Annotated in this window: 56 protein-coding genes and 1 tRNA gene (2 of these 57 cut by a window edge); 26 read left to right on the forward strand and 31 right to left on the reverse strand. The window is 66.8% G+C overall.

Translation table 11 applies throughout. The features are described 5' to 3' along the window. The 6 genes from HBF32_RS10120 to HBF32_RS10145 form a co-directional block, all read right to left on the reverse strand. Positions 1–35 carry the start of a rhodanese-like domain-containing protein gene (locus HBF32_RS10120; protein WP_166699508.1) on the reverse strand. 364 nt of this gene lie to the left of the window's left edge, so 35 of the gene's 399 nt are visible here — the first part of the coding sequence; its start codon is at positions 33–35; its stop codon lies off the left edge, out of view. A gap of 55 nt (positions 36–90) precedes the next feature. Next, positions 91–1,449: a hypothetical protein gene (locus HBF32_RS10125; RefSeq protein WP_166699509.1), complete on the reverse strand. Its 1,359-nt coding sequence runs from the start codon at positions 1,447–1,449 to the stop codon at positions 91–93. A gap of 283 nt (positions 1,450–1,732) precedes the next feature. After that, positions 1,733–1,808 (reverse strand) — tRNA-Thr (locus HBF32_RS10130). 16 nt (positions 1,809–1,824) lie between these two features. Further along, positions 1,825–2,634: an SPOR domain-containing protein gene (locus HBF32_RS10135; protein WP_166699510.1), complete on the reverse strand. Its 810-nt coding sequence runs from the start codon at positions 2,632–2,634 to the stop codon at positions 1,825–1,827. 66 nt (positions 2,635–2,700) lie between these two features. Further along, on the reverse strand, positions 2,701–3,459 hold the full coding sequence (locus HBF32_RS10140; RefSeq protein ID WP_166699511.1) for a type III pantothenate kinase: 759 nt from the start codon (positions 3,457–3,459) through the stop codon (positions 2,701–2,703). Then, positions 3,456–4,436, reverse strand: coding sequence for a biotin--[acetyl-CoA-carboxylase] ligase (locus tag HBF32_RS10145; protein ID WP_166699512.1), 981 nt, complete (start codon positions 4,434–4,436; stop codon positions 3,456–3,458). The genes HBF32_RS10140 and HBF32_RS10145 overlap by 4 nt, the downstream gene beginning before the upstream one ends. Positions 4,437–4,635: 199 nt before the next feature. On the opposite strand from HBF32_RS10145, the gene HBF32_RS10150 reads away from it, so the two are divergent. After that, positions 4,636–4,980: a hypothetical protein gene (locus HBF32_RS10150; protein WP_166699513.1), complete on the forward strand. Its 345-nt coding sequence runs from the start codon at positions 4,636–4,638 to the stop codon at positions 4,978–4,980. Positions 4,981–4,999: 19 nt separating this feature from the next. Next, positions 5,000–5,770, forward strand: coding sequence for a M90 family metallopeptidase (locus HBF32_RS10155; protein ID WP_338039762.1), 771 nt, complete (start codon positions 5,000–5,002; stop codon positions 5,768–5,770). 92 nt (positions 5,771–5,862) lie between these two features. Here the strand turns inward: HBF32_RS10155 and HBF32_RS10160 are convergent, their stop codons facing one another. Genes HBF32_RS10160 through HBF32_RS10170 form a run of 3 tightly spaced genes read right to left on the reverse strand, consistent with a single transcriptional unit; the run spans position 5,863 to position 8,280 of the window. Next, on the reverse strand, positions 5,863–7,248 hold the full coding sequence (locus HBF32_RS10160; RefSeq protein ID WP_166699515.1) for an ATP-binding protein: 1,386 nt from the start codon (positions 7,246–7,248) through the stop codon (positions 5,863–5,865). Between the two features lie 52 nt (positions 7,249–7,300). Continuing rightward, entirely contained in the window at positions 7,301–7,993 is a 693-nt protein-coding gene (locus HBF32_RS10165; RefSeq protein WP_072321955.1) for a response regulator transcription factor, read from the reverse strand. Beyond that, on the reverse strand, positions 7,993–8,280 hold the full coding sequence (locus HBF32_RS10170; RefSeq protein ID WP_166699516.1) for a PepSY domain-containing protein: 288 nt from the start codon (positions 8,278–8,280) through the stop codon (positions 7,993–7,995). The genes HBF32_RS10165 and HBF32_RS10170 overlap by 1 nt, the downstream gene beginning before the upstream one ends. Positions 8,281–8,434: 154 nt before the next feature. Here HBF32_RS10170 and HBF32_RS10175 point away from each other — a divergent pair, with 154 nt between their 5' ends. Then, a complete protein-coding gene (locus HBF32_RS10175) occupies positions 8,435–8,902 on the forward strand; it encodes a MarR family winged helix-turn-helix transcriptional regulator (protein WP_166699517.1) in 468 nt (155 codons plus the stop codon). On the opposite strand, the gene HBF32_RS10180 is transcribed toward HBF32_RS10175, so the two are convergent. The 7 genes from HBF32_RS10180 to HBF32_RS10205 all read right to left on the reverse strand — a co-directional run bounded on the left by HBF32_RS10180 (position 8,882) and on the right by HBF32_RS10205 (position 13,271). Continuing rightward, positions 8,882–9,388, reverse strand: coding sequence for a GNAT family N-acetyltransferase (locus tag HBF32_RS10180; RefSeq protein ID WP_166699518.1), 507 nt, complete (start codon positions 9,386–9,388; stop codon positions 8,882–8,884). The genes HBF32_RS10175 and HBF32_RS10180 overlap by 21 nt on opposite strands. Before the next feature lie 10 nt (positions 9,389–9,398). Continuing rightward, positions 9,399–10,421 (reverse strand): tRNA dihydrouridine(20/20a) synthase DusA, encoded by a 1,023-nt coding sequence (gene dusA / locus HBF32_RS10185; RefSeq protein WP_166699519.1) that lies wholly within the window; start codon positions 10,419–10,421, stop codon positions 9,399–9,401. A 136-nt stretch (positions 10,422–10,557) separates the two neighbouring features. Then, positions 10,558–10,767: a Fic family protein gene (locus HBF32_RS10190; protein WP_425482196.1), complete on the reverse strand. Its 210-nt coding sequence runs from the start codon at positions 10,765–10,767 to the stop codon at positions 10,558–10,560. A gap of 160 nt (positions 10,768–10,927) precedes the next feature. Continuing rightward, positions 10,928–11,848: a DUF5655 domain-containing protein gene (locus HBF32_RS10195; protein ID WP_166699520.1), complete on the reverse strand. Its 921-nt coding sequence runs from the start codon at positions 11,846–11,848 to the stop codon at positions 10,928–10,930. A gap of 88 nt (positions 11,849–11,936) precedes the next feature. Next, positions 11,937–12,374, reverse strand: coding sequence for a type II toxin-antitoxin system HicB family antitoxin (locus HBF32_RS10200; protein ID WP_166699521.1), 438 nt, complete (start codon positions 12,372–12,374; stop codon positions 11,937–11,939). Positions 12,375–12,399: 25 nt separating this feature from the next. Further along, positions 12,400–12,507 (reverse strand): type II toxin-antitoxin system HicA family toxin, encoded by a 108-nt coding sequence (locus HBF32_RS19715; RefSeq protein WP_425482197.1) that lies wholly within the window; start codon positions 12,505–12,507, stop codon positions 12,400–12,402. Between the two features lie 260 nt (positions 12,508–12,767). Then, on the reverse strand, positions 12,768–13,271 hold the full coding sequence (locus HBF32_RS10205; RefSeq protein WP_205287731.1) for a hypothetical protein: 504 nt from the start codon (positions 13,269–13,271) through the stop codon (positions 12,768–12,770). Positions 13,272–13,491: 220 nt separating this feature from the next. Here HBF32_RS10205 and HBF32_RS10210 point away from each other — a divergent pair, with 220 nt between their 5' ends. Further along, positions 13,492–14,490, forward strand: coding sequence for a YVTN family beta-propeller repeat protein (locus HBF32_RS10210; protein ID WP_166699523.1), 999 nt, complete (start codon positions 13,492–13,494; stop codon positions 14,488–14,490). A 56-nt stretch (positions 14,491–14,546) separates the two neighbouring features. Here the strand turns inward: HBF32_RS10210 and HBF32_RS10215 are convergent, their stop codons facing one another. Next, entirely contained in the window at positions 14,547–15,275 is a 729-nt protein-coding gene (locus HBF32_RS10215; RefSeq protein WP_240147816.1) for a hypothetical protein, read from the reverse strand. 3 nt (positions 15,276–15,278) lie between these two features. Further along, the gene (locus HBF32_RS10220) at positions 15,279–15,626 is read right to left on the reverse strand and encodes a YciI family protein (protein ID WP_166699524.1); all 348 of its coding nucleotides are present in this window, start codon (positions 15,624–15,626) and stop codon (positions 15,279–15,281) included. A 166-nt stretch (positions 15,627–15,792) separates the two neighbouring features. On the opposite strand from HBF32_RS10220, the gene HBF32_RS10225 reads away from it, so the two are divergent. Then, positions 15,793–17,055, forward strand: a complete 1,263-nt coding sequence (locus HBF32_RS10225; protein WP_166699525.1) for a glycoside hydrolase — start codon at positions 15,793–15,795, stop codon at positions 17,053–17,055. 44 nt (positions 17,056–17,099) lie between these two features. Here the strand turns inward: HBF32_RS10225 and HBF32_RS10230 are convergent, their stop codons facing one another. Next, positions 17,100–17,489: a DUF1801 domain-containing protein gene (locus HBF32_RS10230; protein ID WP_166699526.1), complete on the reverse strand. Its 390-nt coding sequence runs from the start codon at positions 17,487–17,489 to the stop codon at positions 17,100–17,102. 193 nt (positions 17,490–17,682) lie between these two features. On the opposite strand from HBF32_RS10230, the gene HBF32_RS10235 reads away from it, so the two are divergent. Both HBF32_RS10235 and HBF32_RS10240 read left to right on the forward strand, forming a co-directional pair. Continuing rightward, positions 17,683–18,138, forward strand: a complete 456-nt coding sequence (locus tag HBF32_RS10235) for a BP74-related protein (protein ID WP_166699527.1) — start codon at positions 17,683–17,685, stop codon at positions 18,136–18,138. Further along, positions 18,135–19,568, forward strand: coding sequence for a trypsin-like peptidase domain-containing protein (locus HBF32_RS10240; RefSeq protein ID WP_166699528.1), 1,434 nt, complete (start codon positions 18,135–18,137; stop codon positions 19,566–19,568). Before HBF32_RS10235 ends, HBF32_RS10240 begins: the two co-directional genes overlap by 4 nt. A gap of 18 nt (positions 19,569–19,586) precedes the next feature. Here the strand turns inward: HBF32_RS10240 and HBF32_RS10245 are convergent, their stop codons facing one another. Both HBF32_RS10245 and HBF32_RS10250 read right to left on the reverse strand, forming a co-directional pair. Further along, positions 19,587–20,474 (reverse strand): TolB family protein, encoded by an 888-nt coding sequence (locus HBF32_RS10245; RefSeq protein ID WP_166699529.1) that lies wholly within the window; start codon positions 20,472–20,474, stop codon positions 19,587–19,589. Between the two features lie 10 nt (positions 20,475–20,484). Further along, complete coding sequence (locus HBF32_RS10250; RefSeq protein ID WP_166699530.1) at positions 20,485–21,651, reverse strand: threonine aldolase family protein; 1,167 nt, start codon at positions 21,649–21,651, stop codon at positions 20,485–20,487. Between the two features lie 147 nt (positions 21,652–21,798). On the opposite strand from HBF32_RS10250, the gene HBF32_RS10255 reads away from it, so the two are divergent. Both HBF32_RS10255 and HBF32_RS10260 read left to right on the forward strand, forming a co-directional pair. Beyond that, positions 21,799–22,626 carry a plasmid replication/partition related protein gene (locus HBF32_RS10255; RefSeq protein WP_166699531.1) on the forward strand — a complete coding sequence of 276 codons (828 nt, stop codon included), beginning with the start codon at positions 21,799–21,801 and terminating at the stop codon, positions 22,624–22,626. Positions 22,627–22,726: 100 nt separating this feature from the next. Next, positions 22,727–23,197 (forward strand): hypothetical protein, encoded by a 471-nt coding sequence (locus HBF32_RS10260; protein ID WP_166699532.1) that lies wholly within the window; start codon positions 22,727–22,729, stop codon positions 23,195–23,197. A gap of 42 nt (positions 23,198–23,239) precedes the next feature. On the opposite strand, the gene HBF32_RS10265 is transcribed toward HBF32_RS10260, so the two are convergent. Further along, complete coding sequence (locus HBF32_RS10265; protein ID WP_166699533.1) at positions 23,240–24,082, reverse strand: TRM11 family methyltransferase; 843 nt, start codon at positions 24,080–24,082, stop codon at positions 23,240–23,242. Between the two features lie 47 nt (positions 24,083–24,129). On the opposite strand from HBF32_RS10265, the gene HBF32_RS10270 reads away from it, so the two are divergent. Beyond that, positions 24,130–25,911 (forward strand): glycoside hydrolase family 97 protein, encoded by a 1,782-nt coding sequence (locus tag HBF32_RS10270; protein WP_205287732.1) that lies wholly within the window; start codon positions 24,130–24,132, stop codon positions 25,909–25,911. On the opposite strand, the gene HBF32_RS10275 is transcribed toward HBF32_RS10270, so the two are convergent. From HBF32_RS10275 to xth, 4 genes are all read right to left on the reverse strand, one after another. Then, positions 25,902–28,961 carry a two-component regulator propeller domain-containing protein gene (locus HBF32_RS10275; RefSeq protein WP_166699535.1) on the reverse strand — a complete coding sequence of 1,020 codons (3,060 nt, stop codon included), beginning with the start codon at positions 28,959–28,961 and terminating at the stop codon, positions 25,902–25,904. The two genes, HBF32_RS10270 and HBF32_RS10275, sit on opposite strands and share 10 nt — an antisense overlap. A gap of 155 nt (positions 28,962–29,116) precedes the next feature. Further along, on the reverse strand, positions 29,117–29,977 hold the full coding sequence (locus tag HBF32_RS10280) for an alpha/beta hydrolase (RefSeq protein WP_166699536.1): 861 nt from the start codon (positions 29,975–29,977) through the stop codon (positions 29,117–29,119). Further along, on the reverse strand, positions 29,974–32,133 hold the full coding sequence (locus HBF32_RS10285; protein ID WP_166699537.1) for an ATP-binding protein: 2,160 nt from the start codon (positions 32,131–32,133) through the stop codon (positions 29,974–29,976). Before HBF32_RS10285 ends, HBF32_RS10280 begins: the two co-directional genes overlap by 4 nt. A 72-nt stretch (positions 32,134–32,205) precedes the next feature. Continuing rightward, positions 32,206–33,084, reverse strand: coding sequence for an exodeoxyribonuclease III (gene xth / locus HBF32_RS10290; protein WP_166699538.1), 879 nt, complete (start codon positions 33,082–33,084; stop codon positions 32,206–32,208). Positions 33,085–33,547: 463 nt separating this feature from the next. Here xth and HBF32_RS10295 point away from each other — a divergent pair, with 463 nt between their 5' ends. After that, complete coding sequence (locus tag HBF32_RS10295; protein ID WP_166699539.1) at positions 33,548–36,574, forward strand: TonB-dependent receptor; 3,027 nt, start codon at positions 33,548–33,550, stop codon at positions 36,572–36,574. 99 nt (positions 36,575–36,673) lie between these two features. On the opposite strand, the gene HBF32_RS10300 is transcribed toward HBF32_RS10295, so the two are convergent. Further along, the gene (locus tag HBF32_RS10300; protein WP_166699540.1) at positions 36,674–37,066 is read right to left on the reverse strand and encodes a hypothetical protein; all 393 of its coding nucleotides are present in this window, start codon (positions 37,064–37,066) and stop codon (positions 36,674–36,676) included. A 224-nt stretch (positions 37,067–37,290) separates the two neighbouring features. Here HBF32_RS10300 and HBF32_RS10305 point away from each other — a divergent pair, with 224 nt between their 5' ends. Further along, complete coding sequence (locus HBF32_RS10305) at positions 37,291–38,067, forward strand: ferredoxin--NADP reductase (RefSeq protein ID WP_166699541.1); 777 nt, start codon at positions 37,291–37,293, stop codon at positions 38,065–38,067. An 88-nt stretch (positions 38,068–38,155) separates the two neighbouring features. Here the strand turns inward: HBF32_RS10305 and HBF32_RS10310 are convergent, their stop codons facing one another. Continuing rightward, entirely contained in the window at positions 38,156–38,818 is a 663-nt protein-coding gene (locus HBF32_RS10310; RefSeq protein ID WP_166699542.1) for an RIO1 family regulatory kinase/ATPase domain-containing protein, read from the reverse strand. Between the two features lie 82 nt (positions 38,819–38,900). On the opposite strand from HBF32_RS10310, the gene HBF32_RS10315 reads away from it, so the two are divergent. From HBF32_RS10315 to HBF32_RS10335, 5 genes are all read left to right on the forward strand, one after another. After that, positions 38,901–39,668, forward strand: a complete 768-nt coding sequence (locus HBF32_RS10315) for a DUF3298 and DUF4163 domain-containing protein (RefSeq protein WP_166699543.1) — start codon at positions 38,901–38,903, stop codon at positions 39,666–39,668. Then, positions 39,668–40,150 carry a DUF456 domain-containing protein gene (locus HBF32_RS10320; protein WP_166699544.1) on the forward strand — a complete coding sequence of 161 codons (483 nt, stop codon included), beginning with the start codon at positions 39,668–39,670 and terminating at the stop codon, positions 40,148–40,150. Before HBF32_RS10315 ends, HBF32_RS10320 begins: the two co-directional genes overlap by 1 nt. 76 nt (positions 40,151–40,226) lie before the next feature. Beyond that, positions 40,227–41,993, forward strand: coding sequence for a DUF885 domain-containing protein (locus tag HBF32_RS10325; RefSeq protein ID WP_166699545.1), 1,767 nt, complete (start codon positions 40,227–40,229; stop codon positions 41,991–41,993). Positions 41,994–42,149: 156 nt separating this feature from the next. Beyond that, positions 42,150–42,977: a universal stress protein gene (locus HBF32_RS10330; protein ID WP_166699546.1), complete on the forward strand. Its 828-nt coding sequence runs from the start codon at positions 42,150–42,152 to the stop codon at positions 42,975–42,977. A 143-nt stretch (positions 42,978–43,120) separates the two neighbouring features. Continuing rightward, positions 43,121–43,783, forward strand: a complete 663-nt coding sequence (locus tag HBF32_RS10335) for an energy transducer TonB (RefSeq protein WP_166699547.1) — start codon at positions 43,121–43,123, stop codon at positions 43,781–43,783. Between the two features lie 114 nt (positions 43,784–43,897). Here HBF32_RS10335 and HBF32_RS10340 read toward each other — a convergent pair whose 3' ends face one another. Continuing rightward, the gene (locus HBF32_RS10340; RefSeq protein ID WP_166699548.1) at positions 43,898–44,182 is read right to left on the reverse strand and encodes a hypothetical protein; all 285 of its coding nucleotides are present in this window, start codon (positions 44,180–44,182) and stop codon (positions 43,898–43,900) included. 166 nt (positions 44,183–44,348) lie between these two features. Between HBF32_RS10340 and HBF32_RS10345 the strand changes: the two genes are divergently transcribed. From HBF32_RS10345 to HBF32_RS10360, 4 genes are read left to right on the forward strand one after another with little or no spacing between them, the layout of a single operon-like run. Beyond that, positions 44,349–44,927, forward strand: coding sequence for a cysteine dioxygenase (locus HBF32_RS10345; protein WP_166699549.1), 579 nt, complete (start codon positions 44,349–44,351; stop codon positions 44,925–44,927). Positions 44,928–44,973: 46 nt separating this feature from the next. Further along, entirely contained in the window at positions 44,974–46,368 is a 1,395-nt protein-coding gene (locus tag HBF32_RS10350) for an FAD/NAD(P)-binding protein (RefSeq protein ID WP_166699550.1), read from the forward strand. 22 nt (positions 46,369–46,390) lie between these two features. Next, positions 46,391–47,812, forward strand: a complete 1,422-nt coding sequence (gene cls, locus HBF32_RS10355) for a cardiolipin synthase (protein ID WP_166699551.1) — start codon at positions 46,391–46,393, stop codon at positions 47,810–47,812. A 13-nt stretch (positions 47,813–47,825) separates the two neighbouring features. Then, positions 47,826–48,587: a carboxylesterase family protein gene (locus HBF32_RS10360; protein WP_166699552.1), complete on the forward strand. Its 762-nt coding sequence runs from the start codon at positions 47,826–47,828 to the stop codon at positions 48,585–48,587. Positions 48,588–48,604: 17 nt separating this feature from the next. Here the strand turns inward: HBF32_RS10360 and HBF32_RS10365 are convergent, their stop codons facing one another. Next, complete coding sequence (locus HBF32_RS10365; protein WP_166699553.1) at positions 48,605–48,997, reverse strand: hypothetical protein; 393 nt, start codon at positions 48,995–48,997, stop codon at positions 48,605–48,607. 411 nt (positions 48,998–49,408) lie between these two features. Between HBF32_RS10365 and HBF32_RS10370 the strand changes: the two genes are divergently transcribed. From HBF32_RS10370 to msrB, 5 genes are all read left to right on the forward strand, one after another. Further along, a complete protein-coding gene (locus HBF32_RS10370; RefSeq protein ID WP_166699554.1) occupies positions 49,409–50,722 on the forward strand; it encodes a carbohydrate porin in 1,314 nt (437 codons plus the stop codon). Positions 50,723–50,864: 142 nt separating this feature from the next. Further along, positions 50,865–51,569, forward strand: a complete 705-nt coding sequence (locus tag HBF32_RS10375; RefSeq protein ID WP_166699555.1) for an HAD family hydrolase — start codon at positions 50,865–50,867, stop codon at positions 51,567–51,569. A gap of 63 nt (positions 51,570–51,632) precedes the next feature. Continuing rightward, a complete protein-coding gene (locus HBF32_RS10380; RefSeq protein ID WP_338039763.1) occupies positions 51,633–52,580 on the forward strand; it encodes a YihY/virulence factor BrkB family protein in 948 nt (315 codons plus the stop codon). After that, the gene (locus tag HBF32_RS10385) at positions 52,577–52,924 is read left to right on the forward strand and encodes a glycine zipper 2TM domain-containing protein (protein ID WP_166699556.1); all 348 of its coding nucleotides are present in this window, start codon (positions 52,577–52,579) and stop codon (positions 52,922–52,924) included. The genes HBF32_RS10380 and HBF32_RS10385 overlap by 4 nt, the downstream gene beginning before the upstream one ends. Before the next feature lie 156 nt (positions 52,925–53,080). After that, positions 53,081–53,668, forward strand: coding sequence for a peptide-methionine (R)-S-oxide reductase MsrB (msrB, locus tag HBF32_RS10390; RefSeq protein WP_166699557.1), 588 nt, complete (start codon positions 53,081–53,083; stop codon positions 53,666–53,668). Positions 53,669–53,707: 39 nt separating this feature from the next. Here msrB and HBF32_RS10395 read toward each other — a convergent pair whose 3' ends face one another. Further along, on the reverse strand, positions 53,708–55,683 hold the 3' portion of the coding sequence (locus HBF32_RS10395) for a S9 family peptidase (RefSeq protein WP_166699558.1). 364 nt of this gene lie beyond the right edge of the window; only the last 1,976 of its 2,340 coding nucleotides appear in the window; its start codon lies off the right edge, out of view; the stop codon is at positions 53,708–53,710.

Consider the following 55,683-nt stretch of genomic DNA (forward strand, 5'->3'; position numbering starts at 1 on the left):
ACGGCGAACAACAGCGATGCGCGAAAACCGTTCATGCCGCAAGTTTACACCGCGGCATGAAACCACCGGGTTGCAGCGCAACAGGCGGCGTTACGGGGCGGACGCGAGGAAACGGAAGACGCCGAGCGACTGGCGCGCCGCGTCGAAGACGAGCCCCGATGCGAGGTACTTCCCGTCCGGCTGGATCTGCAGGTGCTTCAGGAGATGCTGCGCGCCCGGGATCGGATCGGTGACGACACTGCCTCCCTGTCCGAAGCCGATGTCGAGGCTGCCGTCGGCGCGGAGGCGCAGGAGCCGCGCGGAAACCGTGGGAAGCGCGGACACGGTACCGAGGGAAACGATCTTCCCGTCAGCCTGGAGGGCGACGTCCTCTTCCTCGGTCGCCCCTGTAACGGAAGGGACGAGAAGCGGCACACCGCCGTTGAAGGTCGGGTCGAGTCCGGAGCCGTCGGGCTCGACGCGCGCGATCACCGAGGTGCGGTTGCCGGCACCCGCCGACCCGACGACCACGATCCGTCCATCGTCCTGCAACGCCACGTCGTTGAAGTGGTTGTAATCCAGGATGCCCGGGGCCAGCAGGCGGAAATGGCCGTCGTTTCCGAACGTGCCGTCCAGCCGGCCGTCGGCGTGGTGCCGCGAGAGAAGCGCGTACTCGAGATAGCTTCCCGAAAGCAGCAGCTTGCCGTCCGGCAGCACGCTGACACGTTTGATGATCGAGCCGCGGATGGGGTGAGCGGCGATCCCGCCGGATCCGAAGCCGGGATCGAGCCGGCCATCGGCGGTCAGGCGGAGGAGCACGCTGTCCCAGTCGCGCGTATCGCGCACGGATCGTGCGACCGCGACGATCTTCCCGTCCGGTTGCAAGGCCATATGCTGCGCCTGGTCGAAGGTGGTGGCGGGGAGGTCGATCTCGGCGAGACCACCCGTGCCGAAGGCGGGATCGAGGTGGCCTTCCGGCGTGAAGCGCGCATACAGGAGCGTGCTGACGCCATCCTGCCGTGCGGCGTGGCCCGCGAGCAGCAGTCCGCCGTCGGGCATGACGAGGCGGTCCCTCAGTACGTACTGCCCTTCGATACCCAGGACGGTCCTGGTCGAACCGCCCTCCCCGAAGGTGGTGTCCGGCCATCCTGCGGGAACCTTCCGCACGAGAAAGACCGTATTCCTCCCGATGATGCCCACCGAGAGGATCTTCCCGTCGGGAAGCAGCGCCGCCTGGGGCGCGGCGAGGCCGGCTTCCTCGCCAACGTCGAGGATGACCCGTCCTCCCGCGCCGAAGCCAGGATCAAGGCTTCCGGCCTGTGCGATCGCACTGGCCCGGTTAGAAGACGGGGACGCCGCCAGGGTAACGGATGCTCCCGTGGCGATGGCACACGCGAGGGCAAGGCGACAGGCAGGCGTGCGCAACACCTTTGCCGCACCGTGTGCGGTCAGGCGAAAGATAGGTTTCATGAGGAACGCTCCAGAAGAAGTCTTATCGAAGTGCGCGCATGCGCCGACACGCGATGATCCGTATGCCGTTGCTGCGCGCAGCCAATGGACCACACGGCAACTACCCAATCCATCCGATAAATCTGAAAAATTGTTCCCGAAATGTCAGCGTCCGCCTGGCACATCGCCGTTCCCGCGCGCTCTTCATGGTCCGCGTTGTCGCGAGGCACGCACTTCCACGTCCACGCCGCGAGGCGTGGTGCGGAATCGGCATGTTTGGGGATGTGCCGCGGAGGCTGGGAGATGGTGCCGGCACCCGGATTCGAACTGGGGACCTACCGCTTACAAGGCGGTTGCTCTACCAACTGAGCTATGCCGGCGAAGGCGGCGAGTTTATCAGAAGCAGCCGGTGGTTCGGGCCGTGATGCCAGGGGTACGGATACCCTGGCGAATGTCGGCACCGGCCTCGTCGGGGACGACCACGTCCAGCCACCAGACGGGCGTGGTTTCGGTGCGCTCGCTCATGCGCGCGGGGAACCCCGCGGCGACGACCTGGTCGCGGCGCTTGCGGGCGTTGGCCGGATCGTGGAAGAGCCCGAGTGCCACCGAGTTCTGCAGTTCACCCTGGGCCGTGACGACGAAGTAATCCTTGATGCCCTTTGCCTCCAGGCGTCGCGCCTGGGCCAGCGCCTGCTCGCGCGTCGCCTGGGCCGGAAGGAAGACGCGCCAGCCATGGGATTCGCTGGTCTGCTCCTGGCGCTGCCGGCTGCGCACGGTCCGCGAGGCGATGGCGGTGCGGGCGGCGCGAAGGTCCACCTGGTTGGGGAAGGGCCCGAGGGCCAGGCAGCGGTAGCTGCGACGGGGACTGGTCGGCGCGCTGGCGGCCGCCGCGAGCGGATCGTCCGCGGCGGCCGCCTTCGTGACGGGCTTCGTCTGGGCGGCGGCGACGGACGTGGCGGCGACGGGTTTCGGCGCGCTCGCCGGGGACACGGGTGCCGCCGGCGTTGCGGCCGCGGGCGACGGACTGCTCGAAGGACGGGCGGACGTGGTCGCCGACGGTTCGGGCAGTTCGGTCAGCAGCTTCAGTTTCGGCACGCCGCCGTCGTTGGGATCGATCGCATGCGTGCCGGAATCGCCCAGCAGCAGCCACGCGGCCACCGCGATGTTCAGCGCTATCAGAAGAACGAACAGCAAACGCAACAGCATGGCGGCCTTGAGTCTTCCGGAGGAGCCTGCTCGCGTTCCCCTGTAAGAACCGGCAGCCTCCGGATTCTAGGCGATATCGGCTGCCGGAGCATGCGCCCTGGCCCACGCCGCCAGACCGCGAAGCACGGCATCCGGCACGAGGATCGCGTCGCGTTCGAGCAAGGGCGCCAGCGTAGCCGCATCCCCGCCGCCCAGGGTGAGCGTCGGGCTCCCGCCAAGTTGCCGGGCGGCCCGGTCCGCGAAACGATCGACCAGCGCGGCACAGGCCTGCCAGCAACCCGAGGCCAGACCGTCGGCGGTGTTGTCGGCCAGATCGCGGACCGATCCCGTCTGTTCCGGGCGCACCTGCGCCGTCGCGCCGAGCACCGATTGCTGCATGAGCAGCGGCCCCGGCGCGATCCACCCGCCGAGGTGACGACCGTCGCCGTCGAGTGCATCGAGCGTGAGCGCGGTGCCCGCACTGGCCAGCACGCAGGGCGCGCGGCCAGCGGCGAATGCGTCGACCATCGCCAGGAACCGGTCGACGCCGAGACGTTGCGGCTCGGCGTACGCGTTGGTGACGCCGCACGCCTGCGCCGGCGTGCGCACCCAGACCGGCTCGCGTCCGAACGCCTTGGCCGTGGCGACGGCCACGGCCGTCTCGCGCGCAGCGTCCACGACGGATGCGCCCACGATGCGGAAAGGCATGGGCCAACCTTTCCACAGCGTCGAGAGTTCGTGCGCGATATCCGCGTCCCAGCCGAACGCGCCGCGGCGGGCGAACTCGTCGCCCTCCAGCAGCGCGAACTTGAGCCGCGTGTTGCCGAGATCGAGGAGCAGGATCATGACGTCGTCCTTCGCACGGATACCTCGGCGCTGTCGACGGTGACGCGATCGCCGTTCGCACGGCGCACGCGCAACGCGCCGCGTTCGTCCACACCCTCGCCCATGGCGTCGTACTCGCCGCGCGGATCGATGATGCGCAGGGATTCCCCGCGCAGCAGGTCGTTCGCGGCGTACTCCTCGGCGAACGCCGCGAAGCCATGGCGTTCGAAGGCGAGCAGGCCGTCGGCAAGCGCCGCGATCACCGCCGAGGCAATGCGATTGCGGGACGGCGGATCGCCACCCAGGATCGAGGCGAGGTCGGTGATCGGCTGCCCCGCCCGTTCGTGGAGGCTATCGGGCAGGCGGATGTTGAGACCGACGCCGATCACGGCCGCGCAAGGGCCCGAATATTCGCCGGAGAGTTCCACCAGCACGCCGGCGAGCTTGGCGTTGCCCGCCAGCACGTCGTTCGGCCACTTCAGGCCGGGCGTACGGATGCCCAGATCGGCCAGCGCGCGCAGGAGCATCACGCCGACGGCCAGCGAAAGGCCCGACAGGGAAGCGAAGCCGCCATCGAAGCGCTTCAGCACCGAGAGATAGAGGTTCATCCCCGGCGGCGACAGCCAGGTGCGCCCGCGTCGCCCGCGCCCTGCCGACTGCGCCTCGGCCATGACGAAGGCCAGGTCGTCCAGGACGGGAATGCGCCGCGCCAGTTCGCTGGACGTGGAATCGATGTCCCAGTGCACCTCGAGCATGCCGATCCGGGCCGACGTCTCGGGTGCGAGCCCGGCGCGGATGCGCTGCGTGTCCAGCAACTCCGTGGTCCATGGCAGGCGATAACCGCCGCCGACCCTGGCCTCCACGGGCACGCCCTTCAGGCGCAAGGCTTCGATCTGCTTCCAGACGGCAGCCCGCGTGACCCCGGCCTTTCGGGCCAGGGCGGCGCCGGACACGGCATCGCCGCCGGCAAGGGCTTCGAGGAGGTCGCGTGCGAGCATGGCTACCGTCGGGCCGTCAGGCGGCCGGTCGAGGTGGGGATAAGCCGGTACATGCCGCGATTCTAGGGCAGTGGCGTGCATTTCGCCCGTCCCCGGCACAGGGCGGCCACCGGCGACCTCCAGCACTGGCATGCAGGTGAAAATTCTGCGAGGATCGGTCGTCCCCCCTTACGTCCCGAAGGGGCCCCAGGGTTTACCGATGAACGCCAGACCGTACATCTTCGGATGTCTGTGCCTCGTCGGTGCCACCGGCACCGCCGCCGCTTACGACATCGACCCGACTGCCTCCGGCCTGCTCGCTTCGAGCGGATCGGGCTCGTCGGTGTCGTTCGAAGGAAGCGCCCGGTCGACGTCCCAGGGCGCTCGCGACAACACCGGCGGCGGCGATGCCGTGCCGTCCCGCCCCGTCCGTTCGCACCGGGGCAACATGCCCCCGCCGGTCACCACGCCGGTCGATGTGGACGATGGCACGCACGACGACGCCATGCCCCTGCGCTCGAGCGCACCGAGCTGGCAATCGCTGCTGCCCGGGTCGATGCTCTGACCCTTTCCGGCCGTTGCTCGTGGGTTTCGTCCAGTCGCTGATCGCGCGTTTCCGCGCCCCTGTTCCTCCCATCGACGACGCGACGTGGCGACAGGCCCTGGCCCGCGTGCCCCTCGCCCGCGCCCTCGATGCGCCGCGCGCGCATTACCTGCGCCAGCTGGTAGCCATCTTCCTGCATACGAAGCGGTTCCACGCGTTGGGCGGTGCCGTGCTGGACGATTTCTGGCGCCTGGCGATCGCCATGCAGGCCAGCCTGCCCGCGCTGCCCCGCGGTCCGGCTGCGTTCAAGGGCTGGACGAACGTGCTCGTGTATCCGGGGGAATTCAACGTGCGGCGCAGCCACCACGACGCGCCGACGGGTGTCGTCACCGACAGCGACGACACCCTCATCGGCGAGGCCTGGGAACGCGGTCCCATGGTCCTCTCGCTGGCCGACGTGGCGCTCGACCTCGAGGCGCCGTGGGACGGGTTCAACGTGATCGTCCACGAGATGGCGCACAAGCTCGACATGCTCGCGGGACCGGCCAACGGCGTGCCGCCGATGCCGTCGTCGATCGACCGCAGGCGCTGGATCGGGACCATGCAGCAAGGCTTCGACACGCTGTCGAAGGCCGTGGACCGCGGTCGGCGGACGGCCATCGATCCGTACGCGGCGGAGGCACCGGAAGAGTATTTCGCGGTGACCAGCGAACTGCATTTTTCGCAGCCCGCGTTGTTGCGCGATGCGGAGCCGGAGGTGGCGAAGCTGCTGGAAGCGTTCTACGGCCCGTCTCCCGCAGCTTCCTTGTAGGAGCCGCTATAGCGGCGAGGGAAACGTCATTCGCGGCTTCATCGCTCCGTGGGCTTCTCGCCGCTATAGCGGCTCCTACAGGTGTCGCTGACTCAAGGTGGCGGCAGCTTGACGCTGAAACGCGCGCCGCCCAGCTCCTCGGAGCGGTCGACGTGCAGTTCGCCCTGGTAGGCCTTGATGATGTCCTGCACGATCGATAGCCCGATGCCGTGGCCCTGTACGCGTTCGTCGCCGCGCACGCCGCGCTGGAGGATCTTCTCGATCTTCTCGTCGGCGATGCCGGGGCCGTCGTCTTCCACCACGAGTTCCAGGCCGCTGCGGCCGCGCATCTTTCCCACCGAGCGCGCCGTGAGGAGCACGCGGTGCGATGCCCACTTGAAGGCGTTCTCGACAAGGTTGCCCATCAATTCGAGCAGGTCGCCCTGCTCGCCGGGGAAGGTCACGCCGTCCTCGATCTCGAATTCGCAGAGCACGTTCTTCGCGGCGTAAACCTTCTCCAGGCTCTGCACGAGGTCTTCCGCGTGTCCGGCGATGGGTTCGACCGACGCAATGGTACGGCGTCCCGATGTCGCCGCGCGCGAGAGCTGGTACGCCACGATCTCGTCCATCCGCCGCACCTGGTCGAGGATATCGCCGCGCAGGTTGGCGGCATCCCCGCCCGTTTCCAGTTGCGAACGAATCACCGCCAGCGGCGTCTTCAGGCTGTGCGCCAGGTCGGCCAGCGTGTCGCGATAGCGCGTGCGCTGTTCGCGCTCGCTGTCGATGAACGCGTTGAGGCGGCGGGTAAGCACCGTCAGCTCCACGGGGTATGGACCGTCGAGGTGATCGCGCGTGCCGCGCTCGATGTGCGCGAGGTCGCTGGATACGCGGCGCAGCGGCAGCAGGCTCCAGCGCAGGAGGAACAGCTGCAGCAGCATGAGCATCATGCCCAGCATCGCCAGCCACAGGAACTGCGTGCGGCGATACGTGGCTACCTGGCGCTCGAACTGGTCCTCGGTCTGCGCGACCGCGAACGTCAGCGGTACGCTGCGCTTTTCCGTGCTGTCGAGCGAGACGCCGTAACTGAAGACGTAGAGCTTCCCGCTACGGGTCTCCACCGGCTCGAAGGCGGTCTCGCCCGGCGAGAGCATCCGGACGAAATCGAAATCGCGGCCCAGCGCCGACGACGACTCCCAGCGGAAGCCGTCGTTGCCGACGATGATCGCGTAAAGGCCCGAGCCCGGACGCGAGAAGTCGGGGTTGGGCTGGCTGTCGGGCGTGGTGACCTTGCCGGCGCGGGTGATGTCGGTGCCGGTGATGTACGCGATGGCGTAGTTGTGCAGCCGGTCGTGCATGGCCGACAGCTCGGACGCGTAATTGGCCTTGTTCTGCGCGAGGCCGGTGAGGCCCAGGAACGCGGCGAGCGCGAAGCCGGTCGCCAGTGCCGCGCGCGCGGCCAGCGAGAGGGGCCGGCGTCGGGTCGATGAAGCGTTGTCCATGCTTCGAGCTTACCTTGGGGCGGCGCGCCCTTTGGCCACGCCGCCCGAGGGCTCAGTCCTCGTCCGCTTCGTTGCGCGGGATGGCGAAGCGGTAACCGCGGCCACGCACGGTCTCGATCGGCTTGAGCGCGCTTTCCGGGTCCAGCTTACGGCGCAGACGGCCGATGAAGACTTCCAGGACGTTCGAGTCGCGGTCGAAATCCTGCTGGTAGATGTGCTCGGTGAGGTCGGCCTTCGAGACCAGCTCGCCGGCATGAAGCATCAGGTATTCCAGCACCTTGTATTCGTAGCTGGTGAGGTCGACCTGGCGTCCTTCGACGGTGACCGTCTGCGCCGTCGTGTCGAGCTTGATGGGGCCGCAGGCCAGCACGGGCTTCGACCAGCCGCTGGCGCGGCGCACCAGTGCGTTGATGCGCGCCAGCAGTTCCTCGACGTGGAACGGCTTCACCAGGTAGTCGTCGGCGCCGTACTTCAGACCCTCCACCTTGTCCTGCCAGCTCCCGCGGGCGGTGAGGATCAGGATGGGATAGCGCTGGCCGTGTTCGCGCAGCGCCTTCACCAGGTCCATGCCCGAGAGCTTGGGCAGGCCCAGGTCGATGATCGCGAGGTCGAATGGCACCTCGCGCCCCAGATAAAGGCCTTCTTCGCCGTCCTGGGCCGCATCGACGGCGAAACCGTCGCGCTTCAGGCGCGCGGCGAGGGTCTCGCGCAGCGGGGCCTCGTCCTCTACGAGCAGGATTCGCATCAATGTTTCTCCTTGTTGTCCCCGGCGTTGGCATCCAGGGGCTTGGCGGTTTCGGTACGGATCGGCACCACCTTGACGTGGCCGTCGAGGGTGAGGACCTTGACCCGGTATTCGGTGATCCGGCCGCGCTCGACGAGCCGCGTGTCCGCAGACAGCACTTTCCCCCCGGTGTCTTTCTGCACCTTGCTTACCGCCTGCTCCAGCGACATCGACTGGTAAGCGGATGCGATGGAGGGCAGCGCAAGGCAGAACGCGGCGAAAAATAGCGGACGAAACGTGATTTTCATGTGGGGCGCAGGGGGAAGCCGGGACGAGCTGTTCGACCGATCATGCCGAGCCACGCCCCGCCCGAAGCTGAACGAAACCCGGATCGGCGCCCTATTTGCCGCCGTCTATTTAATAAAGTAAATTGACCATCAATCAAATTGACCGAAAACGGACATGACCGGCGAGCTACCCTGGTACGAAAACATCGTGGTCCCGGCCCTCCTCCGGCACGCTCGCGGGACCTATGGCACCGCCATGCGCCGTGCGCTCGGCGACGCGGGTTACGACGACATTCCGGAAAACGGACTCTACGTGATCGGTGGCCTGGCGATGGGCGCGGGGGATGCGCCGGTCGGGCGACTGGCGCAGGAGCTCCGGATCTCGAAGCAGGCGGCGGGGCAGCTCGTCGACGCCCTCGTCGTGCGAGGCTACGTCTCGCGCGAAAGCGACCCGACCGACCGGCGCAAGCTGATCGTCACGCTGACCGGGCGCGGTCGGGATGCCGCCGCCGTGCAAGGCGCCGCGCGCGACCGCATCGATGCCGAACTGCTCGCGCGTCTGGGCGATACCGGCCTTCGGGCGCTGAAGCGCGGACTCGGCGCACTCGTGGAGATCGGGCGGTCACGGCATCCGCTCGAATAAGGTCAGTGTCTTGCCGCGGTAGTCGGCCTCGTCGAACGGGCGATACCCGAGACGCTCGCCGAGCCGGACCGAGGGGGCATTCTGCGGGTCGATGAGGCAGACGGTGCGGCCTTTCCCGCGCCGCTCGAAGAACCACTCATGCACGGCCGTCAGGGCCTCGGTGCCGTAGCCCTTGCCGTGCGCGGCGCTGGCGAGCGCCCAGGCGCCCTCCGGGAAGGGATCGAAACGATCGCCCATGCCGCGGTGGAAATGCGCCAGACCCGCTTCGCCGACGAACCTGCCGCCATCCTTTTCGCGCAGGGTGAACAGGCCATACCCGAACGACGTCCAGTGGCCCACGTTCCGCAGCAGCTTGATCCACGTATCCTCCGGCGGCGAGCTGCCGCCGATGTAGTGCATCACCTTCGGATCCGTCCGCATGGCATTGCAGTCGTCGAAATCGGAGATGGCGCTGGGCGCGAGGATCAGGCGTTCGGTCACGATCATGCGGACTACCTCACGCGGCCTGGCGGAAAGCGGCGAGCGCGGACTCGATCAGTCCCCAATCCGCCCCCGGCAGGTGGGCCCCTTCGGAGAGCTGGCGGCGGAAACCGCGTGCGCCCGGCTCGCCCTGGTAGAGGCCGAGGATGTGCCGGGTGATGTGCTTGAGCTGGGTGCCGCGCGCCAGTTCGGCATCGATATAGATACGCATCCGCTCCAGCACGTCGGCGCGCCCCGGTAGCGGCGTGCCGTACAGGTCGGCCTCGATCCGGGCCAGCACGAACGGATCGTGATACGCCGCGCGGCCGAGCATCACGCCGTCCACGTGTTCGAGATGCTCGCGGACGGCCTCTACCGTGGTGATGCCGCCATTGATCACGACCGTGAGTTCCGGGAATTCCCGCTTCAGTCGGTAGACGCGTTCGTAGTCGAGTGGCGGGATCTCGCGGTTTTCCTTCGGGCTGAGCCCCTCGAGCCACGCCTTGCGTGCATGCACGACGAGGATACGGACGCCCGCCTCCACCATCGTGGTCGTGAAGCGCTGGAGGTCGGCGTATTCGTCCTGGTCGTCGACGCCGATGCGGCATTTCACCGTCACCGGAACATCCACGGCCTCGGCCATCGCCCGCACGCAGGCGCCGACCAGGTCGGGCTCGCGCATCAGGCAGGCGCCGAACTTGCCCGACTGGACCCGGTCCGACGGGCAGCCGACGTTGAGATTGATCTCGTCGTACCCCGCCTCGGCGCCGAGCATGGCGGCCTTGGCGAGCTCCGCCGGATCGCTGCCGCCAAGCTGCAAGGCCACGGGATGCTCCTCATGGCTGTGCTCCAGCAGGCGCAGCTGGTTCCCGCGCACCAGGGCGGCGCTGGTCACCATCTCGGTATAGAGCCGGGCATGGGGCGACAGCAGACGGTGGAAGTACCGGCAGTGCCGGTCCGTCCAGTCCATCATGGGGGCGACGGTCAGGCGCAGGGAGTCGGCGTCGCACTGATTCCCCGTGCTATTCGCCTGATCTGCGATGCTTTTCTGGGTTTCCATTGCCGGCAATTTTAGCGCGCTTTGGGCGTTCTTTGCGGGCAGGTTCATGCACTGGCCGCCCCATTGGCCGGGATATCGTCGATAAACAGCCGCACGTACGGTTCATAGCGAAAGCGGCGATTGCGGGCATAGCCGGTCATCTCCAGCAATGCCCAGCTCCACCAGTTTGGCAACCAGCGTGTTCGCATCGGTGCTGGCGGAAATAGTGGGACAGGTAAAGCACGGGCTTATGCAGTACGCCGCCCTCGGTCAACAGGAAGGTAATCAGCAGTCGACCCACACGGCCGTTGCCGTCCAGGAAAGGATGGATGGTTTCAAATTGCACATGCGCCAAGGCGATCTTCACCAAGGGTGGCAGAGACTAAAGAGCCAAATCTGGCCTGTATTCAACACAACCTACAACATGAACACCCTCCACCGCCGGCGAATCGGCAAGCCCTTCGGGAAGTGCCGGGACTTCCATCCAATACGGGAAGGCCCTCCGGCGGTCGCCTGATCCACGGAGCTCAGCCTTCGCCGTAACTCCGCTCGATCAGCGGCTTGGCTTTTTCCAGGTCGGCCGCGGTGCGCACCGTCAACTCCAGGTCGCCCGTTCCCCAATGCCCGATCTGGCGCACGTCACGGCTGAAGCCCTCTTCCAGGGCAACGCTGTCGGGATCCAGTTTGAGCATCACGAGCATCTTGTTGGGGTACATCACCACGCTGGCGAAGTTCTTCAGTCTCCGGAACGCGGTGTAGAGCTTCAACCGTCGCTCGGTGACGTCATCGCCCAGTGCCAGCACATGGGTTGCCAAGCTGTCATAGATCGCGCGTGTTTCCGGCAGTGCCCCCGCGTACTGCTCGTCAAAGGTTTTGTCCTTGCCGGCCGTCTTCGGCGCGATACCAGGCTCGGCCACCGAGTTGGTCGCGGTGACATCCCCCACGCTTACCGCGTTTACCAGCTCCAGAAGCAGCAGGTCATCGGCAAACAGCTTGTACCGCAGCAGCTCGATGTTACGCGGGATCTGCTGCACGGCGTGCTGGTCGTAGCGGGTAAAGTCGGCCGCGATGCACAGCAGCCGCGTCCCGGACCAGTCGATCGTATCGGCCGCGTTCTTGCCCAACTGCTCCATCACCAGCCAGCGGAACTCGGCTTGGTGGTCCAGCAGCCAGTCCAGGTAGAACAAGCCCTGGTTGATCACGTTTTCGTTGCTGTGACGCTTGTACTCCACGATCACCGGGCAGCCGTTCTCGTCCAGGCCCAGCGAATCTATCCGTCCCTTGTGGGTCTTGCCGGTGGCGTACTCACTGGCGAGGAAGCGCACGCCGAGGAAGGTCGGCATTTGCGATTCGATCAGCAACTGCAGCTGCCTTTCGACGACTGCCGCCCGCCCGGGCAGCTCCGAGGCGTTGCCGGCCGAGAGGCGGAATAACTGAATATCACTCAACGGCTCGCTCCCAGGTACCGCATTGCAACGTTTTTGTCCACGGAGAACAACCGCTCCCGGTTGAACGAGCATGGACCGGACTACTTGTTCATGCCGCTTGGCGGCTCTCCAGCGGTTCCACGAACACGTTGATGCGATAGCCAACCGCGGCCAGCGCTGCCTCGACCTGTTCCAGCTTGGACTTATGGGTCAGATCCAGCAGGCGCTCGACCTGCGGCGCATGCAAACCCAGTTTCCGGGCGAGATCCGACTTGCGCAGGCCCTTTGCCCGCATGGCCTCGTACAGCCCCACCTTCGCTACGTCGAGCGCCGGGAGCGAAACCCAGTATTCGCCGCGCTTTTTGTCGCTGGCCTCCGGGATGGGCTCGCGCCGGTCAATGAAGTCCTGGAGGATCAGGGCCACGGCATCAACCGACTCGCCCAGGGCATGCTCGACGCTATCGCCTACGCTGTTGAACCCTTGCAGGTCGCGGCACGACGCCACGTACTGGTCGCCGTCCTTCGTAAGTTTGATTGCGTAACGCATAGTCACTCCACTGCATGCCTCGGTCTTATTTCAGGCCGAGGTCTTTCAGGATGCTTTTCCGCAGGGGTTCCGGCATCTCTTTCGAACCATGGTTCGGGACGATGGAGGTCCTGCCGTTTAACCTAACTGCCACGCTGCCGCTCAAAGATCACGCCTTGCTGCCGAAGCCACCGTATAAACTCGCTGCACTTCACCACGCTCCCTGCTGCTCGTTGGCGCGAAGGCACTTTACTAACATTTCTGTTATTTGTAAACATTTTTGTTAGTCCATACCTACCTCGTCAATGCGGAAAGCCATCGCGGTTACGCCTAAGTCTTAGTGGAGCGATGCGCCTAACTCACTTCGCCGGCCCCATCCATCACGGGGCTACCGTGAGGCGAAAGGCAGAGGGGTCACCGACACGCATCGAAACCCCACTCGCCGTGCAGCCGCGCGCTTTTCAGAGATTCCCTGACCTGCTCCATGAGAAAGCGGCGATGATCGGGATTCGCTTGTTCCCCGGCTGCCCTCGCGCAGGTCCGGGAAGCTTCCTCGATGACGTTCCTTGCCACGGCGAAGTGTTCGGCAGCCGCCGGTAGCGGTACGAGGAGGCGGCTCAAGTCCTCATGACTCGGCCACTTCGCGGCATCTTCCAGTTCGATCGCGATTCTTGCATAGCGATCCGGATGTCCCTCGTGGCGCTCGAGCCGGTCCGCTTCTTCGATCCATCTTTCCAGCGCCGGCCCCAGGCGGTCGCGGTACTGCATGGCGAAAACATTTCCCCATAGATTGCCTTGCGCTTTCCGATCGCGGCGCAGTCGCCATGAGTCCCTGAGCGCGAGACACAGCGCCACGACGGTCGCGCCCACGGTACCGATGGCCGACCACATCTCCCAGTTCACCGCTTCGTTCGTCATGAAACCCTTTCCGCCTGCCACGGGTGTGCAACATACGACGTAACCCCTGGGGAAACTACCGGTAACGCCTCCTCTCTATGGTGACCCTGCGCAAATTCGGTAGGCAGGGGAGCACGCCAACCGAGCGCTTGATTACGTTGTCCTCCCATGCCGGGGGCCGTCCCGCGGCATCGCTTCATGCCGGGTGTTTTCCGCCCACTACAACTTTGAGGTCACAACCATGACGAACAGGCACACGACGTCTACCTCCCGCCGCTGGATCACCCCGACCGCGCGCTGCGCCCTGCCCCTTCTCCTGGCCGGTGTGGCACTGCCTGCCGCCGCCGGGTTCAATCCGAACGCCTACGTGGTGAACCAGTCCGACAACACCGTGTCGGTCATCAACACCCTCACCAACACGGTCACCGCGACCATCGTCGTCGGCAACGCGCCGCAGGGCGTTGCCGTCAGCCGCGACGGTAGCAAGGTCTATGTCACCAATACCGTCGACAACACCGTCTCGGTCATCAAGGCCTCGACGAACTCGGTCATCGCTTCGGTTCCGGTTGGCGGCTTCCCCACTGCCGTGACCGTGAGCCCGGACGGCCGCTCGGCTTATGTCGCCAACGCGAACGATTCGACCGTGTCGGTCATCGATACGGCCAGCAACACCGTCACGGCTTCGTATAACTCCGGCTTCCTGCCCTTCGCCGTGACGACGAGCCCTAACGGCAAGTTCGTCTACACCGCCAACTTCGGCGAGAATTCGGTCTCGGTCCTCAAGGCCGACGACGGCTCCACGGTCGCCACGGTGCCGGTCGGCGTGCAGCCGATCAGCGTGGACGCCGGTCCCTTCGGCGCCCGCGTCTACGCGGCGAACCAGGGCTCGGGCAACGTGTCGGTCATCGACGCTTTGTCCAACCAGATGATGGATACGATCGCCGCCGGTAACGGTGCCGATGCCGTGGCCGCCGCCCTGCTCGGCACGCGCGCCTATGTGACCAACCTCTCCGACGGCACGGTGTCGATCATCGACGCGATCCACAAGAACGTGCTCAAGACCGTGGCGGTGGGTGTCGCGCCGGATGCGGTGAACGTGAGTCTCACGCTCGGTCGTGTCTACGTCGCCAACTCCGGTTCGGGCACGGTCTCCGTGATCGACCCGCTGAAGAACGACAAGGTGATCGCCACGGTCGACGTCGGCAACTTCCCGGTCGCCGTGGCTACGCAGCCGCAGTAAGTTCTCGCTTGCTCAAGACCCAAGGGCCGCTCCTCGGGGAGCGACCCTTTTTTCCTTCAATGGCGATGCATGTCCGCCGGGGTTCCATCCGACCAGGTCGATGATCCGACCAGGAACACCAGGATGGGCGGCAGCCCCTTGGATTCGGATGGGTCGGCGAACATGAACCAGTACGGGCTAGCCATCACCGGCGAGCCTTCCATGTTGGCACCCCAGTCCTTGGCGTCTTTGACCAGGGTGTCGAACATGACGTGAGGCATGTTGTGCTCCCCTTCGTCGGTCAGATACGACGACTTGGACATCATGTAATCCATGGCACCGCTTTCGAGGGCCGGCAATTCCTTCCGGGCATAGGCTGCCCTGACGGCCGACAGCATGTCCGACTTGGACTTTCCCGCCATCGCCATTCCGGCACGCAGCTTGTAGATAGGCACGATGGAACGCGCGGCCTGCGGATTCAGGCAATCGGCCGCCCTGATCTTCGGATTCCAGAATTCCGGCCAGTCGAAGGGCCCCGTCCAGCTTCTGGCCACCACACAGACGAATCCGTTCGTGCCTTCGGCCGCCGTCTCGTAGCCTTTCCGCCCGAGGACGAGAACCGTCGCGTCGCGGGAGATGGATGCCGGCGCCGCGCTTCGCGCCAGGGCAATTTCGGCGTCCCGGTCCGCCATGAGGTACTGGTCTATCGGCGCCATCTTCGGATAAGGCGAGTCTTTCGACATCGCTTGCTGGGACATACCAAAGATGGCGAGCAGGATCAGGTTCGCGAGGCGCCTCCGGATCATGGGTCAGTCTCCCGCCGGCATGAAGAAGATTTCACGGATCTCAACCTGCCCCCGGGTGGCGCTGGCACCCTTGCGCGCCCAGGCCACGGCCTCGTCCATGTTGGCGCATTCGAGTATCCAGAAGCCGCCGATGTGCTCCTTGGCCTCGAGGTACGGCCCGTCGGTGACGAACACTTCGCCGTCGGCTTGCGTGCGCAGGGATTTCGCCGCCCCAAGGCCGCAGGCGAACTTCCTGACGCCCGCGTCGATCATCTCCTTGTTGAGCGCATGGATGTCGCGGCCCACCGATTCGTCCATCGTGGAGGGATCGAAATCGTCGGGGAGGTAACCTGCAACGAGATACTGAGGCATCATCTTCTCCTGGGGTGGATTCCGGCGGGCAACTGCCTGCCTTACTACCACGTCGAACGGCGGGGCCGGATTTCGACAGGTCATCCAGATATTTTTGGCAGGGGGACATCCGATGCGGCGTGCGAGGCTACTGGCATTTCTTGGCCTGGTGACGGCTTCGATAACCATGAGCGGTCCGGCCCCGGCCAATCCCGCCGATACCGGGCACCTTACCCTGGCTCGCTCGACCGCGCCGTTGAACGGCCCATGGCGGTTTCACCTCGGCGACGACCCCCGATGGTCCTCACCGGCTTACGACGATAGCGCCTGGGAGACGGTGGACCTCACGCCCGCCCCGGGTGCGCATGACGGCGACGTGGGACTGCCGGGCTACGTACCCGGCTGGAGCCGTCGGGGCCATGCCGGTTACACCGGTTACGCGTGGTACCGGACGATCGTCAGCGTCGACAGCACCGCGGAGGCGTCGCTCGCCCTGACGGGACCAACCCTGGTCGACTCGACTTATCAGCTCTACGTCGATGGGAAACTCCTCGGAGGATCGGGCGATTTCACCGGCGCGATACCCACGGTGTTCGGTGTGCGGCCAGCCGTCTTTCCTCTCCCGGCGGCATCGTCGGCGACCACGAGAACCTACGTCATCGCATTCCGGGTCTGGATGGACCCCATCGATGCCGGCGTGGACAACGGCGGCATCCATGTCGCGCCGACGATCGGCGATGCCGCAAGCATCGACGTGCTGCACCAGGCACAATGGCTGAAGACGTTCAACGGTTACGTGGCGGATGCGGTCGAACCGCTCGCCTTCGTCCTTCTTGCGTGCATGGCCCTTGCCGTGTCCTACCGCTGGCTGGCCGCCGCGCTGGTTCTGCTCGCGCTTCTTCGCATCAACCAGGTGTTGTTCGCGTGGACGGATTTCTTTCCCCTGCGTTGGTACGACATCGCGACGGCGGTAGTGCTCAAGCCGCTCAACCTCGCGGCATGGGCGCTGGCGTGGCGAGAGTGGTTCCAGGTGAAGCGTTACCCGTGGCTCGGCCGTACCGTCTGGGCACTTGCCGCGGTCTATCTCGTCTTCGCATGGCTCGGCCGCCCGTGGTTTCCTCCGGCATCGGGCGACGGCTTCAAAGGCTTCGCGAACATGATCGTCGAAGGCGTGCGGTGGGCTTATGTCGCCATCTATCTCTGGATCGTCGGAACAGGCGCGCTCCGGTCGGGGAAACCATCCGCCTGGCTGACGACGCTGGCCGCGATCCTGGTGGGCATAGGCCTCTTCGCGACGGAACTCAATGTGCTGGGCATCCCAGGCATCTGGTTCCCTTATGGCGTCGGCGTGGCCCGCGGCCAGTATGCGTACGCGGGCTTCATCGTCGTCCTGTTCCTGCTGATCCTGCTGCGCTTCCGATATCTCCTGGTCCGCGATAACTCGCGATAGCATGACCCGGCGCACATTCAGTACATGGCGACACGTCCGGCGGTCTACCTGGCGCGCTTCGCGGCGACCTTCCTGGGTGCCGTGTTGAGTTCGATCGCCGCACGGATCAGCGCCTTGAAGGCCCTGGCGTCGATCTTGCCGTCCTCCTCGATATCGATGGCGCGGCGCAGGTTGCCGTCGAGGCTCGCATTGAACAGGTTGGCCGGGTCCTTCAGGAAGGCGCCCTTGGCGAAGGTCAGCTTCACCTTCGCCTTATAGGTCTCGCCGGTGCAGATGATGCCGCCGTGCGACCACACGGGCGTGCCTCGCCACTTCAGTTCCTCGACGACCTCGGGATCGGCTTCGTGGATGAGTTCGCGCACTCTCGCCAGGGTATCCCCACGCCAGTCGCCAAGATCGGCGATGCGCTGGTCGATCTCTTTCAATCTGCTCATGGTCCCCTCCCTTTCGAACCCGCCGACGATAGCATCCGACTATTCTCATATCCACGACGCCATCGTGTCGGAGCCTTGCAACTGGAACGCCGGCCATGACGGGCATTCGCTTGACCGGCGTGGGCACGGATGCAACGGTCCGCCGCCCCGGGGGACTGCCGGGATGTCATGCCTGTCGACACATTGGAGAACCATGAGATCGCTCATCGCCGGATCGACCATCGCCGCCTTCGCCCTGCTTTCGGCACAAGCCCACGCGGAAACGGCTTATTTCTCTTTCGTCTCGCCCACCGTAAGCCAACCCGGCATCCACGAATTCGTCTTCGGCGCGACCGATCCGCAGACCATCGCCCGGCTTCGCGACGTCGTGACCAACGCCGGCACGCTACCCGCCCGTCTCGATCGCGTGCGCGGCGTCATCACAACCGAACGCAGGGCCTATAACCAGGACTGGCCCTTTCACTTTGTCCCATCGACCGTCCGCTTCACCGAGGGCCTGGATGCCGAAGCCTGCGACGCCACGCCTTTCGAAATCGAGAGCAACCTGCATCTCGTAGGTGGGTCCTACCTGCCGCGGAACGAGTGGTGCCCCTATTCCATGCGGCTGGTGCGCGAAGTTTCCGTCGCGAACCCCGAGACCCAGGAGTGACCCCGGGTTTCGTCCTTGCTTCCCTGCTCTTCTCCACCGATCCCGGTGCCGGCAGGTTCGCTCCCGTCGGCCAGTTGCGCACGGGCGACGGAAGCTACCACTGCACCGCGAGCGTCATCGCGGGACACGGGACGCCGGTACCGACGCGCCCCGCACTGATCCTTACCGCGGGACACTGCGTCGAGGAGTCCGACGACAACGCCGTCATCGTCGACCGTCCCGCCGATCCTTCATGGACGTTCACCCCGGCATATTTCATCGATACCCAGCCGGAGCATGTCGCACACAGGGTCGGCCGCGTGGTGTACGCCACGATGAAAGAGGTGGACCTTGCCGTCATGGAGCTGACCGCGACGTACGGCGAACTCGCCGCGCTCGGCATACACCCGTTGCGCCTGGGCTCCGGCGACATCGCCACCGGAACACCTGTCGAACTTGTGCATGTGCCGGTCATCGACGTTCCGGAAGACCAGCAATTCCTCCGACATTCCTCCTGCCACGCCGGCCTCCGTCGATCGATCGTCGAGGGTGGCCATCCATGGCGCTGGACATCCGCCCTGCAAAACGACTGTCGGGGCGTGGCAGGCGGCACCTCCGGTGCTCCGGTGTTCCTGCAAGGAGCGACCGAAATCGTCGGCATCCTCAACACCACGGTCGCGCCGGGATACCTGGGTTGCGGGCTTGGCCGCCCCTGCGAACTGCATGATGACAACCTGCTCACCCCGCGCGAAGAAACGAGTTACGCCATCCCCATCGAGCGGATTGCTCGGGCGTTGCGCGACGATGGCAGTCTGGACATCAGCCGTCTCGACGACGGACGAGGGGTTGGGCTGACGCGCACGCTCCCTTACTGGACATCCCAGCGACTCGAACACGTCGACGGAGAAGACATACCGGCCCGGTGGAACCTCCGCATAGAAGACGGATTCAGTCTCGTGCGCTACAAGACGGGGCCGGCGAACGCAGTCGACTGCGCGGATATCGCCGGATACTCCGACCCACAAACCGTCGAAAGCCAGCCATTGCGCGGCCGCCTGCTGCCTCCGCAGGATGGCATCTATGCCGCGTGCGTTATCGGTGGAAGCACCAGCGGCGTGTGGCAATCACCGGCACATGCCACCGTTCGCCTTCGGCAGATCGATAACACGCCGCCGACCGCCAGGCCACCTATCCAGACCCGTGTCATCGGCGAGCAAACCGAGGTAAGACCCGGCTTCGCCCTCTGGGAACTGGTCGATCTGTTTGTGAAATATGGGCCGGCCGCGCAGATCGATTGCGGGCAGCCGGAAGGTTACGTGCAGGACATCCGGACCCGGTGGTATCCGGCGGACGAAACCCAGCCGTGGCGGCTCTGCGCCTATGGCGTCGACGAGGCAGGCAATCGCGGGCCGCCGGCGGCTTACGAGTCCCACCGCACAAGAGTCCGATAACGCGCGCGACGCGCTGCGCTACGGTGCGCCCTTCCCGCAACGCGGCGGCCAGTCCTCCTCGCCGTCGCGATGCCAGACGAAGAATTCGCCCGATCGCGGCTCGCCCGTATCCCGCGAGAACAGCAGCGACTTTCCGCTGGGTGAAAACACGGCGCCGATCTCCGAGCCGTTGACGTTGATGTCCGGCCCAAGCTTCGAACGCGGCGACCAGCCGTCCCCCGCCCGGTGGGATTCCACATAGCCGTCGCTGGTCTCGACGATCAGGGACGATCCATCGGGCGAAGGCAGCGCCTCGTACTCGTCACCCGCCGTATTGAGGTTGGGACCGGCGTTCTCGACCGTCCACTTGCCGGAAGCGTCCTCGCGTGCACGCCAGATATCGGTTTTCCCGACGCCACCCGGGCGGTTCGAACCGAAGTACAGCCAGCCGTCGGATGCCAGTCGCGGAAACCATTCGGCTTCATCGGAGTTGACCGGTGCCGGCAATCTCACGGGCTTCCCCCAGTGGCCGTTCGCGGTGCGGTCCACCCGCCAGATATCGAGGTCCTTGCTCTTCATGCCGCCCGTGGCGCGGGAGGAGATGTAATACAGGTGCGCTCCGTCCGGGGTGAACCATGGATCGGCCTCGAGCCCCTTGCCGGCGAACGACGGCGGTTCGGGCTTCGACCAGTGCTTGCCCTCGCAATGCGAGGTCAGGAGGCGCCAACCGGCGAACGACTTGTCGCTGCGCACGAAATACATGTCGCCACCGCGGGGATCGAACGCGGCGTGCGACTCGAAGAGTTCGCTGGACACGCCTTCCGGCCGCCAGGGAGCGACGGCAGCGCTCGCCGTGCTCCGGGCCACCGCCACCGCGGTAAGCGAAAAACCGAGGGCGAGAAGTGCGAGCGTGCCCTGTCGAAGCATGATCCTTTCCTCAGGCCGATGTCGGTGGGGCGAACGCCGCCGCGATGGTCGCGACCGGTTTGCGCAGGAGCGTTTCGTTGAAGGTCAGCGGCAGACGGCCGTCGATGACGTCGCCGGTCACGACGTCGATCTTCGACAGACGCTCCTTCAGTCCCGTGGCGACGCGCTCGTCGAGCCTGAGGAAAGCGATGTTGGTGCCGTTCGGCACACGGTGCACCTCGATGCCCGGCACGGCTGCGAGCATGTCCAGCAGTTTTTCGCCTTCCTCGCGGACACGCGCGAACCGCCGATCGAAACCGTCGAGGGTATTCGACGCGATGGCGGCGGCCATCCAGCCGTGGAAGATCGCACCGCCGAAGACATGGCGCGCCTGCCGCGCTTTCGCCACGAAGTCCTTGCCGCCCGCCAGCATGGCCCCGAACGGCGCACCCAGGTATTTATAGAGGGAGACGTACACCGAATCGAACGGCGCACAGTAGCGCTTCACGTCGAAATCCTTGCTGCCGTACATCAGCAGCAGCCGCGCACCGTCCAGGTGCATGCCGGCCCCCTTGCTCCGGGCCAGTTCGCCGATCCTCGACACGGTTTCCTGCGACACCGCCGCGCCGTCGAGGCGACGTACCGGGCTTTCGATGGACACCGCGCCCACCTCGATCGGATAGGGTTTCTCCTCGCTCTGCGAAAAGGCCGCGGCGATGCCGTCGTACAAGGCATCCGAGGCGCCGCCTTCGACGGGTACCGGGTTGATCGAATTCATCACGGCCACGGCGTCGGCTTCGTCGCGGTAGACGTGGCTCTCCTTCTGCAGCAGCACCCGCGAATGGCCCTTGCTCAACAGGCGGATGGCGATCTGGTTCGCCATGGTACCGGTCGGCATGAAGGCGGCATCCTCCTTGCCGAGCAAGGCGGCGAATGTCGCTTCGAGCGATGCCACCGCGCCGTCCGCAAGGTAGACGTCGCCGATGCCGTGGCCGTCGCCCACGATCCGCGCCAGCTGCGCCGGATAGGCGCCGGGCTTCGTGAACAGGCTGTCGCCCCTGAGCGCGACGACCCGGTCCGGGGGCGGCTGGCCTGGCGAACGGGCTGCCGCGGCGGCCGGGGCCCATGGCATGCCCGCGGCAGCCAGCGAAAGTGCGCCCACCGGGACGGCCTGCACGAACTGGCGACGACTGACCATCCCATCCTCCCCCTTCGCGGCCCCGCGGCCGCCATCGCCCAAGCCTCGCACGGGATCCGGCCCGACGCCTATGCCGGAAGCCCTGCAAGCTCCGGCCGCAGGCACTAGAATGCCCGCCCCGCCGCCGCCACGCCCTGCCGCCACCGCATGCACATCGTCATCAACGAAGAACTCAAGGCTTACATCGATCCGCTCACCCCGGACGAGTACGAATCGCTCGAGCGCAGCCTGCTCGCCGAGGGTTGCCGCGATGCGCTGGTGCTCTGGGGCGACACGCTCGTGGACGGACACAACCGCTACGGGATCTGCCGCAAGCACGACATCCCCTTCAGGACGGTCCAGAACGAGCGCTTCCAGTCCCTGGACGACGTGCACCTGTGGATGATCGAGCAGCACCTCGGCCGGCGCAGCGTCTCCGATTTCCAGCGCGGCGTGCTGGCCCTGCGCAAGCGCGAGATCCTGGCGGAGCGGCGCGCCCGCGCCGTCGAGGCCGAAGGCGGCGAGGCGGCGCCGGACGTGCCTTTCGACACCGAAGGCGCGCAACCGGTGCCAGCCAAGGCGCCCCGCCCCGCCGCGACGGAAAGCCGCAAGGAAATCGCCCGCGAGGCGCGGATAAGCAGCAACCAGGTCGGCATGATCGAGAAGATCCGCAAGGAGGCTGCCCCGGAAGTGGTCGCCGCCGTGAAATCCGGCACCTTGTCGATCAGCGCGGCGGCCGCCGTCGCCACCCTGCCGGAAGAAGAACAGCGGGCCGCGGCAACCGCCGGCGACGCGCAGCTCAAGGAGGCGGCCAAGCGCGTCCGCGAATCGAAGCGCAAGCCGCGGGAGAAGCCCACCGACGAAGTGAAGGCCCTGCGCGAGCAGATCGCCGACCTGGAGGCCGAGAACCGCAACCTTCGCCGTGAAATCGAGTCCCTCCGCGTCCGGCTGGGCGAAGGCGCGCCCGAGGACGCCGACGAGGCCCTGGCGGAGTAAGGTGGGAAGCGGCCGGGAACTCACACGGGTGTCCGGCGATCCAAGTCCGGTACACCGGACGCGCCCTCGAGCGTTCGAAGGCCAGAACCCGGAGCGCTCCATGAAGACCATCCTCGCCCTCGCCGCCTTCCTCCTCGCCACGGCCGCCGTGGCCCAGGACAAGCCGCTGAACCTCAAGCTGCCGCCGGACTACGTGCCGGCGCCGGCCACCACCGCAGCGGCGCCCGCCCCGACGGCCCCGATGGCGACCAAGAGCGGCGAGAGCGTGGCCGTCGTGCCGTCGCGGCCAAAGGACCCGCCGGGTACGTATTACGGCGACACCAGCGGTCGCATGGACGGCGTGGAGGTCGCGGACGACGTTCCCCGCTGCGACGACGCCACCTACAACAAACCGCAGGTCCACGGCAGTGTCACTACCGGCGTCGTGAGCGCCAGCCACGGCCGTGGTGGCAGCTACCAGGCGGGCACGGTCAGCCTCAGCCAGGCGTTCGGCAGTTGCGACCATCCGACCGGCGGCGTGAGCATCTCGGTGGGCGGCGGCCAGGGGCATTTCGGCCGCGGTCGCTGGTGAACCGAAAAGCGCGCGCGACAGGGGCACGTTCCCGGTAAGGGCTTACGCCAGGGCGTGAAGCGACCGGAAAACCACGATCCGGTCGGTGGCCGACGGGTCGGCATCGTCGCTGCCTAACCAGCCCATGCGGGCGAAGGTCCGCGTACAAGGTCCCAGGGAAACGACGCGCACCGGTCGCCGCCGCGCCTCCCGTTCGATCTTCGCCACGACGTCGCGCAGGACCGTGCCGACGAATGGCGTGAAGAGGTAGAACACGCTGGCATCGGACAGATCGGCGTCGCGCGCATCGCCCACGGCGATGTTCACGTCGCGAAGGCCCAGGCCGCGCGCCGCTTCCATCGCTCGCGCCACGTATCCAGGTTCACGCTCCACGCCGGATGTGCGCGCTCCGGTCAACACGTTCACCAGGATCGGCACATGGCCAAGCCCCGCGCCGAGGTCCATGACGACGTCGTCGGCGGCGATCCGCGCGCGGTTCACGCCGTCGATGATGTGCCGCGCCGGCGTCGGCTGGTAGAAGACCATGTCGGGCGGCGGCGCCGGCCGGGCGACGTCCGGCTCTTCGATGGCCAGCACCCCCGCGAGCACATGATCGAGCACGTCGTAGTGCTGGCCCGTGGGTATGCCGACATCGAGCCATGCGTCCAGTGCCATGCGCCCCTCTCCGGCCCGGATCGCGGCGCGGATCGCCGCGAAGCCCTCGCCGTCGATCGCCTCCATCGCGTCGAGCAGACCGATCGCCCTTGCATGCAAGGCCTCGTCGTGCGCGCCCAGCAGAAGCAGGTCGAGGCGATCCGCGGCCTCGGCACGCCAAAGGAAAGCCGAAGGACGGCGCCAGCCTTCCTCCGCTTCGAGAAACGTGACCGTCGACGCGAGCGATTCCATGGTCGCGGATGGTAACGTGTCCGTTCGCACCCGACAGGACCCTCCGAATGAAGCCAGCACGTCTCGCCGCCGCGCTCACGGCCCTCGTCAGCGTTCCGGCCTTCGCCGCGCCGCCGCTCGCCACCCTCGTCTTCCGCGACGGCGGACGACCCGTCCTCAGCATCACCGACCCACATGGCCTCGCGCTCGTCGACGAAACGCTGGGCCTGCGCACCGCCGATGCCGACCTCACCCACGACCTGAAGCTGGTCGCGACGAGCCATCGACAACTCACCGAGCGTTACCGGATGACGGTCGGCAAGCGCCTCCAGCGCAACGCCAACCTCTCCGAGACGCGTTACGCCCTGCAGAACGGCAAGGGCCAGAAGCTCGACGTCGTCGTGCGCATCGCCAACGACGGCGTCGCGTTCCGCTATGAGCTGCCGGGCACGTCGAGCGCAACGGTCACCGGTGAGGCGACTGCCTTCACCGTGCCGGCGACCGCCAAGGCCTGGTTGCTCCCGTACAACCCGCAGTACGAGAAAGAACGCATCGAGACCACGGCCGGCGCGGCGGCTTCGGGTGAATTCGGTTATCCATCGCTGTTCAAGGTAGGGGACAACTACCTGCTGATCACCGAAGCCAATGCCGATGGCCGCTACGACGGCAGCCGGCTCACGCATGGCGCGAACAGCGGAACCTACGCACTGACCCTTGCCGACGCGCGGGTCGACAGCACCGGCATCACGCCCTGGCGCACCGTGATCGCGGGCGACCTCGCCACCGTGACCGAATCCACGCTGGTCGACGACCTGGCCGACCCGGCGAAATTCGCCGACACCTCGTGGATCCACCCGGGGAAGGTGGCGTGGTCCTGGCTCAGCGAACACCAGAGTCCTTCGAACTTCGAGCGGCAGAAGGCCTACGTCGATTTCGCCTCGCGAAACCGGATCCCGTACGTACTGGTGGACGAGGGCTGGAGCGACGCCTGGGTACCGGAGCTCGTCCGGTATGCGAACGCGAAGCACGTGGATGTGCTGCTCTGGTTCCACTGGTCGAAGATGGATACGTCCGCCAAGCGCATCGCCGAGCTCACGAAGGTGAAGGGCTGGGGCGTGAAGGGCGTGAAGATCGACTTCATGGAGTCCGACTCCCAGGCACGCTACCGCTGGTACGACGCCACGCTCGCCGACACGGCGCGCCTGCACCTCATGGTCAACTTCCACGGCGCCACGATTCCTCACGGACTCGCGCGCACGTGGCCGCACCTGATGAGCATGGAAGGCGTGCGCGGGGCGGAGAACGATCCGCCCGCCGTCGGCAACACGATCCAGCCGTACACGCGCAATGTCGTCGGTTCCATGGATTACACGCCGGTGGCCTTCGATGCCGGACGCAAGGAGGCGTCGATCGCGCACGAAGTGGCTTTGCCTATCGTGTTCGAATCCGGGTGGACGCACCTCGCCGACCGTCCGGAAGCGTACGAGAAGCGTCCGCAGGCGCTCGCCTTCATCGACCAGGTGCCCACGGTGTGGGACGAGACGAAACTGATCGCGGGCACACCCGGGCAGGACGCCGTTTTCGCTCGCCGCAGCGGCGACCGCTGGTTCGTCGGTGCCATCGCCGCGGGACCGGCGCGGCGTCTCACCGTGCCGCTGGCCTCGCTGGGCGTGGGACCTTGGCATGCGGACATCGTCCGCGACGGCGTGGGCCGGGGCGACGTGGTCCGCTCGGCGCAGAATGTCACGGCCGATGGTTCCCTTTCCTTCGAGGTACCGGCGAACGGCGGTTTCGCCGCCATTCTGTGCCCGGTCGCCAAGGGCCGGTTCGCGAACGGCTGCTACCGCTGACGGAACCCGTGGCGTAACCGCCCCCACCATCGCCCGAACGGCGTGTGGCGCGCCGGGAACGCGCGCTCGAGGGGAACATGCACCGTGACCTCGGTGCCGCGTCCTCCCGGCGAAGTGAAAGTGGCCGCGCCGCCCACGGTGGCGGCGCGTTCGCGGATGCCGCGCAGTCCCCAGTGACCGTCGCGGCCGTCGCGCAGCACGGCATCGTCGATGCCGCGGCCATCGTCGCGCACGCTCAACAGCAGCGCGCAACCTTCCAGGCGCACGCCCACGTCGATGCGGCTGGCGCCGGCATGGGCAATGGCGTTGTGCACCGCCTCTCGCGCGATGCGAAACAATTCGTCGCGCACCAGTGCGTCGAGATCGCGCAGCTCCGCCTGCACCGTCACGCGCACGGGAACGGTGTGCTCCGCCGCGCAGGCCTCGGCGAGCGCGCGCAGCGCGACGTCGAGGCGAGCCGACTCGCCGGCGTGGGTGCGCAGGTCGCGCACGCGGTCCCGCGCTTCCACCAGCGCCTGGTCGGCGCGATCGAGGGCGCTTTCCATGGCGACGCGCAACGGCTCTCCCGGCGGCACGCGGTTGGCTATCGCCTGGAAGCGCATGGTGAGGCCCTGGGTGCTCTGCAACAGGGTGTCGTGGAGTTCGCGGGCGATGCGTTCGCGCTCCGCATGCCGCTCCTGCAGGCGGGCGCGCAACTGGAAGGCGATGCGACGCAGGCGGATGAGAAAGGCTATCCAGATCAGCAGCGCCACGAGCACGATGCAGAGCAGGAAGAACCACGGCATCTGGTAGAACGCGCGGGCCACCGTGACGTCGATCGACGCGCCGCGCTCGTTCTCGACGCCGTCCTCGTTCGTCGCCGTCACGCGGAAAACATAATGGCCTGGCGGCGGATCGGTATAGACGGCCTCGCGGTCGCCACCCGCGTCGCGCCAGCGCGTGTCCAGACCCTCCATGCGGTAACGGAAGCGCACCCGCTCGGGCATGGTCAGGCTGGTGGCCGTGAACGCGATGCGCAAGCGCTCGGTACCCGCCGGCAAATTCACGGAAGCGCCGGCGGGCCACGTTCCCGCGTCGGTGGAGATGGTCCGGATCGCCACCGGCGGCGCCAGCCGGTTGCGCGGGACGTCCGCCGGATCGATGGACACGATGCCGCTGGTGGTGGCGAACCACAGGCGGCCGTCGTCGGCGACGACGGCCGTCGGCAACGGGCGAAACTGCGCAGGCGTGCCGGGCAGGCCGTCCAGCGAATCGAACAGCACCACCGGTGCCGCATACGACGGATCCGCCAGGGCGCGAATCATGTCCATCCCGCGGATGCGGGCGACGCCCTGCGCCGCATTCGCCCAGAAATCGCCGCGATGATCGCGGACCAGGCCGGACACGCCGCGCAAAGGCTCTCCGACCGTCGCGATCGGATGGACGCGACCCTCGGCCACGGCGGCGATGCCCAGTTCGCCCCCCACCCACATCGTTTCGCCGTTCTCGAGCAGTGCGGTGACATTGCCCACGGCCAGCCCTTCGGCGGCGCCGAAGCGTACGTCGTCCTCGCCATACCCCTTGCGCAGCAGGATCGTGTTCCGCGCGAATCCCATCCACAGCCAGCCGTGGCGATCGTTCAGCAGCACAAGCGGCGAAGGATCGTTGGGGAAAGCCGGCAAGGGATCGTGCTCCCAGCCGCCTTCGGTGAAGTGGAAGATGCCGGGCCGGTTGATCGAGACCCAGGCGCCGCCCTTGCCATCGCCGGTCACGGCCTGCACGCCGGAATAGTCGGGATAAGGCAACGCGGTATACGGCTCGGGCCGGCCGTCGCGGAGACGCCAGATGCCGTCGGGCCCACCCAACCAGATGCCCTCGGCGTCCCGGCTGACGGCCGTGATGGGTTGCACGAGGGCGCTCGGCGTGACACCCGTGACTTCGACGCGGCTGAGCGGTCGGTTCTTGGTACCGACCCAGACGCCATGTCCCGGCGCGGCAACCATCGCGAAGTCGGTGGCGCCCGGCGACATCAAGGCAGGCAACAGCCGGCTCACGCGGAAGCGGTCGAGCCCCCGGCTTCCTCCCACCCAGATGTTCCCCTCGCGATCCTGGATCACGGCGCTCGCGTAGTCCGAGCTGAGCCCGTCGCGTTCCACGAAGCGCTGCGCGTATTTGCCCTCGGCACCGATCGCCATCCCCGCCAGGTCGCCCACGCGCGCTACGCGCCGGATGCCGTCGCCCAGCGTCGGCATCCACAGGGCGCCGTCACGATCGAACAGCAGGCCCGCGGAGGAGAGCCGCAGCACCGGCCCAGCCGCTTCGGGATCGCCCTTGCCCGTCCAGGCCGGGCGCACGCCGCCGTCCGCCTCCGCGACCCAGATCGAGCCGTCCGGCGCTTCCGCGATCCGGTTCACCCGGCCCACCGCACGGGTTGCGACCTCGAAGCGCTTCCCGCCGGGCGGCAGCCAGGCGAGCGCATCCTCGGTCGCCACCCACAGACGCCCTTCGCGGTCCACCGTCAGGTTCCGCGCCCGCTTTCCAGGGAGGCCCATGGCCTTCTGCACCGGGTACCAGTGGCCCTTGTCGAATCGCACTAGGCCGTTGAACGTGGCGCCCCAGATCCGCCCATCGGCCGTCCCCCCGATGGCGTACATCGTGCCCGACGGAAGGCCGGACGCGGCCGAGTAATGAGTGGCGCGGCCACCGTCGACGAAGCTGGCCACGCCATAACGGAAACCGACCCACAGACCGCCCGAGAAGGGTGCGTAGAGGGACGCGACGCTCGACGCGGGGAAGTCCCCGCCCTCCCGCGGCCGGTAACGCTCGAAGCGCACACCGTCGAAGCGGTACAGCCCGGTCTGCGTGCCCAGCCACAGATAGCCGTCCGCCGTCTGTGCAAGCGCGGTCACCTGTCCGGGCGCACCTTCGCGCACGGTCCAGGCCGTGTGATAGAACTGCGCGATGTCGCGATCGCGGCTGTCCGAGGCCATCGCCGCGCAGGCGATCGCCAGCCAGCCCGACAGGACCAGGCACAGGGACAGCCACGCAACCACCGCTTTATTCGGGCGCACCCAGGGTAAATCCTCACTTGCCAGGCCGCTACGATAGCGGAACACGCAGGGAGAACCGATGCAGTGTGGTCGACCCACAGCCTTTGCCTGGACGGCCGGAAGTCGCTGGGCCCCTGCCTGCGCAGGGGCGATGAGAAAGGGCCGCGAATGAGGGATTAGCGGGAGGCGATGCCCATCTCGCGCAGGAACGCCAGCGAATCGGCCAGCACACGTGTCGCCGCCGGCGAGCGCTCGGGCGAGGCAAGCACGTGCGCCGCGTGGTCGTAGGCCACCAGCCGGCGCTGCGACGGTGCTGTGCCCAGCCAGCCGAACGCCTCGCGCATCGCCGTCACCGAGGTCAGCGTGTCGCGATCGCCTTCGCCGCCGTCCCACATGCCGAAGAACACCGGGCAGACGATCTCGCTCAACCGTTCCGGCCGCATCCACTCGAGGAACAGCCGCGCGATGGCACGATAACCGTCGGAATGCACGACCGACGACCAGTAGCGGCGCTGGAATGCCGAGCGCTCGCCGGGTGGCACCACCGGACCTTGCAGCAGCACCGCCGCGCGCAGTTGTTCGGGGTCGTGCACGCGGATGCCGGGCGACCATGCGACGACCGCCTCGACGGCATCGGGCCGGCGCACGGCGAGGTCGAGCGCGAGCGACGCGCCCATCGATGTCGACACGAGGACGACGCGCTCGCCAAGGCTCAATCCGATGTCGAGCGCCTCGTCGGCATCGGCGCGCCAGCGTTCCGGCGTGGCCCCGGCCATCGCTTCCGGCAGCTCGCTGCCATGGCCGGTCAGGCGATTGAGGAACAGGTGCGCCGAGCAGGCCTCCGCGATCGCGCGGTGTGCCGGGTCGCCTTCCGCCTGGCTGGCGGTAAAGCCGTGCAGGTAGACGACGGACAAGGGTTGCCGCACATGCGCGAGGCCCGGGCGGAAAACCACGCGCGCCTCGTTGTCGGGCTTGATGCCCGCGATGCCGCGTTCCTGCCGGTCGATCCGCGCGGCGAGTTCGTCGAGTGCCGTCACGCGTCCGCCGCCGTCAGGTGCTCGCGCTGGGCCGTCACGAAGCGGTGGACCGATCGCATCAGGCCGTCGATTTCCGCAGCGGCGGAGCGCATGTCGCCGCCCGCCTCGACGATCACGGCGATGTCGTCGCAGACCCGGCCGCTGCCGGGAACGCCAAGATTGCCCAGCACGTTGCGCAGGGCGTGCACGGCTTCCGTCGCCGCGGCCACGTCGTGCGACAGGATCGCGCCGCGCAGGCTTTCCATATGGTTCGCCGCCGTCCGTGCGCACAGTTCGACGAACTCGCCGAACTCTTCGCGGCTGCTGAGCGCACGCATGTCGTCCAGCGGCGTCGGGCCGCCCCATTCCGTCGCCGGTTCGATGGCGGGCTGCAACAGCCGCGCCGCATGCTCGAGCCGTCGCTCCTCGGCGACCGCCTCGATCACATCGAGCATGCGTTGCGCGGCGATCGGCTTGGTGAGGTAGGCCCTGGCCCCCGCCTTGAACGCGATGCGCACGGCATCGTGGCTCGAATCGGCGCTGAGCATCACGATCGGCGGCACGCTTCCGGTGCGGCGCGCGGCCTCGATCCGGCCGAGCACGTCCCAGCCGGAACTGCCGGGCATGTGCAGGTCCATGAAGATCAGGTCGAAGTGCTCGTCTGCCAGGCGCGCCAGCGCCTCGTCCCCGCTCTCGCTGAACACCGTGGCATGGCCCGCCCGGTCGAGGATGCGTCCGACGATCTCGCGATTGGCGGCATTGTCGTCGACGACGAGGCAGCGCTGCGAGGGAACGCGGGCGTGGTGTTCGTCGAGCAGCTCCGTGAGCGGCATCTCGGATGCGCTGCGCACGCCGGCGGCGGCCCGGGGCAGCGGGAAGCGCCAGGCGAAGATCGAGCCACCCTTCGGATTGTCGGCGACCTCGAGGATGCCGCGCATCTGCTCGGACACGTTGCGCACGACGTAGAGGCCCAGTCCCACGCCTTCCTGGCGCCGGCTCTCGCCGGCGCTGAGCTGGTGGAAGGGGTCGAAGATTCGCTGCTTGTCCGCATCGGCAATGCCGATGCCGGTGTCGATCACGGTGCAGACGATGATCGGGTCGCGGCCGCCGATACCCTCGGTCAGTTCGACACGCACGTCCACCGAACCGCCCGGGGGCGTGAACTTCAGCGCGTTCGAGGCGAGGTTCGACAGGACCTGCTCGATGCGCCCGGGGTCGCCGTTGAACACGCCCTCCACCGAGGCGTCGCGGGCGAGGCTGAAGACGATCCGCTTCTCGGCGGCGAGGGGCCGGCAGACGGCGCCGACCATCCCGAGCACTTCGTCGAAGGCGAACGCCTGATGGCGCAGCGTGAAGCTGCCACCCGCGAACGACGCCACGTCCAGGACGGCGTTCACGCGATGCAGGAGCGCGTTGGCGTTGGTGGAAAGCAGGGCGACCAACCCACGCTGGTCCTCGTTCATCACCGACGTATCGATCAGCGACGCCGAATGGATCACCGTGCTCAAGGGCGTCCGCATCTCGTGGCTCATCATCGAGATGAAGCGGTGCTGCGCCTCGCGCGAGGCGATCGCCTCCGCGGATACCTCGCGCAACGCTTCCATCATGCGGTACAGGGTCATCGGCAGCACGATCACCAGGCCCAGCGCATACAGTGCGTAGGCGGGTCGCGATACCCAGTAACCCTCCGGCGCCACCACCGCGAGGATGAGCACGGACGCGACCACGCCCGCGACGAAGGCACGTCGGCTGTAACGAACGCCGAGAGCCACGGAAAGGAAGGGAAGTACCGCCGTGAGCGTGATCACCAGCATGAAGGCGGCCTTCAGCAGGATCGCGACGATGACGAAGTTGGCGCCGCTGCCGATCGCATCGATGGCTGCATTCTGGCGCAGCGACCCGGCGCGCAGGCAGAGCATCCAGACGGCGCTGAGCACGAAGAGCCCGAGGGCGACGGGGACGACCCGTCGCGCGTCCGCGGCCATCGCCGCGGGACCGTGCAGCCAGGCGGCGGTCCATACGACGATGAAGCCGAGGATGACGGTACGCATCAGCGAGACGCGGTACTCGCGGAAGCTGGCCACGATGCGATCGATGCGGGGATTGCGCAACCGCGCGGCAACCTCGCCTAGCGTCACCGGTTCGGCGCGCCTTCCGCTGCCGTCATCGATCTTCATCTAACTGCCTGGTCCGGCTTCCCCGATAGGGGCCTAGTCTAGTAACTCTGCCGCCCTTGGCAAACCCCGGGCTCAGGCTTCCGTGCGACTGCGCCGGGAGGCGGCTTTCTTCGCCGGCGCCTTCTTTGGCGCGGCCTTCTTCGCCGGGGCTTTCTTCGCGACGGTCCGCTTCGGGGCGGATGCGGACAACTCGACCCAGGTCGGCGCATGGTCGCTCGCCTTGGGCTGGTCGCGCACCCAGCGGTCCACGTTCGCGTCCTTCAACCTGCCCGCCAGGGGTGGAGCCAGCAGCACGTGATCGATGCGCAGTCCGCGGTCGCGAGGCCAGTGCTGGCGGAAATAATCCCAGAACGTGTAAATCCGTTCGTCGGGGTGTCGCTTGCGCAGCGCGTCGACCCAGCCCTGGGCCAGGAGGCGGGCGTACGCGTCGCGGCTCTCCGGTTGCAGCAGCGCGTCGCGCCGCCAGTGCGTCGGGTCGTAGATGTCCTCGTCGGTAGGCACGACGTTGTAATCGCCGGCGAGCACGACGGGCTGCCCCGAATCGAGCAGCCTCTGCGCGTGGCGAAGGAAGCGTTCGAACCAGGCGAGCTTGTACTCGAACTTCGGACCGGGCCACGGATTGCCGTTGGGCAGGTAGAGGCATCCGACCAGGATGCCGTGTGCCATCGCCTCGAGGTAGCGGCTCTGCGTGTCCTTCGCGTCGCCAGGGAGCCCGCGGCGGCTCTCCACGGGATCGACACCCTTCGCCAGGATGGCCACGCCGTTCCAGGACGCCTGCCCCGCCCACAACGCGCCGTACCCCGCGTCGTTGATCGCACCGATGGGGAATCCCTCGTCCACCGCCTTCAGCTCCTGCAGGCAGGCGATGTCGGGCGCCTCGCGTTCCAGCCATTCGAGCAGGTTCGGCAGGCGGGAGCGGATGCCATTGACGTTGTAGGTGGCGATTTTCATCGCGCGACTGTCCGGCAGCCGGGGTACACAAAGAGTGACGGCCCACTCGATGGTTGGCACGACATTTGCCTCGATCCAAAAACGGGCGCCCGGCGAGCGCTTCGGCACCTTCCCGGCAACATTTTTTTACGATCCGTTCCGGGCCGGGAATGCACGTTTCCGGCAAGGTTTTTCGAAGTGATTAATCCCTGTAAATATGCGTAGTTACTGTCGATTTTGCTGCGAAGCAACATCGTTCGGACTTCTATTTGGACTGATCCGCGACCTCCTCACAACCGCTGGACAACCCCTCCGACGTGCTGTAAACCTTCGAGCAATTCCATTTGGATCGAGGCAAATGGATGTAAGCGACGGAGCGCGGGAGGGGAGCTTCCAGGCTCCTCATCGCGGGGTTTTCGGGTGGGAGCCCGAGCCGCGTCTTCCGCGGGATCGTCTTTTCGGGGCATCACTTTTCGGGGAAAGCATGAAGAAGCAGTTTCTCTCTCGCAGGAGCGCACTTGCACTGGCGGTCTGTACCTGCCTGAGCGGCGTTTCGAGCGTTTATGCACAGTCCACCACCGGCGCCATCAATGGCTCGGCTCCGGTGGCAGGAAATGAAACCATCGTCATCGAGAGCGGCTCCGGCTTCCGCCGCGAGGTCCAGGTCGATGAGCGTGGGCGCTACGCCGTCTCCCAGTTGCCCCTGGGCACCTACACGGTGACCCTGATGCGCGACGGTGCCGCCGTCGATTCGCGCAAGAACGTCGCCCTTCGCGTCGGCGCTAGCACCGACGTCTCGTTCAACGCCGCGCCCGCCGTGGCGGCCAACGCGGAAAGCCTGGAAGGCGTGACCGTCACCGGTAACGCGCTGCCCAGCATCGACGTGACCGCGGTCGACTCGCGCACCGTCATCACCTCCGAGCAGCTTTCGAAGATTCCCCTGGGCCGCTCGGCCGAGGACATCGCCCGCCTCGCACCCGGCGTGGTCAACAACGGCGGCGGCTTCGCCAGCGATACCGGCCGCTCGGTCGCCAGCTTCGGCGGTGCCGCGGCGAACGAGAACGCCTACTACGTCAACGGCTTCAATACCACCGACCCGCTCAACGCCCTCGGCGGCCTGCAGCTTCCCTACGGCGCGATCGACCAGCAGGAGGTCTACACCGGCGGCTACAGCGCGCAGTACGGCCGTTCCGATGGCGGCGTGATCAACCAGGTGGGCAAGCGCGGCACGAACCAGTGGCACTACGGTGCGCAGGTGCTGTGGGAGCCGGCATGGGCACGTGCCTCGGGTCCGAACCTGCACTACGCCAACACGCCGGCATCGGCACCGGCCGGCGACCTGTACCAGCCGAAGAGCCAGAACGACAAGTGGACCACCACGGTCAGCGCGTATGCCAGCGGTCCGCTCATCAAGGACAAGCTGTTCTTCTTCCTGGCTGGCGAGTTCGAGAGGCAGGGGCTGCGCGAGGTCAACAACGTCGGCAACAACACGCCCGCCGACACGAGGGATTACCGCAATCCGCGCTGGTACGGCAAGCTCGACTGGAACATCAACGACAACAACATCCTCGAACTGACCAGCGCCGGCGACAAGCGCGAAGGCTCGGGCACCCGTTACAGCTACGACTACGCCAACCTTTCGCGCACCGCGCGCATCGGCGACCTCAACGACACCAAGACCGGTGGCGACCTGTGGGTGGCGAAGTACACCGGTTACATCACGGACAACCTGACCGTGAGTGCCATGTACGGCAAGATGTCGAGCAAGAACTACGACCAGCCGACCGACTACGATCCGAACCTGATCCGCGTCGACAACCCCGTGCGCCAGAATCCGGCGCTCAACGGCGGTACGCCGATCCAGAACACCCAGGTGGCGGACATCAGCTCGCCGGGCCGCGGCAACAAGTCGACCAACTTCCGCTTAGACGTCGCCTACGTCCTCGGCGACCATACGATCTCGGTCGGCATCGACAACGTGCGTTCGCGTGTCGAGGACTTCGGTACGCAAAGCCCGGGTCCCGGCTATGTGTGGACCTACGGCCACTCCGACGATCCGATGGAAGCCATCGACAACACGCCGGGGCGCAACTTCGTGCCCGCGCCCGGCCTGTTCCCGAACGGTGAGCAGGGTTACTTCGTCAGCAAGAACATCGTCAACAACCGCGTGAACGTGCGCTCCGACCAGAAGGCGCAGTACATCGAGGACAAGTGGCAGATCAACGACCGCTGGCTGCTGTCCGTCGGTCTGCGCAACGACCAGTTCACGGACTACAACCAGTTCGGCCAGCCGTTCATCGAACAGACCCGGCCGCAGTGGGCGCCCCGCCTCGGCGCGTCGTGGGACGTGAACGGCGACGGCAGCTTCAAGGTCTACGCCAACGCCGGCCGTTACTACCTCGGCCTGCCGCTCAACCCGGCGACGGGCGCGGCCGCCGGCTATACCGCCACGCAACAGTACTTCACGTACTCCGGCATCGACCCGGTGACCGGCAATCCGACCGGCCTCACCCAGTTCAGCGGCGTGGTCTCGGGTAACAACTCGTACGGTATCCCGCCCGACCCCCGCACGGTCGCCGCGAAGGACCTCAAGTCCGAGAACCAGGACGAGTTCATCCTGGGCTTCGACAAGACCTTCAACGAGAACTGGACCTACGGCGTCAAGTTGACCCAGCGCAAGCTCAATGCGGTCATCGACGACTTCTGCGACCTCGACGTCGTCACGAACAAGGCCGCGGCGCTCGGCTACACCGTCGGCTCGACGAACAGCTGCTACCTCGTCAATGGCGGCCATTCGAACAAGTTCACGCTCATCGACACCGCGGGCAATCCTTTCGTGGTGCCGCTCAGCCGCGAAGAGATGGGCATGCCGAAGACGAAGCGCCGTTACCTGGCCGCGGAGTTCTACCTCGAGCATCAGTTCGACGGCACGTGGTACGGCAAGTTCGACTACGTCTGGTCGCACTCCTACGGCAACACGGAGGGCCAGGCCCGTACCGATACCCGCCAGTCGGGTGCCGCGGGCAGCGTGGACTGGGATAACCACTGGGTGATGGACTACGCCAACGGTCCGCTCGGCAACGACCACACGCATGTGTTCAAGGCCTACGGCTACTGGCAGTTCGCGCCCGAGTGGCAGCTGTCCGGCAACCTGCAGGCGATCTCGGGTGCGCCCGAAGTCTGTCTCGGCTACTGGGGTCCGAACCAGGAAGACGTCGCGCACTACGGCAGCTCGTACCACTGGTGCGACGGCCAGCCGTCGCCTCCGGGCGACAAGGGCCGCCTGCCGTGGACCTTCCAGCTCGACCTGGGCGTGACCTACCGGCCGGAATGGGCGGGTTCGAAGCTGGCGTTCTCCGCGAACGTCTTCAACGTGCTCAACCAGCAGCGTCCGACGTTCCGTTACCCGACGGAGTTCGAGAACCGCGGTACGCCGCATCCGATCTACCGCGTCCCGCTGTACACCCAGGATCCGCGTTACGCCCGCCTGGCGGTCAGCTACGACTTCTAAGAGCGCTTAAGACGACCCAGATCCCTGTGTGACACTTGCGCCCCTCTACGGGAACCGACTCCTCCCCAGCCGGTTCCCGTAGACCGGGCGCTCTTTTTTTTAGCGCGACTCGCCCGAGGCGGCGACGACCCTTTCGATGTAATCGAGAACCTCGGCCAGCGGAAGGTCGAAGATGCCTGCGTCGCCGTTGTCGTACGCCTGGCGCCAGACGCCGTAGCCGTCGCGCCAACCCTCGTCGCCATCGGCCACGCCATCGACCTGGAGAAGGCTCCTGTCGAGGCTGGCGCGCGAGACGGCCGCGTGGCGCATGGCGGGCTGCAGGCCGCCGGGGAGCCGATGGTTCCGCAGTTTCACGTCCAGGATGGAAACGTGGAAGACCTCTCCGTCCTCGGGCTCATGGTCGATCCGACGGATCGCCACGCGCGACGCCTCCTCGCTCGGGCGGGTGCGATAGGTCCAGGCCTGGCCCACGGCATAGTCGGGCTTGCTCACCGGCGTCTCTCCTCTTCCTGCGAACGGCCTCGCATCTTAGTGCAGCCGGGGGCCCGGGCGCCCCGCCCCGAGATGGCTTAAACTTGTGCCCCATGAGCGCGCACCCACCGGTGCGACGCGACGAGCGAGGCAGCGCGGCCCGAGGGCCGCTTCCCCAGCCAAGCCCGGCTACCGCGCGTGGCGCGATGGCCCGTCCCTTTCCGTCTTCGAGGTTCAAGCAAACCATGGTGGCACTGGCGACCGAACACGTCATCGACGTGCATCACTGGAACGACAGCCTGTTCAGCTTCCGCACCACCCGCGATCCGGGCTTCCGTTTCGAAAGCGGGCATTTCGTGATGATCGGCCTGGAGGTCGAGGGCAGGCCGCTCATGCGCGCCTATTCGATCGCCAGCGCGCATTACGAGGAGCACCTCGAGTTTTTCAGTATCAAGGTGCAGGACGGTCCGCTCACCTCGCGCCTGCAGCACCTGAAGCCGGGCGATCCGATCATCGTCAGCCGCAAGCCCACGGGCACCCTCGTGCTCAACGACCTGAAGCCCGGCAAGCGGCTGTACCTGCTCGGTACCGGCACGGGGCTGGCTCCCTTCCTCTCGATCATCCGCGATCCGGACACGTACGAGCGCTTCGACAAGGTGGTGCTGGCCCACGGCGTGCGCCACGTGAACGACCTCGCCTACTCGGATTACATCGAGAAGGAGCTGCCCAACCACGAGTACCTGGGCGACCTGGTGCGCGAGAAGCTGGTCTATTACCCCACCGTCACGCGCGAGCCGTTCCGCAACCGCGGACGCATCACCGATGCCATCGCCGATGGCGAGATGGCGCGCGCGACCGGCCTTCCGCAACTGAATCCCGCCGAGGACCGCGTGATGCTCTGCGGCAGTCCCTCGATGCTGGACGACATCTGCGTTCTGCTCGACGGGGAAGGTTTCGAGGCCTCGCCGCGCACGCGCGAACCGGGCGATTACGTCATCGAACGAGCCTTCGTGGAAAAGTAGCCCTCTGTAGGAGCCTCTATGGCGGCGAGGGAAATCTTGCAGGGCCGTCGCGAGATTTTCTCGCCGCTATAGCGGCTCCTACACGAGGTCAGCGCCGGATGCGGCCCTGGCCTTCGTTGTCCCAGTAGCCGAAGATGCGGCGGGCGACGAGCTTGTAGAGGCGCTTCCCGGTCGCACGCCACAAGCGCGAGTGGGCCGCCGGCCGCGCCAGCATCGCATATTGCCTCGACGTGAGCGCCTGCGGCGCATACGTGCGCTTGTGCTTCAGCAGGTGGCGCAGGTCCTCGCGCGCCAGCAGGCGGAACAGCGGACCCCGGCGCCCACGGGTCCAGGCGATCTGGAAATCCACGAGGCCCGGCGTGCCGTCCTCCCGGACCAGCCAGTTGGGCTCCTTCGCCAGGTCGTTGTGCACGATGCCGCGGCGATGCAGTGCGACCAGCAAGCGCAGTGCCGCGCGGTAATAGGCGGGGTCCAGGGGCCTGCCCAGTTGCATCGGCTGTCCCGCCATGTAGCTGCGCTCGAGGACGTGTCCGGTCCACGCGAGCAGGCGCGGCACGCCGTCCACGCCATCCAGCCGGGCGAGCGCGCGTGCCTCGCGGGCCGCGGCACGGCGGGCGAACCAGCGGGCCCACCAGCGCGCCGGACCGATGTCGCGGCGAATCAGCGTGATGCCGTTGCGCTCGACGCGCTCGATCCGGCCGAGTTCGTCGGCCTTGAGCACGGTAATGGATTCCGTCGTCGCGTTATGCACGCTCTTCCTTCGCTATGTTGACGCGCTCTCCGCAGGAGACGCTCTAGGCTAAGATACGTACTTCGCAGGGAGAGAACGCACGATGCTACTGCGACATATCCTGTCGCTGGCCATTGCCGGGGCCGGCCTGACCGGCTGCCACGACGCCGACCGGACGAACGGGGGCGATACGACGCCGTCCGCGGGGACGGGCGCCGACAAGGATACCCCTTCGGCCCGCCAAGGCCTCTATACGATGGAACTGAAGCTTCCCGAGCTTCCGCCGGGAGCGCGCGAGCTGCGCGATACCATCGACCGCTACGTGGAAGAACAAAAGCGCAGCTTCCTCGCCAGCCTGGATACCCCGGCAGCGCGCGCGCGGGCGCGCGAGCTGCCCTGGGACCTGAACATGGTCATCGCCGTGGCCTCCCGGACCGACCGCTTCATCAACGTGCAGGTCGACGGCTCGTCGTTCACCGGGGGCGCCCATCCCGTGCCGATCGTCGACAGCTTCACATACGATGTGCAGGAGGGGCGCGTGGTGGAAATCGACGACCTGTTCGCCGACCCGAAGGCCGCCGAGGGCGCCTTCGCCACCGAGGCACGCCGGCAACTGCTCACCGCGCTGGACGACCAGGACGAACCGCTGGCCTCCAGCAGCGAGCAGATCGACGAGGGGACAGAGCCCGGCAAGGACAACTATCGCGTGTTCAGCCTGCTCACCGGTCCGGACGACAAGGTGCGCGGCCTCACCTTCATCTTCCCGCCTTACCAGGTGGCCTCCTACGTCGCGGGGCCCCAGGCGGTGGACGTGCCCAGCGAAGCCTTCGCCGCTTACCTGAAACCCGAGTACCGCGAGGCCTTCCGCTGATGGAACTGTTCCTCTACCTCCTCGCCGCCGCGCTCGTCATCGGTGGCGTGGCGGGGGCGATCCTTCCGGTGTTGCCCGGCATTCCCATGATCTTCGGCGGCATCTGGCTCGCCGCCGCAGTGGACGAGTACCGCCACCTGGGCTGGGGCTGGCTCGTGGCGATCGGCATCGTCGGTGCCCTGGGGATCGCCCTGGATTTCGTATCGGCGTCGCTCGGCGCGAAGAAGATCGGTGCCAGCCAGCGCGCCTTGTGGGGCGCCGGCATCGGCACGGTCGTCGGCATGTTCTTCGGCATCCCCGGCCTCGTCGTCGGGCCTTTCGCGGGAGCGATGGCCGGCGAACTGTGGTCGGGGACGAGCGTGTTGCGCTCGGCGCACGTCGGCGTCGGAACATGGGTGGGCATGCTCGTGGGCATTGTCGCTAAGGTGGTGATCTCCTTCCTCATGATCGGCATGGCGGGCCTCGCCCTCCTGTTCGCCTGACCGGCTGGCCATCAGGCACATTGGCGGGGCGATGCCTCAACGGCTAGTCTCGGCGGACTACCACGGGGAGAGACGCATGTTCCGACGACTCACGCTCGCCGCCGCCGTCACGCTGGCGGTCGGCTGCCTGCACGCCGAGCCGGCCACGCAGCCGGCCTGGATCGCCCGCAGCAACGCGGACGCGCAGCCGCTGCTCGATGTCACCGCCCGCTTCAGTCCCGAATCCGCGACGGATATCGGCCTGAAGGGTTATGACGAGAAGACGGTCGACCTCGGTCCCGACGTGGACAAGCGCCAGCGTGCCGCGCTCGTGCGGGTTCGCGATACCGTGACCAAGCGCCTCGCCGAGGAAAAGGATTCGAACGTGAAGCAGGATCTACAGATCCTGCTCAAGCAGATCGACGGCAGCATCAAGGGCATCGACCTCAACGACAAGTACCTCCTGCCGTGGTACGACGCGGGGCAGATCGTCTTCAGCGGCGAGTTTTCGCTGCTCAACGCCGAAAGCAAACCCGAGCAGAACAAGGCCGCCCTGGGCCGCCTGAAATGCTATGTAGGCATGACGCCGGGCTGCACGGCCCTCGTGGAACAGGCAAAGGCCCGCACCACCGAGAAACTCGGCGACACGTCCCTGCTGGGACCGGTGAAGGCCGATGTCGAGCAGAAGCTCGGCAACACGCAGCGCTACGTCGATGGCATCCGCAAGCTGTTCGCCGAAAAGAAGATCGCCGGCACCGACGAGGCCATGGCGAAGCTCGACCGGCAGCTCAAGGATTACAACGCCTGGGTGAAGAAGACCGTACTGCCGCGCGCGCGCACGGATTTCCGCCTGCCCGAGCCGCTGTATGCATACAACCTCGAGCAGGTCGGCCTCGACATCTCCCCGCGCGAACTCATCGACCGCGCGCAGCTGGAGTTCATGGAAACCACCTATGCGATGCAGATGCTCGCGCCCGTCGTCGCCAAGGCCGAGGGGCTGCCCGACGGCGACTACCGCGACGTGCTCAAGGCGCTGAAGAAGAAGCAGCTGGCGAAGGACAAGGTCGAGCCCGCGTACCATGCCGTGATCGGCAAGATCGAGGATACGATCCGCAAGCAGCGCATCGTGGAACTGCCGAAGCGCGACATGGCGATGCGCCTCGCCTCGGAAGCCGAGAACGCGCGCACGCCGGCGCCGCATATGGATCCTCCGCCCTTCATCGGCAACACCGGCCAGCGCGGCACCTTCGTGCTCACCACGGGCAACCCGCCGGCCGACGGCGACAAGACCCAGATGTACGACGACTTCACCTTCGAGGCCGCCGCCTGGACCCTCACCGCCCACGAGGGCCGGCCGGGCCACGAGCTGCAGTTCGCCGCGATGGTGGAACAGGGCGTGTCGCTCACCCGCAGCCTGTTCGCCTTCAACAGCGTGAACGTGGAAGGCTGGGCACTCTACGCCGAAGCGGAAATGATGCCGTACGAGCCGCCGGCGGGGCAGTTCATCGCCCTGCAGTTCCGGCTGTTGCGCGCCGCGCGCGCCTTCCTCGATCCCATGCTGAACCTCGGCATGGTGACGCGCGAACGCGCGCACGAGATCCTGGTGCACGACGTCGGCCTCTCCGAACCGATGGCCCGCCAGGAACTGGACCGTTACACCCTGAATTCGCCCGGCCAGGCCACGGCGTACTTCTACGGATACACGCGCATCCTGCAGCTGCGTGCGGAAACGCAGACGCGCCTCGGCGACCGCTTCGACCGCAAGGCGTTCAACGATTTCCTGATCGCCCAGGGCCTGCTGCCTCCCGACCTGCTGGCTGAGGCGGTGCGCACGCGCTTCATCCCGTCGCAGGAAAAAAAATAGGACATGTAGGAGCCGCTATAGCGGCGAGAAGCGCACGAAGCGATGAAGCGGCGAGGCGGGCTCCCTCGCCGCTATAGCGGCTCCTACACCCTCGCTCCCTTCGTAGGTTGGTCCAGCCCATTGACCGGGCCATCCCCGTCGTTGTTCCATGGGGACATGCTCCTCGAACTGCTCGTGCACATCGCCCGTCTCCCGCCGCAAGGCGCGGGCCTGCGGGCCGCGCTGGCCATGGCCACTCGTCTTGGCGCCCGCCTCGATGCCCTGCACGTCGTGGACCTTCCCGCCGCGGCCTATACCGTGCCCGAAGCGGTGCCGATGCAACTCGATGCCGTGCGCCAGCGCGCCAGCGATGCCAAGGCCATGGCGGGCGACTGGGCAGCCTTGCTCGCGTCGCGCCAGCTCGAGGGCAAGTGGCGCGTCGGCAACGGCGACACCGTCTCGCTGCTCGCCCACGCCTCGGCGGGGTACGACCTCATCGTGATGGAACGTTCGTCGACGATGCGCGGCGACGCGCCGGTAGGGTTCGGCGTCGTGTCGCGTACCGTGTTCGCCTCCAGCCGGGGCGTCCTCGTGGTGCCCGAGGCCGCCCCGGTGGAAACCCTCGGCGAGCATGTCCTCGTGGCGTGGAGCGGCAGCCGCGAGTCCGCCCTTGCCGTTCGTTCCTCGTTGCCCCTGCTGCGCAAGGCGAACCGGGTCACCGTCATCGACGGAAGCCGCGACGAGGACGTCGGCACCTGCGCCCTGCCCGATACGGACATCTGCGGCTGGCTGGACTCGCACGGCGTCAAGGCGGATGTCCGCCGGCTGGACGAGAAGGCCTTCGCCGCACCGGGTCCCGCCCTGCTCGACATAGCGCATGCCGAGGGTGCCGACCTCATCGTCATGGGCGCCTGGGGCCGCTCGCGCCTTTCCGAAATGGTGCTCGGCGGAACCACCCGGTTCCTCTTCATGCAGTCCGACGTGCCGATGCTCGTCGCGCACTGAAAGACGGCGGCATTGCCGCCTGTTGCAGCGTCCGACCGACTGACCGTAATCTGAAACCGGACCCGAACACGATCCCCGCCGGTCCCCACCCGGCCGTGTTCCCGACCGCGCATCACCTTCCCCCACGTTGCAGGAGGTGGCTCATGTCGTTCGCTCGTCCGCAGTCCGCCGCCGGAGTCCATCCGGATACCGTCCGAATCGTCGCCATGAGCGCGGCGATCGCCCTCAATGCCGCCGCACTCGTCGCCGTGATGCGACCCATGGTCGCCTCGCTGTCGTTTTCGCCGCCTTCGGTCGCGGTCATACGCCTGATCGATCACCCGGTCGAGCCGACGGTCGTTCCGCCACCGCCTATCGACCTCAAGCCGTTGCCGGTGAAGCCCAGGGCGCGGCCCGTCCAGACCGCGAAGCCGGTCGAGGCGCCACCTCCGCCGATGGCGCAGGCCGTGCCCACCGACGAAGGCTCCGCTCCGATGACGACGGCGCCTGTCGACATCGCGCCACCTTCGGTGCCTTCCACGCCCGTGGAAGCCACCCTCGCTTATGTCTCGGCACCGGCGCCGGCCTATCCGAGGGCGGCGGTCGCCGCCCGCATGACGGGCACCGTGACGCTGCGCGTGCTGGTAGACGTATCGGGCAAACCGCTCGAGGTGGTCGTCGAAAGCAGCAGCGGCCACGCCCTCCTCGACAAGGTCGCGCGCGAGCAGGTACTGGCCAGGTGGCTTTTTCAACCGGCGACGGCCGGTGGACGGCCCGTGCAGGCCTGGGCGCGCATCCCGGTCACCTTCAACCTGCGGAAAATCTAGCCCGGAGGGAGCGGACCTGTGGGAGCCGCGTCAGCGGCGATGGATGCTCGCGGCAAGCTTGCCACTGCCGCGGGATCGCCGGCGTGGCCGGCTCCCACAGTGCCCCGCGCACTCTCAGCGCGGCATCACCACGACGTCCGGCTTGCGCGTGGCCCGGGCGATGGCCCAGACGATCAGGGCCAGCAGGCCCACCGGCAGCAGGACGGGCAGCAGCGCCAGCGCGATCACGGGAGCCACGGCCAGCATCGCCACGCCGCCGATCGCGGCGCCCAGGATGGTGGCGACGAGGCTGAACATCCCGCCGATGATGCCGAAAACCAGCTTCAGCACGGTGCCGACGACGGCGAAAACGAGCCAGAAGCCGACGGCGAGGACGACGAGCGAGGTGAGGAAGAACATGGCAGGGCTCTCCGTGGTCGGGACGACCGCCCCGGGGGTGGCGGTCGCAGGTTCGATGCCCGGCCACGCGAAAAGGTTTAAGCACGGCGCGAAAGGCCGGAGTTACGACCCTTTAACGACTCGCGTGGTCCACTCCCCGGCAGTCGATTCCAGCGGACCGCCCTCCATGGGTAAGCGTTCTTCCATCATCAGGACCCTGCGGGACGTCGCGTTCGACCTGTCGGACGTGGCGGAGCCGGACCTCGCCTCCATGGGGCGGGAGATCGGCGGCATCCTGCATGGCCACAGCGCGGAGCTGGCCTCCACGCTGGGTCCGCTGCGCGAGCGGCGGCGCGGGTTCGAGCGCTGGATCCTGGCCGAACGGGCACGTCCGCCGGTGAGTGTGCTGGTCCTGGCCTGGCCGCCGGGCTATGCCACCCCGGTCCACGACCATGGCGGGCTCTGGGGGCTCGAAGCCACCCTTTCCGGCGCGCTCGAGGTCGAGACCTTCGCCAAGGACGATGCCCACCCGTCATTGCGCAGCGTCGGCCGCACATGGCTCGGCCCGGGCGATGCCACCTGGTTCGAAGCCACCGACGGCCACGCCCACCGCTGCCGCAATTTGTCGCGGCATGACACGGCGCTCACGCTTCACGTGTACGGTGGCGATCTGGCACAGTACCTCGCGTATGAGCAGCCCGGTCCTTCGGGACACTGGATCTCACGACCGAGGCAATCGATCATCGCGGGACGCCTGACGGCCTGACGGTCTCACGGCCCTCCACCCCAACCCACGGGCGAAGGACCAAAGCATGTTTCACAAGGTCGCCATCATCGGCGGTGGCGCGGCAGCGGCGACGCTGGCAAGCGAGTTGCTGGAGCGGCGCACGCGGCATCCGCTTCATCTGGACTGGTACACCGGCGGACCGGAACCGGGCCGCGGCATCGCGTACGGTACGCCGTCCCAACGCCACCTCCTCAACGTCCGCGCCGCCTCCATGGGCATGTTCGTCAGCAAGCCGGGCGGCTTCCTGGAGTACGCGCAGGCCCTGGACCCCTCGGTGAAGGGCTCCGACTTCCTCCCGCGGCGCATGTACGGCGACTTCCTGCAGTCGCGGGTGCAACAGGCCCTGAAGAACGCGGGCTCGTTCGGGCACGACGCGAACCTCGTACCGTTCGCCGCGGCATCGATCGTCCCGTCCGACGAAGGTATCGTCATCGGGTACGGCGACCAGACCTCCCACGCGGATGCCGTGGTGCTGGCGATCGGCTCGCTGCCGCCACGTCCGCTGCCGGGCGTCGAAGACGCCGCCATCGCCAGTGGGCGCTACATCACCGATCCCTGGCCCTTCCTCGCCTCGGCGGCGCCGGACGACCGCCCCTTGCGGGTCCTCATCATCGGCCTCGGCCTCACCGCGGTCGACGTCCTCCTGGAACTGTCCGCCCGCTGGCCGAACGCGCACTTCGATGCGCTGTCGCGCCACGGCAAGCTGCCGGAACCTCATCTCACGGCCGCATCGGCGCCGCACGACGACGGCGGCGAACTGATCGAATCGATGCGCGACGACCCGAACCTGCGGGTCTGGATGCGCCGCCTTCGCGACGCCGCCGAGACCGCGGAGGACTGGCGCACCGTGGTCGACGGCATGAGGCCGCACACGCAATCGCTATGGCGCGACCTGCCGACGACGGAGCGGGCGCGCTTCCTGCGCCACGCCCGCTGGGCATGGGAGCGGGCGCGGCACCGCATGCCCCCGCAGGTGGCTGCGCAGGTCGCGCAACTCGAGGCCCAGGGCCGCTTCACGCGAGCCCGCGGACGGATGCGCTCGGTGCATCTCTCGGCGGACGGCGCGCTCGATGTCGTGCACGCCCTGCCGGCCGGCGCCGAGTCCACCGACGCCTATGACGTCGTGATCCAGACGGTGGGCCTCAACACCGATACGCAGCGCACGGAACACCCACTCGTGCGCCAGCTGGTGATCGACGGCCTCGTGCAGCCCGACCCGCTGGGCCTTGGCTTCGCCGCGTTGCCTGACGGCCACCTGCTGGACGGAAACGGCAAGCCCCGGCCGAACATGTTCGCCATCGGCAGCCTGTTGCGCGGGGCACTCTGGGAATCGACCGCGATCCCCGAGATCCGCAAGCAGGCCCAGGGCGTGGCGGACATGCTCCTGGCGGAAGAAAGCCGGCGGGTCGCCGCGAGGTAACGTCCATGGAGGCCGGGCGCGCATGATCGCCAGCCTGGTCGCCATCACGGCGCTGTGCCTCCATGTGGCGGGCGTGTTCGCGGCCACGCATGCCGTGATGCACACGCGCACGGCGCAAGGCGCCTTCGCCTGGGTGCTGGGTCTCGTCCTGCTTCCCTACGTCACGCTGGTGCCCTACCTGTTCCTGGGTGCCAGCCACTTCGGCGGCTACGTCGACCTGCACCGCCAGCGCCAGGCCCGTTTCTTCATGCTCCACGAGGAAGCGCTGCATCGCGGGCGGCTGGGCCTGCTGGCGCATGCCGCGCCCGTGCGGGACGCCCGCTACGACGCCGTCGGGAGGATGCTGCAGACGGCCATGCACGGCGGCAACGCCCTGTTCCTCCATGTGGACGGCGAAGCCGCCTTCGCCGCCATGTTCGCCGCCATCGGGCGCGCCGAACGCTACGTGCTCGTGCAGTTCTTCATCATCCACGACGATGTGCTCGGGCGCCGGCTGCGCGACGCACTGCTCGAACGCGCGGCGGCGGGCGTGGAGGTATGCCTCCTTTACGACAGCATCGGCAGCCATGCGCTGGACGACGGTTACGTGGACCGGTTGCGTGCCGGCGGCGTGCTCGTCCGGCGCTTCGCCACGCGGCGCTGGCGCAACCGGTTCCAGCTCAACTTCCGCAACCACCGCAAGGTGCTGGTCGTGGACGGCATACGCGGATTCGTCGGCGGGCTGAACGCCGGCGACGAATACCTCGGCAAGAAGCCTCCGCTGGCGCCGTGGCGCGACACGCACATGGAAATCGAAGGCCCCGCGGTGGCGGACCTGCAGCGCGTGTTCGCGGAGGACTGGTACTGGGTGACCGGCCAGCGCCCGCCGTCGTCCCCTCCGCCAGAGCGCTGCGGGCGCGCGGCGACGATGATCGTCGCCACCGGCCCGGCCGACCGCCAGGAAAGCTGCTCCCTCTTCTTCACCCAGGCGATCCAGGCGGCGACGAAGCGCGTGTGGATCACGACCCCGTATTTCGTGCCCGACCAGGCCGTCTTCGGCGCCCTGCGGCTGGCGGTGTTCCGTGGCGTGGACGTACGCATCCTCATGCCCTGCCGTCCGGACCACCGTACCGTGTTCATGGCATCCACGCTCTATGCGCACGAGGCCACCCTGGCCGGCATCCGCATGTTCCGCTACCGGCAGGGCTTCCTGCATCAGAAGGTGATGCTCGTCGACGACGACACCGCCGTCGTCGGCAGCATGAACCTCGACAATCGCAGCTTCCGGCTCAATTTCGAGATCGCGGCGCTGAATGTCGACGAGGCTTTCGCCGCCTCGGTGGAGGCCATGCTCGAGGACGATTTCGCCAACAGCGACGAAGTGAATCCGAACGACTACCGCAGGCTTTCCTACCTCCGCCGCGTGGCGCTCCACGTCGCCCGCCTCTTCGATCCCATCCTCTGAAAGGATCCCCACGATGCTCCGTGCCCTTGCCGCCCTCACCATCGCCGTTGCCGGCGCCGCGTCCGCCGGCCCTGCACATTTCGTCGAACGCAGCGTCGACAGCCATGGCAAGACGTATCGCTACCAGGTCTTCGTCCCGGCGAACGTCGCGAAACACCCCGCCACGGTGCTGTTCCTGCACGGCAGCGGCGAACGCGGCGACGACAACCGGAAGCAGATGACGCAGGGCCTCCCGCCCTGGCTCAAGCAGCACATGGATTTTCCCGCCGTGGTCGTGATCCCCCAGGCTCCCGACGGCACGGAGTGGACCGATCCCGAGGACGCGGACATGGCCATGGCGGCGCTCGAGAAAAGCGTCGAGGAATTCCACGGCGACCGCCACCGCGTGTACCTCACCGGCCTGTCGATGGGCGGCTACGGCTCATGGCAGCTGGCGGTGGACCATCCGGATACGTTCGCCGCGGCGGCGATCATCTGCGGCGGTGTCACGTCCGACGACGACGACCGCCTGCGGCTCTATGTGCACGGCGTGCCCAAGGGCGAGGACCCTTTCGCCAGGGTCGCGGACAGGATCGGCAAGCTGCCCGTCTGGATCTTCCATGGCGGCGACGACAACGTCGTGCCCACCGAGCAGTCCCGCCGGATGAACGCCGCACTCCTCAAGCTCGGCAAGGAAGTGAAATACACCGAATTCCCCGGGGTGGGCCACGGCTCGTGGGAGAAAGCGTATGCCACGCCCGACCTGTGGGAATGGATGTTCAGCCACAAGCAATGAAGCGGCTCCTACGACCCTCAGGGCTGGCGTAGGCTCGCGAACAATTTCTTGAGGCCACCAGAGAACATCGCCCAGCCGATGCAAACGCCCAGCAGTGCTCCCACAAACTCGAAGAACACCCGCAGGCCGATCGCGTCGGGATCATGCACGGCCGCAAGTTTCAGCTTCAGCAGGGTCAGCGACTGCAAGGGCGCCATGTTGAAGTAGAAGAGGTCCCACAGGTCCTGGCCGGCCGAGAGCACCACGGCGAAGGCGTAGGCGACCGCTAGCTCCTTCCCGTGGCTCCAGCCGCTCCCTCTGGCGAAGGCACGCAGCAGGCCGTAGACCACGATGCCCACGACCAGGGCGATGCCGCCCGTCTCCAGGGCGCCCACGATGCCGTAGCCCATCCAGCTGCGATCGTATGGCATGAGAAAACTCGTAAGGGACCGGACGCGCATTATGCCTTCGTGACGGCCACTCCGGGAGCCCGACGCCAACGCGGCCCTCTCCGTTTGCCGAATCCGCCAGTGGACGCGCCGCGACAAGCGCTTTCAATCAACGCCGGTACAAGTTAGGCAAAGTCGTCGTGTTCTTCACGCACGATGAACACATGCGCGCGTTGACCCAAGAGTTTTCTCATGCGACGCGAAGTCACTACACCGCCACGACTGAACACCGATGAAAGCAGTATCGGCAGATGTGCGGTGCGTCCTTCATTAGTACGACAACATCACTATGATGCTTCGGTTGCGTGCATGGAATTATGTGCTGCATCGCAACCGGGATAATCAAAAACAAATTACCAAAAAACATAATCAGTGTCTTCAGGGAGAAGATTCATGCGCAATAAGTTCATCAAGCGCCCCCTAGCAACGGCCATGCTCGCCTGCCTGGCATTCGGCACAGGCGCTGTCCACGCAGACGACGCATCCGCCGGCAAGTACCTGTTCGGCGACTGGAACGGTGCACGCACGCGTCTCGCCGACAAGGGCATCACGTTCGACTTCGGCTACGGCTTCGAGGCGGCGCATAACTATTCGGGCGGCGATCGCCGCATCACGCGTTATACCGACCAGTGGAAGTTCGGTACCGCGCTCGACCTCGACAAGCTGTGGGGTTGGCATGGCGCCACCTTCAAACTGATCGTCACCGATCGCAACGGCCGCGATATCGGCGCGGACGCGCACATCGGCAACAACCAGCTCATCCAGGAAGTGTATGGCCGCGGCCAGACCTGGCACCTCACGATGTTCGAGCTCGAGCAGAAGTTCTTCGACGACAGGCTCACCTGGAAGATCGGTCGCATGCCGGTCGGCGAGGACATCAACAACTTCTCGTGCGACTTCATGAACCTGAGCTTCTGCGGTGCGCAACCGGGCAACGTCGTGGGCGACTACTGGGTCAACTGGCCCACCAGCCTGTGGGCCACCGTGCTCAAGCTGAACACGACAAGCGACACGTTCGTGCAGATCGCCGCCTACCAGGTGAACCCGAAATACGTCGACGACGGCTACGCCCGTCGCCGCGGCCTCGACCTCGACTTCCCCAGCGGCACCACCGGCGCGCTGATCCCGCTCGAATTCGGCTGGAAGCCGACGATCAACGGCTTGCCGGGTTCGTATCGTGCCGGCGTCTGGTACAACACCTCCAAGGGCAACGATCTCTACCTCAACGAGGACCATCAGCCGCTCGCGACGGCCGGTGGCGAACCGCTGCAGCGAAGCTCGCGCAAGGGCGCGTGGATCACCTTCCAGCAGCAGGTGTCCGGCGAGGCCGGCGGCAGGGGAACCACCGTGTTCCTCAACATCACGTCCGCGGATCATGCGACGTCGCCCACCAATAACCAGATCGCGCTCGGCATGGAGTACAAGGGTATCTTCGGCCGCGCGAACGATTTCGTGGGCGCCGCCATCGCGGGCACCCACGCCAATGGCTACGCGGCGCGGAACCAGCGGCTGTTCAACGCAACGCATCCCGGCCAGGAAGGCATCGTCAACGACGGGTACGAGAAGGTGGCCGAGGTCTTCTACAGCTGGTCGCCGATCCCGTCCATCGCGATCCGGCCGAACCTGCAGTACATCAAGGATCCCGGCGGCAGCAAGCAGAACGACAATGCATTCGTGCTGGGCCTGAAGACCAGCGTCGCGTTCTGATCCGCGGGTTTTGTGTGGGAGCCGGCTATGCCGGCGATGGGTGCTCGCGGCAAGCTCGCCCGCTGCCGCGGGATCGCCGCCGAAGCGGCTCCCACACAAAGCGCTGCTATCCTGTCCCATTGCGGCACATGGGATTCTTTTCATGATCGACCTTGTCGGCTTCGACGGCGACGACACCCTCTGGCGCAGCCAGGAGTTCTACGACCAGGCCCAGGAGGCGTTCGAAGCCATCCTGGGTCGCTACGTGGATCTCGGCAGCCAGGGCCTGCGCGAGGCGCTGCTTGCCACCGAACGGGGCAACATCGCCTTGTTCGGCTACGGCGCGAAGGGCATGGCGCTGTCGATGATCGAATCGGCCATCGACCTCACCGACGGCCGCATCGTAGCGCGCGACATCCATCGCATCGTCCGTCTCTGCAAGGACGTTCTCGCGCACCCCGTCGAACTGCTGCCCGGCATCCGCGAGGCGGTCACGGCGGTCGCAGCCACCCATCGCGTGGTGCTCATCACCAAGGGCGACCTGTTCCACCAGGAATACAAGGTCGCGCGCAGCGGACTGGCCGACGTCTTCCACCGCATCGAGATCGTCTCGGAGAAGGATCCGGCCGCGTACGCACGGCTCTTCGCCGAGTTCGACGTGGCGCCGGAACGCTTCGCCATGGTCGGCAACTCCCTGAAGTCGGACATCGCACCGGTAGTGGAACTCGGTGGCTGGGGCGTGTATATGCCTTACCACAGCACGTGGGCGCATGAACTCGTGAGCGATTTCGCGATGGGCGAGCGCGTGGCCGAAGTATCCGGCGCGGGGGACATCCCCGCGGCGATCGCCCGGATGCACGCGGCCTGATTCCACGTTTCTTTCGCGCCGCTGCCATGAAGCTGGCGCGGCACGCATGACGGAGGCGGGATCGTGGATTCGAGGCTGGCAATGACCTGGCAGGTGGTCAAGACCACCGCGAGAGGCTTCAGCGACGACGAACTGATGACGCGGGCCGCGGCGCTGGCCTTCTACTCGGCGCTTTCCTTCGCGCCCTTGCTCGTCCTCCTGCTCTGGGTCGTCGCCTCGCTCCGCCCCGAGTGGCAGGCCCAGCTGGTGGACAGCCTGAACGGATTGGTCGGCCCCCGGGCGTCCGAAGCCGTGCGGCTGGTCATCCAGAACGCCAAGGAACGCCCCAGCGTCGGGAGCATGGCCGGCGTGATCGGCCTCGGCGTCACCCTCGTCGGCGCCTCCGCCGTCTTCACCCAGTTGCAGGGAGCGCTGAACAGGGTGTGGAGCCTGCAACCTCGGCCAGGCTCGACCAGGGGCGCGATCCTCGGCTGGCTCCGTGCCCGCATGCACGCACTGGGACTGCTGCTATCGCTCGCCTTCCTCCTGGTCATCTCGTTTTCCGCCAGTGCGCTGATCGCCGTGTTCGTGCGCGGCGGCACCACGGGCTGGCAGATCCTGGAGATTGCGATCTCGCTGTGCGTTTTCGTCCTGATCTTCGGCGCCATCTACAAGGTATTGCCCGACGCCATCATCGAATGGCGCGACGCGATGATCGGCGCCACGCTCACCGCCCTGCTCTTCGCCGTCGGCAAGTTCGCGATCGCCGTCTACCTCGACCGCAGCAATGTCGGCGGGCCGTATGGCCCGGCCGGCGGGGTCGTCGTCCTGCTGGTCTGGGTCTACTACTCCGCGCTCATCCTGCTGCTCGGCGCCGAGCTGACCGAGGCCGTCGCCGAGGCCCGCGGCACGCCGATTAAACCGCGGCCGTACGCCATGTCGACGCGCCCTGCGGGAACGCCCGGGATTGACCCCTCCATCACGAGGCCGGAGGTATCCCTGAAGGCCACCGAAAAGGAGGATCCGACATGAAGAGCCCACTGCTCGCCGCCGCCGCGATCGTACTCGCTGGCACGGCCGCCATCTCCACGCCGTCGGCCGAGGCGCAGGCCCGGCGCAGCCAGCACCAGGTCTGCGAGAACGTCCGCGTCAAGCAGATCAACTCCAAGGACGACAACCGCCTGATCGGCACGGGCGTGGGCGCCGTCGCGGGCGGCCTCATCGGCAACCAGGTCGGCGGCGGCAAGGGCAAGACGCTCGCCACCGTGGCGGGCGCCGTGGGTGGCGGTTATGCCGGCAACCGCATCCAGAAGAGCCATCAGGACAAGAACGCCACCTATACTACCGAGCGGCGCTGCCATTGGGTGGACGACTGAGGCCCGGTGTAATCCGGACCGCCATGCCCCGGTCTTCTGAGGAACGAACTGTTGGAGCCGCTATAGCGGCGAGGGAATCCCGCGACACCTTGGCAAGATTCTCCTCGCCGCTATAGCGGCTCCTACAGCGCCCTTTCTTCCGCATCCGGAGGCAATATGCGCAACGATCCCGACCGCCGGCGTTTCCTGGGCGTGCTGGCCGCCACCGTGGCCGCGTCCGCCTCGCTGCCCTTCATCCTTCGTGCCACCCGGCCCGCGGCGGCCGCCGACGCCCCGCCGCCGAAACGCGGCAACGTCACCCTCGACTGTTTCGGCAACGATAAGAAGCCATTGGGCACGTGCGTCGAGCCACGCGTCGTCCTGACCGACGAGGAATGGAGGGCGAAGCTCAGCACCAAGTCCTACTACGTTACGCGCCACGACGGCACGGAGCCGCCGTATACCGGCGAAGGATGGAATCGCCACGACAACGGCATCTACCGGTGCATCGGCTGCGACACGGCACTTTACGACTCGGCGACGAAATTCGATTCCGGCACGGGATGGCCGAGCTTCTGGCAGCCGATCTCGAAGCGCAACATCACCGAGAAGACCGACCGCAGCCTCATCGAGGAGCGCACGGCGGTGAACTGCGCGCGCTGCGATGCGCATCTGGGACACGTCTTCGACGACGGTCCGGACCCGACCGGATTGCGTTACTGCATGAACGCGGCGGCGATGCGCTTCGTGCCCGTCGCGACGTGAGTTAAAAAAAACCCCGCTGCGAGAGCGGGGTTTTTTCCATCAGTGCCCCGGAGGGGTCAGCGGCGTCAGTTCGAATTCCTTCGGGGGTGTCTCGCCCTTCAGGTAACGCACGAAGTAATCCCAGCGACGGCGCGTCATGTACTGGGTGGCGGCCCCGTAGCCATGGTGGGCGTTCGGGATCATCACCAGGTCGAAGTCCTTGTTGGCCTTGATCAGCGCGTCGACCACGAGCAGGGTCTCGTACGGCGGGACGTTGTCGTCCGAAGTACCGTGCGCCAGCATGAGGTGGCCCTTCAGGCCGGACGCCCATTTCTGGTTGGCCTGATCGTCGTAATTGGAGTTGCCGTCCTTGTCCTTCACCAGGAGGCCCTGCCACTTCTCGGCCCAGTCGTCCTCGTAGTTGCGGTTGTCGTGGTTGCCCGACTCGGAGATGCCGACCTTGAACACGTCGCCGTAACGGAACATCGCGGTCGCCGTGGCGTTGCCGCCGCCGGAGTGGCCCCAGATGCCGACGCGGTCGCCGTCGATCCACGAATACTTCTTCACCAGCTGCTTCACCGCCGCGACCTGGTCGGGCAGCGTGTTGTCGCCGATGTTCTTGAAATAGGCGTCGTGGAAGGCCTTGGAGCGCCACGGCGTACCCATGCCGTCCACCGCGACGACGACGAAGCCGAGTTCGGCCAGCGCCTGGTTGTCGCCATGCGAGGGGATGAAGCTGCGCGTGCGCACCGAACCCGTCTGCGGACCCGGATAGATGTAGACCACGAGCGGATATTTCTTCGACGCGTCGAAGTTCGTGGGCTTGAACATCTGACCGTAGAGATCCGTCTTGCCGTCGCGTGCCTTCACCGTGAACGCGGTCGGCGGCACCCAGCCCTTCGCCTTCAGGCGCGAGATGTCTGCGCGGGCGATTTCCTTCACCGTGGCGCCCGTGTCGGAGCGGCGCACCAGGGCGACCGGCGGCGTGTCGATCGTCGAATACGAATCGAAGAAATACGTGCCGTCCTTCGACATGGAAACGCTATGGTCGGCATTCTCGGGCGTCAGCAGCGTCAGACCCTTGCCGTCGAAGCCCACCTTGTAGAACTGCTGGTAGTAAGGATCGACGCCCTTCTCGCGACCGACGCCGCGGAACCAGATCGTCTTCGTCTTCGGATCGACATGGAGCACCTGGGTGACATTCCAGTCGCCGGACGTGATGGCATGCTCGAGCTTGCCGGTCTTCAAGCTGACCATGTACAGGTGGCCCCAGTTGCTCCGCTCGGAGAACCAGATCACCTCGTCGGTCTCGGGCACGTACTGCCAGTTGGCCTTGTCGTTGCCGCCCTCGAAATAGGTCCTGGCCTTTTCGTCGAACACCGTGCGCACTTCGCCGGTTTCCGGATTCGCGACGCGGAACCACTCATGCGTGTGGTCGCGCGCGGTGGACACGAAGGCGATGCTCTTGCCGTCGGCGGCCCAGCGCACGTCGTCCCAGACACCCGGGCTGCACGAGATATCGTCGCAGATCGTCGAGCGATGCTGGTCGGCAGGCATCTTGAAGCGGACCATCTTCTTCGTCGGCACGTCGATCACGACGCGCTCGATCATCGTCACGTCCTTGTCGCCGGGCAGCGGGTACTTCCACGTATCGACCTTCGGATGGCCCACATTGACGCTGACAAGGGTCATCTCGCCGGTCTTGCGCTGGTCCTGCTGGAAGGTGGCGATCTTCCTGGAATCCGGCGACCAGACCAGGACGGCCTCGTCGGTGTGCTTCCAACCGGCGTTGTCGGTGGCGTAGCCGTAGTCCTTCACGCCATCGGTGGTGAGCTGGGTTTCGGCGCCGGTGGCGACATCGCGCACCCACAGGTTCCAGTCGCGAATGAAGGCCTCGGACTTGCCGTCCGGCGACTTCAGGCCCGGCTCGCTGCCGTAGGCCTGGCCTTTGGCGTCCTTCTTCACGGCGGCGAGTTCGCACTTGCCGATGGCCTTGTCGCAAACGTAGTTCTTGCCGCCCGAGGTGATGTCCAGGC

Origin of the sequence: Luteibacter yeojuensis (genome assembly GCF_011742875.1) — a bacterium.
GTDB classification, from domain to species: domain Bacteria; phylum Pseudomonadota; class Gammaproteobacteria; order Xanthomonadales; family Rhodanobacteraceae; genus Luteibacter; species Luteibacter yeojuensis.

What these genes read in the sequence shown, in the direction of transcription:
- HBF32_RS10205 (WP_205287731.1), bottom strand. Translation starts at nt 13,271, where the DNA reads ATGACGAACGAAGCGGTGAACTGGGAGATGTGGTCGGCCATCGGTACC.
- HBF32_RS10235 (WP_166699527.1), top strand. Translation starts at nt 17,683, where the DNA reads ATGAGATCGCTCATCGCCGGATCGACCATCGCCGCCTTCGCCCTGCTT.
- HBF32_RS10335 (WP_166699547.1), top strand. Translation starts at nt 43,121, where the DNA reads ATGTCGTTCGCTCGTCCGCAGTCCGCCGCCGGAGTCCATCCGGATACC.
- HBF32_RS10385 (WP_166699556.1), top strand. Translation starts at nt 52,577, where the DNA reads ATGAAGAGCCCACTGCTCGCCGCCGCCGCGATCGTACTCGCTGGCACG.
- dusA (WP_166699519.1), bottom strand. Translation starts at nt 10,421, where the DNA reads ATGGAAACCCAGAAAAGCATCGCAGATCAGGCGAATAGCACGGGGAAT.
- HBF32_RS10350 (WP_166699550.1), top strand. Translation starts at nt 44,974, where the DNA reads ATGTTTCACAAGGTCGCCATCATCGGCGGTGGCGCGGCAGCGGCGACG.
- HBF32_RS10145 (WP_166699512.1), bottom strand. Translation starts at nt 4,436, where the DNA reads ATGCTCGCACGCGACCTCCTCGAAGCCCTTGCCGGCGGCGATGCCGTG.
- HBF32_RS10325 (WP_166699545.1), top strand. Translation starts at nt 40,227, where the DNA reads ATGTTCCGACGACTCACGCTCGCCGCCGCCGTCACGCTGGCGGTCGGC.
- HBF32_RS10255 (WP_166699531.1), top strand. Translation starts at nt 21,799, where the DNA reads ATGCACATCGTCATCAACGAAGAACTCAAGGCTTACATCGATCCGCTC.
- xth (WP_166699538.1), bottom strand. Translation starts at nt 33,084, where the DNA reads ATGAAAATCGCCACCTACAACGTCAATGGCATCCGCTCCCGCCTGCCG.
- HBF32_RS10250 (WP_166699530.1), bottom strand. Translation starts at nt 21,651, where the DNA reads ATGGTCAGTCGTCGCCAGTTCGTGCAGGCCGTCCCGGTGGGCGCACTT.
- HBF32_RS10285 (WP_166699537.1), bottom strand. Translation starts at nt 32,133, where the DNA reads ATGAAGATCGATGACGGCAGCGGAAGGCGCGCCGAACCGGTGACGCTA.
- HBF32_RS10175 (WP_166699517.1), top strand. Translation starts at nt 8,435, where the DNA reads ATGACCGGCGAGCTACCCTGGTACGAAAACATCGTGGTCCCGGCCCTC.
- msrB (WP_166699557.1), top strand. Translation starts at nt 53,081, where the DNA reads ATGCGCAACGATCCCGACCGCCGGCGTTTCCTGGGCGTGCTGGCCGCC.
- HBF32_RS10265 (WP_166699533.1), bottom strand. Translation starts at nt 24,082, where the DNA reads ATGGAATCGCTCGCGTCGACGGTCACGTTTCTCGAAGCGGAGGAAGGC.
- HBF32_RS10365 (WP_166699553.1), bottom strand. Translation starts at nt 48,997, where the DNA reads ATGCCATACGATCGCAGCTGGATGGGCTACGGCATCGTGGGCGCCCTG.
- HBF32_RS10295 (WP_166699539.1), top strand. Translation starts at nt 33,548, where the DNA reads ATGAAGAAGCAGTTTCTCTCTCGCAGGAGCGCACTTGCACTGGCGGTC.
- HBF32_RS10375 (WP_166699555.1), top strand. Translation starts at nt 50,865, where the DNA reads ATGATCGACCTTGTCGGCTTCGACGGCGACGACACCCTCTGGCGCAGC.
- HBF32_RS10140 (WP_166699511.1), bottom strand. Translation starts at nt 3,459, where the DNA reads ATGATCCTGCTCCTCGATCTCGGCAACACGCGGCTCAAGTTCGCGCTG.
- HBF32_RS10170 (WP_166699516.1), bottom strand. Translation starts at nt 8,280, where the DNA reads ATGAAAATCACGTTTCGTCCGCTATTTTTCGCCGCGTTCTGCCTTGCG.
- HBF32_RS10345 (WP_166699549.1), top strand. Translation starts at nt 44,349, where the DNA reads ATGGGTAAGCGTTCTTCCATCATCAGGACCCTGCGGGACGTCGCGTTC.
- HBF32_RS10270 (WP_205287732.1), top strand. Translation starts at nt 24,130, where the DNA reads ATGAAGCCAGCACGTCTCGCCGCCGCGCTCACGGCCCTCGTCAGCGTT.
- HBF32_RS10135 (WP_166699510.1), bottom strand. Translation starts at nt 2,634, where the DNA reads ATGCTGTTGCGTTTGCTGTTCGTTCTTCTGATAGCGCTGAACATCGCG.
- HBF32_RS10160 (WP_166699515.1), bottom strand. Translation starts at nt 7,248, where the DNA reads ATGGACAACGCTTCATCGACCCGACGCCGGCCCCTCTCGCTGGCCGCG.
- HBF32_RS10210 (WP_166699523.1), top strand. Translation starts at nt 13,492, where the DNA reads ATGACGAACAGGCACACGACGTCTACCTCCCGCCGCTGGATCACCCCG.
- HBF32_RS10220 (WP_166699524.1), bottom strand. Translation starts at nt 15,626, where the DNA reads ATGCCTCAGTATCTCGTTGCAGGTTACCTCCCCGACGATTTCGATCCC.
- HBF32_RS10315 (WP_166699543.1), top strand. Translation starts at nt 38,901, where the DNA reads ATGCTACTGCGACATATCCTGTCGCTGGCCATTGCCGGGGCCGGCCTG.
- HBF32_RS10305 (WP_166699541.1), top strand. Translation starts at nt 37,291, where the DNA reads ATGGTGGCACTGGCGACCGAACACGTCATCGACGTGCATCACTGGAAC.
- HBF32_RS10150 (WP_166699513.1), top strand. Translation starts at nt 4,636, where the DNA reads ATGAACGCCAGACCGTACATCTTCGGATGTCTGTGCCTCGTCGGTGCC.
- HBF32_RS10340 (WP_166699548.1), bottom strand. Translation starts at nt 44,182, where the DNA reads ATGTTCTTCCTCACCTCGCTCGTCGTCCTCGCCGTCGGCTTCTGGCTC.
- HBF32_RS10225 (WP_166699525.1), top strand. Translation starts at nt 15,793, where the DNA reads ATGAGCGGTCCGGCCCCGGCCAATCCCGCCGATACCGGGCACCTTACC.
- HBF32_RS10200 (WP_166699521.1), bottom strand. Translation starts at nt 12,374, where the DNA reads ATGCGTTACGCAATCAAACTTACGAAGGACGGCGACCAGTACGTGGCG.
- HBF32_RS10165 (WP_072321955.1), bottom strand. Translation starts at nt 7,993, where the DNA reads ATGCGAATCCTGCTCGTAGAGGACGAGGCCCCGCTGCGCGAGACCCTC.
- HBF32_RS10215 (WP_240147816.1), bottom strand. Translation starts at nt 15,275, where the DNA reads ATGATCCGGAGGCGCCTCGCGAACCTGATCCTGCTCGCCATCTTTGGT.
- HBF32_RS10230 (WP_166699526.1), bottom strand. Translation starts at nt 17,489, where the DNA reads ATGAGCAGATTGAAAGAGATCGACCAGCGCATCGCCGATCTTGGCGAC.
- HBF32_RS10180 (WP_166699518.1), bottom strand. Translation starts at nt 9,388, where the DNA reads ATGATCGTGACCGAACGCCTGATCCTCGCGCCCAGCGCCATCTCCGAT.
- HBF32_RS10260 (WP_166699532.1), top strand. Translation starts at nt 22,727, where the DNA reads ATGAAGACCATCCTCGCCCTCGCCGCCTTCCTCCTCGCCACGGCCGCC.
- HBF32_RS10360 (WP_166699552.1), top strand. Translation starts at nt 47,826, where the DNA reads ATGCTCCGTGCCCTTGCCGCCCTCACCATCGCCGTTGCCGGCGCCGCG.
- HBF32_RS10245 (WP_166699529.1), bottom strand. Translation starts at nt 20,474, where the DNA reads ATGCTTCGACAGGGCACGCTCGCACTTCTCGCCCTCGGTTTTTCGCTT.
- HBF32_RS10320 (WP_166699544.1), top strand. Translation starts at nt 39,668, where the DNA reads ATGGAACTGTTCCTCTACCTCCTCGCCGCCGCGCTCGTCATCGGTGGC.
- HBF32_RS10330 (WP_166699546.1), top strand. Translation starts at nt 42,150, where the DNA reads ATGCTCCTCGAACTGCTCGTGCACATCGCCCGTCTCCCGCCGCAAGGC.
- HBF32_RS10370 (WP_166699554.1), top strand. Translation starts at nt 49,409, where the DNA reads ATGCGCAATAAGTTCATCAAGCGCCCCCTAGCAACGGCCATGCTCGCC.
- HBF32_RS10125 (WP_166699509.1), bottom strand. Translation starts at nt 1,449, where the DNA reads ATGAAACCTATCTTTCGCCTGACCGCACACGGTGCGGCAAAGGTGTTG.
- cls (WP_166699551.1), top strand. Translation starts at nt 46,391, where the DNA reads ATGATCGCCAGCCTGGTCGCCATCACGGCGCTGTGCCTCCATGTGGCG.